Annotated in this window: 51 protein-coding genes (2 of these 51 only partly in view); 13 read left to right on the top strand and 38 right to left on the bottom strand. The window is 71.3% G+C overall.

Annotated features, from left to right (window positions below):
* Positions 1-131 carry the end of an aldo/keto reductase gene (locus AB9M23_RS10160; protein ID WP_372424419.1) on the top strand. Its footprint begins 961 nt before the window's first position, so the window shows 131 of its 1,092 coding nt (coding positions 962-1,092); its start codon lies off the left edge, out of view; it ends in the stop codon at positions 129-131.
* 63 nt (positions 132-194) lie between these two features.
* On the opposite strand, the gene AB9M23_RS10155 is transcribed toward AB9M23_RS10160, so the two are convergent.
* The 9 genes from AB9M23_RS10155 to AB9M23_RS10115 all read right to left on the bottom strand — a co-directional run bounded on the left by AB9M23_RS10155 (position 195) and on the right by AB9M23_RS10115 (position 9,958).
* A complete protein-coding gene (locus tag AB9M23_RS10155; RefSeq protein WP_372424418.1) occupies positions 195-1,775 on the bottom strand; it encodes an ABC transporter substrate-binding protein in 1,581 nt (526 codons plus the stop codon).
* 174 nt (positions 1,776-1,949) lie between these two features.
* The gene (locus tag AB9M23_RS10150; protein WP_372424417.1) at positions 1,950-3,056 is read right to left on the bottom strand and encodes a M24 family metallopeptidase; all 1,107 of its coding nucleotides are present in this window, start codon (positions 3,054-3,056) and stop codon (positions 1,950-1,952) included.
* Positions 3,057-3,159: 103 nt separating this feature from the next.
* Complete coding sequence (locus AB9M23_RS10145; protein ID WP_372424416.1) at positions 3,160-3,906, bottom strand: N-formylglutamate amidohydrolase; 747 nt, start codon at positions 3,904-3,906, stop codon at positions 3,160-3,162.
* A gap of 20 nt (positions 3,907-3,926) precedes the next feature.
* On the bottom strand, positions 3,927-5,249 hold the full coding sequence (locus AB9M23_RS10140) for a type I glutamate--ammonia ligase (protein ID WP_372424415.1): 1,323 nt from the start codon (positions 5,247-5,249) through the stop codon (positions 3,927-3,929).
* Positions 5,242-5,880: a cysteine hydrolase family protein gene (locus AB9M23_RS10135; protein ID WP_372424414.1), complete on the bottom strand. Its 639-nt coding sequence runs from the start codon at positions 5,878-5,880 to the stop codon at positions 5,242-5,244. Before AB9M23_RS10135 ends, AB9M23_RS10140 begins: the two co-directional genes overlap by 8 nt.
* Positions 5,877-6,704 (bottom strand): ABC transporter permease, encoded by an 828-nt coding sequence (locus AB9M23_RS10130; RefSeq protein WP_372424413.1) that lies wholly within the window; start codon positions 6,702-6,704, stop codon positions 5,877-5,879. Before AB9M23_RS10130 ends, AB9M23_RS10135 begins: the two co-directional genes overlap by 4 nt.
* Positions 6,701-7,579 (bottom strand): ABC transporter permease, encoded by an 879-nt coding sequence (locus AB9M23_RS10125; RefSeq protein ID WP_372424412.1) that lies wholly within the window; start codon positions 7,577-7,579, stop codon positions 6,701-6,703. Before AB9M23_RS10125 ends, AB9M23_RS10130 begins: the two co-directional genes overlap by 4 nt.
* 4 nt (positions 7,580-7,583) lie before the next feature.
* Positions 7,584-8,723, bottom strand: coding sequence for an ABC transporter ATP-binding protein (locus AB9M23_RS10120; RefSeq protein ID WP_372424411.1), 1,140 nt, complete (start codon positions 8,721-8,723; stop codon positions 7,584-7,586).
* A gap of 23 nt (positions 8,724-8,746) precedes the next feature.
* Positions 8,747-9,958, bottom strand: coding sequence for a spermidine/putrescine ABC transporter substrate-binding protein (locus AB9M23_RS10115; protein WP_372424410.1), 1,212 nt, complete (start codon positions 9,956-9,958; stop codon positions 8,747-8,749).
* 314 nt (positions 9,959-10,272) lie between these two features.
* Between AB9M23_RS10115 and AB9M23_RS10110 the strand changes: the two genes are divergently transcribed.
* A complete protein-coding gene (locus tag AB9M23_RS10110) occupies positions 10,273-11,745 on the top strand; it encodes an NAD-dependent succinate-semialdehyde dehydrogenase (RefSeq protein ID WP_372424409.1) in 1,473 nt (490 codons plus the stop codon).
* Positions 11,746-11,795: 50 nt separating this feature from the next.
* On the top strand, positions 11,796-12,623 hold the full coding sequence (locus AB9M23_RS10105) for an IclR family transcriptional regulator domain-containing protein (RefSeq protein ID WP_372424408.1): 828 nt from the start codon (positions 11,796-11,798) through the stop codon (positions 12,621-12,623).
* 6 nt (positions 12,624-12,629) lie between these two features.
* On the opposite strand, the gene AB9M23_RS10100 is transcribed toward AB9M23_RS10105, so the two are convergent.
* On the bottom strand, positions 12,630-14,363 hold the full coding sequence (locus tag AB9M23_RS10100; RefSeq protein WP_372424407.1) for an FAD-dependent oxidoreductase: 1,734 nt from the start codon (positions 14,361-14,363) through the stop codon (positions 12,630-12,632).
* A 110-nt stretch (positions 14,364-14,473) separates the two neighbouring features.
* Between AB9M23_RS10100 and AB9M23_RS10095 the strand changes: the two genes are divergently transcribed.
* Positions 14,474-15,220, top strand: a complete 747-nt coding sequence (locus AB9M23_RS10095; RefSeq protein WP_372424406.1) for an SDR family NAD(P)-dependent oxidoreductase — start codon at positions 14,474-14,476, stop codon at positions 15,218-15,220.
* 36 nt (positions 15,221-15,256) lie between these two features.
* Positions 15,257-16,024 (top strand): SDR family NAD(P)-dependent oxidoreductase, encoded by a 768-nt coding sequence (locus AB9M23_RS10090; protein ID WP_372424405.1) that lies wholly within the window; start codon positions 15,257-15,259, stop codon positions 16,022-16,024.
* Here AB9M23_RS10090 and AB9M23_RS10085 read toward each other — a convergent pair.
* Complete coding sequence (locus AB9M23_RS10085) at positions 16,012-17,142, bottom strand: NADH:flavin oxidoreductase/NADH oxidase (protein WP_372424404.1); 1,131 nt, start codon at positions 17,140-17,142, stop codon at positions 16,012-16,014. The two genes, AB9M23_RS10090 and AB9M23_RS10085, sit on opposite strands and share 13 nt — an antisense overlap.
* Entirely contained in the window at positions 17,142-18,089 is a 948-nt protein-coding gene (locus AB9M23_RS10080; RefSeq protein ID WP_372424403.1) for a dihydrodipicolinate synthase family protein, read from the bottom strand. The genes AB9M23_RS10085 and AB9M23_RS10080 overlap by 1 nt, the downstream gene beginning before the upstream one ends.
* 198 nt (positions 18,090-18,287) lie before the next feature.
* Here AB9M23_RS10080 and AB9M23_RS10075 point away from each other — a divergent pair, with 198 nt between their 5' ends.
* Entirely contained in the window at positions 18,288-19,424 is a 1,137-nt protein-coding gene (locus AB9M23_RS10075; RefSeq protein ID WP_372424402.1) for an NAD(P)/FAD-dependent oxidoreductase, read from the top strand.
* 27 nt (positions 19,425-19,451) lie between these two features.
* On the opposite strand, the gene AB9M23_RS10070 is transcribed toward AB9M23_RS10075, so the two are convergent.
* The 26 genes from AB9M23_RS10070 to AB9M23_RS09945 form a co-directional block, all read right to left on the bottom strand.
* A complete protein-coding gene (locus tag AB9M23_RS10070; RefSeq protein ID WP_372424401.1) occupies positions 19,452-20,432 on the bottom strand; it encodes a TRAP transporter substrate-binding protein in 981 nt (326 codons plus the stop codon).
* A gap of 28 nt (positions 20,433-20,460) precedes the next feature.
* Positions 20,461-21,732 carry a TRAP transporter large permease gene (locus tag AB9M23_RS10065; protein ID WP_372424400.1) on the bottom strand — a complete coding sequence of 424 codons (1,272 nt, stop codon included), beginning with the start codon at positions 21,730-21,732 and terminating at the stop codon, positions 20,461-20,463.
* Between the two features lie 6 nt (positions 21,733-21,738).
* A complete protein-coding gene (locus tag AB9M23_RS10060; RefSeq protein WP_372424399.1) occupies positions 21,739-22,266 on the bottom strand; it encodes a TRAP transporter small permease in 528 nt (175 codons plus the stop codon).
* 34 nt (positions 22,267-22,300) lie between these two features.
* Positions 22,301-23,146 carry a sugar phosphate isomerase/epimerase family protein gene (locus tag AB9M23_RS10055; RefSeq protein ID WP_372424398.1) on the bottom strand — a complete coding sequence of 282 codons (846 nt, stop codon included), beginning with the start codon at positions 23,144-23,146 and terminating at the stop codon, positions 22,301-22,303.
* Between the two features lie 15 nt (positions 23,147-23,161).
* The gene (locus AB9M23_RS10050; RefSeq protein ID WP_372424397.1) at positions 23,162-23,896 is read right to left on the bottom strand and encodes an SDR family oxidoreductase; all 735 of its coding nucleotides are present in this window, start codon (positions 23,894-23,896) and stop codon (positions 23,162-23,164) included.
* Complete coding sequence (locus AB9M23_RS10045) at positions 23,896-24,678, bottom strand: SDR family oxidoreductase (protein ID WP_372424396.1); 783 nt, start codon at positions 24,676-24,678, stop codon at positions 23,896-23,898. The genes AB9M23_RS10050 and AB9M23_RS10045 overlap by 1 nt, the downstream gene beginning before the upstream one ends.
* 25 nt (positions 24,679-24,703) lie before the next feature.
* Positions 24,704-25,606: a dihydrodipicolinate synthase family protein gene (locus AB9M23_RS10040; protein WP_372424395.1), complete on the bottom strand. Its 903-nt coding sequence runs from the start codon at positions 25,604-25,606 to the stop codon at positions 24,704-24,706.
* Between the two features lie 38 nt (positions 25,607-25,644).
* Positions 25,645-27,051 carry an aminotransferase gene (locus AB9M23_RS10035; protein ID WP_372424394.1) on the bottom strand — a complete coding sequence of 469 codons (1,407 nt, stop codon included), beginning with the start codon at positions 27,049-27,051 and terminating at the stop codon, positions 25,645-25,647.
* An 18-nt stretch (positions 27,052-27,069) separates the two neighbouring features.
* Positions 27,070-28,170 (bottom strand): ABC transporter ATP-binding protein, encoded by a 1,101-nt coding sequence (locus AB9M23_RS10030; protein ID WP_372424393.1) that lies wholly within the window; start codon positions 28,168-28,170, stop codon positions 27,070-27,072.
* A gap of 43 nt (positions 28,171-28,213) precedes the next feature.
* Positions 28,214-29,044, bottom strand: a complete 831-nt coding sequence (locus AB9M23_RS10025; protein ID WP_372424392.1) for a carbohydrate ABC transporter permease — start codon at positions 29,042-29,044, stop codon at positions 28,214-28,216.
* On the bottom strand, positions 29,041-29,982 hold the full coding sequence (locus AB9M23_RS10020) for a carbohydrate ABC transporter permease (protein ID WP_372424391.1): 942 nt from the start codon (positions 29,980-29,982) through the stop codon (positions 29,041-29,043). Before AB9M23_RS10020 ends, AB9M23_RS10025 begins: the two co-directional genes overlap by 4 nt.
* 100 nt (positions 29,983-30,082) lie before the next feature.
* Positions 30,083-31,438 (bottom strand): ABC transporter substrate-binding protein, encoded by a 1,356-nt coding sequence (locus AB9M23_RS10015; RefSeq protein WP_372424390.1) that lies wholly within the window; start codon positions 31,436-31,438, stop codon positions 30,083-30,085.
* A 264-nt stretch (positions 31,439-31,702) separates the two neighbouring features.
* Positions 31,703-32,872, bottom strand: a complete 1,170-nt coding sequence (locus AB9M23_RS10010) for an NAD(P)/FAD-dependent oxidoreductase (RefSeq protein ID WP_372424389.1) — start codon at positions 32,870-32,872, stop codon at positions 31,703-31,705.
* A complete protein-coding gene (locus AB9M23_RS10005) occupies positions 32,869-33,831 on the bottom strand; it encodes a 3-hydroxyacyl-CoA dehydrogenase (protein ID WP_372424388.1) in 963 nt (320 codons plus the stop codon). Before AB9M23_RS10005 ends, AB9M23_RS10010 begins: the two co-directional genes overlap by 4 nt.
* The gene (locus tag AB9M23_RS10000; RefSeq protein WP_372424387.1) at positions 33,828-34,748 is read right to left on the bottom strand and encodes a polysaccharide deacetylase family protein; all 921 of its coding nucleotides are present in this window, start codon (positions 34,746-34,748) and stop codon (positions 33,828-33,830) included. Before AB9M23_RS10000 ends, AB9M23_RS10005 begins: the two co-directional genes overlap by 4 nt.
* Positions 34,748-35,371, bottom strand: coding sequence for a glutathione S-transferase family protein (locus tag AB9M23_RS09995; RefSeq protein WP_372424386.1), 624 nt, complete (start codon positions 35,369-35,371; stop codon positions 34,748-34,750). Before AB9M23_RS09995 ends, AB9M23_RS10000 begins: the two co-directional genes overlap by 1 nt.
* 41 nt (positions 35,372-35,412) lie before the next feature.
* The gene (gcvPB, locus tag AB9M23_RS09990; RefSeq protein ID WP_372424385.1) at positions 35,413-36,981 is read right to left on the bottom strand and encodes an aminomethyl-transferring glycine dehydrogenase subunit GcvPB; all 1,569 of its coding nucleotides are present in this window, start codon (positions 36,979-36,981) and stop codon (positions 35,413-35,415) included.
* Positions 36,978-38,387: an aminomethyl-transferring glycine dehydrogenase subunit GcvPA gene (gcvPA, locus tag AB9M23_RS09985; RefSeq protein WP_372424384.1), complete on the bottom strand. Its 1,410-nt coding sequence runs from the start codon at positions 38,385-38,387 to the stop codon at positions 36,978-36,980. The genes gcvPB and gcvPA overlap by 4 nt, the downstream gene beginning before the upstream one ends.
* Positions 38,388-38,451: 64 nt before the next feature.
* Positions 38,452-39,576 carry an ATP-NAD kinase family protein gene (locus tag AB9M23_RS09980; RefSeq protein WP_372424383.1) on the bottom strand — a complete coding sequence of 375 codons (1,125 nt, stop codon included), beginning with the start codon at positions 39,574-39,576 and terminating at the stop codon, positions 38,452-38,454.
* Between the two features lie 95 nt (positions 39,577-39,671).
* Positions 39,672-40,142 (bottom strand): nuclear transport factor 2 family protein, encoded by a 471-nt coding sequence (locus AB9M23_RS09975; RefSeq protein ID WP_372424382.1) that lies wholly within the window; start codon positions 40,140-40,142, stop codon positions 39,672-39,674.
* A gap of 55 nt (positions 40,143-40,197) precedes the next feature.
* Complete coding sequence (locus AB9M23_RS09970; RefSeq protein WP_372424381.1) at positions 40,198-41,346, bottom strand: M24 family metallopeptidase; 1,149 nt, start codon at positions 41,344-41,346, stop codon at positions 40,198-40,200.
* A 17-nt stretch (positions 41,347-41,363) separates the two neighbouring features.
* Positions 41,364-42,362: an ABC transporter ATP-binding protein gene (locus tag AB9M23_RS09965; RefSeq protein ID WP_372424380.1), complete on the bottom strand. Its 999-nt coding sequence runs from the start codon at positions 42,360-42,362 to the stop codon at positions 41,364-41,366.
* Positions 42,359-43,354, bottom strand: a complete 996-nt coding sequence (locus AB9M23_RS09960) for an ABC transporter ATP-binding protein (RefSeq protein WP_372424379.1) — start codon at positions 43,352-43,354, stop codon at positions 42,359-42,361. Before AB9M23_RS09960 ends, AB9M23_RS09965 begins: the two co-directional genes overlap by 4 nt.
* The gene (locus AB9M23_RS09955; RefSeq protein ID WP_372424378.1) at positions 43,351-44,295 is read right to left on the bottom strand and encodes an ABC transporter permease; all 945 of its coding nucleotides are present in this window, start codon (positions 44,293-44,295) and stop codon (positions 43,351-43,353) included. The genes AB9M23_RS09960 and AB9M23_RS09955 overlap by 4 nt, the downstream gene beginning before the upstream one ends.
* On the bottom strand, positions 44,292-45,269 hold the full coding sequence (locus AB9M23_RS09950) for an ABC transporter permease (RefSeq protein WP_372424377.1): 978 nt from the start codon (positions 45,267-45,269) through the stop codon (positions 44,292-44,294). The genes AB9M23_RS09955 and AB9M23_RS09950 overlap by 4 nt, the downstream gene beginning before the upstream one ends.
* Positions 45,270-45,318: 49 nt before the next feature.
* Entirely contained in the window at positions 45,319-46,926 is a 1,608-nt protein-coding gene (locus AB9M23_RS09945; RefSeq protein ID WP_372424376.1) for an ABC transporter substrate-binding protein, read from the bottom strand.
* Positions 46,927-47,552: 626 nt separating this feature from the next.
* On the opposite strand from AB9M23_RS09945, the gene AB9M23_RS09940 reads away from it, so the two are divergent.
* From AB9M23_RS09940 to AB9M23_RS09910, 7 genes are all read left to right on the top strand, one after another.
* Positions 47,553-49,322, top strand: a complete 1,770-nt coding sequence (locus tag AB9M23_RS09940; RefSeq protein WP_372424375.1) for an NHL repeat-containing protein — start codon at positions 47,553-47,555, stop codon at positions 49,320-49,322.
* A gap of 85 nt (positions 49,323-49,407) precedes the next feature.
* Positions 49,408-50,904 (top strand): nucleotidyltransferase family protein, encoded by a 1,497-nt coding sequence (locus AB9M23_RS09935; protein WP_372424374.1) that lies wholly within the window; start codon positions 49,408-49,410, stop codon positions 50,902-50,904.
* Positions 50,894-51,811 (top strand): aldo/keto reductase, encoded by a 918-nt coding sequence (locus AB9M23_RS09930; RefSeq protein ID WP_372424373.1) that lies wholly within the window; start codon positions 50,894-50,896, stop codon positions 51,809-51,811. The genes AB9M23_RS09935 and AB9M23_RS09930 overlap by 11 nt, the downstream gene beginning before the upstream one ends.
* 3 nt (positions 51,812-51,814) lie before the next feature.
* Positions 51,815-52,567, top strand: coding sequence for a tRNA-dependent cyclodipeptide synthase (locus AB9M23_RS09925; RefSeq protein ID WP_372424372.1), 753 nt, complete (start codon positions 51,815-51,817; stop codon positions 52,565-52,567).
* Positions 52,568-52,571: 4 nt separating this feature from the next.
* Positions 52,572-53,534 (top strand): 2OG-Fe(II) oxygenase family protein, encoded by a 963-nt coding sequence (locus AB9M23_RS09920; protein WP_372424371.1) that lies wholly within the window; start codon positions 52,572-52,574, stop codon positions 53,532-53,534.
* On the top strand, positions 53,531-54,463 hold the full coding sequence (locus tag AB9M23_RS09915; protein ID WP_372424370.1) for a 2OG-Fe(II) oxygenase family protein: 933 nt from the start codon (positions 53,531-53,533) through the stop codon (positions 54,461-54,463). Before AB9M23_RS09920 ends, AB9M23_RS09915 begins: the two co-directional genes overlap by 4 nt.
* Positions 54,460-55,712 carry the 5' portion of a cytochrome P450 gene (locus tag AB9M23_RS09910; protein WP_372424369.1) on the top strand. It continues 226 nt past the right edge of the window, so only the first 1,253 of its 1,479 coding nucleotides appear in the window; the start codon lies at positions 54,460-54,462; the stop codon falls past the right edge of the window. The genes AB9M23_RS09915 and AB9M23_RS09910 overlap by 4 nt, the downstream gene beginning before the upstream one ends.

Raw genomic sequence — 55,712 nt, 5'->3', positions numbered from 1 at the left:
AGCAGGCGCGCGGGCCGTCCGGCCCGGTCTACGGGCTGGAGAGCGACCGTGCCGGCCGCCACGGGCGCATCATGAAGTACAACCTCAACACCAACGCGAGCGACGCGGTGCACGGGGCGCGCACCCCCTGAACGGAAGGCGCCGCGCTCTTGGAGCGCGGCGCCGTACCGGCCGAAATCGACCGTCGCGTCGTCTCAGTTCACGGCGAAGTACTTGATCCGCGCCTGGTTGTCCGGGTCGACGTCGATCTCGTAATTGTCCTTGATCGCCCAGTTGAGCACCTGATGATGGATCGGGATGTAGACCACGTCCTCCTTCACCATCTCCCACATGTCGGCGATCATCCCGTCGCGCTTCGCGATGTCGATCTCCTGGGCGATGCCCTGGATCATGGCGTCGAGCTCGGGATTGGAGTAGCGGGTGTTGTTCCAGCTGCCGTAGGCTTCGGTGCGGGTGTGATAGAGGAAGTTGAAGATGTACTCGGAATCGTAGCTCGGCACGCCCCAGCCCAGCATGTAGAAGTCGCTCTCGAGGCCATTCACCATCGGGAAGAACTGCGACTTCGGCATGGCCTGCAGCCGCGCCTCGACGCCGATCTGCGCCAGCATGCCGACGACGCCCTGGCAGATCGCCTCGTCGTTGATGTAGCGGTCGTTGGGGCAGTCGAGCTGGACCTCGAAGCCGTCCGGCCAGCCGGCCTCCGCGAGGAGCGCCTTCGCGGCCTCGCGGTCGGGAGCGGGATAGGCGTTGAGCGCCTCGCTCCAGCCGGAGACGAAGGCGGGCATGATCACGCCGGCGGGCAGCGACTGGCCGCGCATGACGACACGCTGGATCGCCTCGCGATCGATCGCCATGCTCATCGCCCGGCGCACGCGCACGTCCGCCATCGGGTTCTCGCCGCCGCCGCGCTCGAGCGTGTCGGCCACGTTGACCCCGAAGAAGACCGAGCGGTTCTCCGCGCCGGTGGCGACCGTGAGGCCCGGGACCTGGCGCACGCGCTCGATGTCCTGCACCGGCACGTCCTGCACGAAGTCGAGCTCGCCCGAGATCAGCGCCGCGACGCGCGTGGCGGGATTGGCGACCGGCGTGAAGACGATCTCCTCGACGTCCACGGGGAAGGTCTCGAGACCCCAGTAGTCGTCGTTGCGACGCATCACGGTGCGGGTGTCGAGCTCGCGCGAGACGAGCCGGTAGGGCCCGGTGCCGTTCACGTTGACGGCCGCGAAGGTGACCTCGCCGGCGGCGACGTCCTGCGGCGTCACGGCGTCGTTCGCGCGCACCCAATCCTCGTCCATCATCAGGATGCTGACGAGCGCCGTCGGCAGGATGGGGTTGGGTCCCTTGGTGACGATCTCGACCTGGTGCGGACCCGTGGCGCGGACCTCTTCGACGGAGGCGATCAGGCCGCGCATCTGGCTCTGCGGCGACATCGCACGCGCGAAGGAGAATACCACGTCCTCCGAATCGAAGGTCGCGCCGTCGTGGAAGGTGACGCCCTCGCGCAGGTCGAACACCCACACGTTCGGCTCGCCCTCCTTCACCCGCCAGGCGGTGGCGAGCGTCGGCTCCAGCTCACCCGTGGGGGCGCGCGAGACGAGGGGCTCCATCATCTGCGACTGCAGCATGATGGTGACGCCCTCGTTCTGGGCGTGAGGATCGAGGGTCATGGCGTCGCCGGCGAGGCCCCAGCGCAGGGTCTCGGCGCTCGCCGCGGTGGAGAGCAGCGCGAGCGCCGTCCCCACGAGGAGTGTGCGCCTCAGGAATGCTTGCTTCAAGATCGTTCCCCTTCTCGGCTCGCCGGCTCTCCCGGCCCCATGGGCCGCGCGGCCGGCTTCGTGCCGCGGATCCCATGCGATCTGCGAACACTTGTGCGCATCAGCTAAGCAGCCGGGCGCGCGCTTGCCAACCGGGATTTCGCGCACGCCGGGCCGCGAAGGCGCGCCCCGGCCTCAGCCGATCCGGCGCACCGCGCGCGGCAGGGCCGAGAGGACCCGCGGGCCGTCCTCCTCCAGCACGACGATGTCCTCGAGCCGAATCCCGAATCGCCCCGGAAGGTAGATCCCGGGCTCGATCGAGAACACCATGCCGGGTTCCAGGATCGTCTCGGACGTGGCCGTGAGATAGGGCGGCTCGTGCACCTCGAGCCCGAGCCCGTGCCCCGTGCGGTGGACGAAGAACTCTCCGTAGCCCGCCTTCTCGATGACGCCGCGGGCGGCGGCGTCGACCGCCTTGGCCGCCACGCCGGGACGTGCCGCGGCCATGGCCGCCAGGACCGCCTCCTCGACGATCGCGTGCACCTCCGCATAGCCCTGCGGGCCGTCGCCGAGGATCGCCATGCGGGTCATGTCGCTGGCGAAATGGGCGAGCGGGCCGCCGAGATCGATCACGACGGCGTCGCCCTCGCGCAGCGCGCGGTCGCCTGTGGAATGGTGCGGAAAGGCGCCGTTGGGACCGCCCGCCACGAGCGTGAAAGACCCGGAGACGCCGTTGCGGGCGAATTCATCGCGGATGGCCGCCGCGACCGCGCGCTCGCTCATGCCGGGGCGCATGGCGTCGAGCCCCGCCAGCAGGGCCGCGTCCGCGACGGCCGCGGAGCGGCGCAGGGCCGCGATCTCGTCGGCGTCCTTGATCGCGCGCAGGGCGCCGACGGTCTCGCTCGCGAAGCCGCAATCGAGTGAGCCCAGCGCCCGCAGGAGCGCGAGGGCGGCGTCGGCGCGCGCCGTCTCGTCGAGGGAGAGACGGTCGCCCGGCCCCGCACCGCAGGCGTCGAGCGCCTCGGCGAGGGCGCGGCCCGGTCCGTCCTCGTCCTTCCAGGTGAAGCACGGCAGGTCCGCGTGCGCGCGCATGTCCTCGGCGTTCACCGAGGGGACCACGACCGCCGCCGCCTCGCGGCCGACGAGGACGAAGGTCGCGCGCTCGTCGGGATGGGGGTGCCAGCCGAGCAGCCAGTGCATGTGCGCGCCCGGCGCGAGCGCGACGAGGTCCACGTCGCGCGCCGCCATCGTCTCGCGCAGGCGGGCGATGCGCGCGTCGGCCGAGTGGGTGCCGTGGGGCATGGGTCGGTCTCGCTCTTCGGTGGCATCAGGGTGATTCGTGCGCCATGCGTACACGGGTGCGCGGCAGGTGGGAATCCGTAGGGGCGCCGTGCCCGCCTTGCGATCAGCGCACGCTGTGCAGGAGCGCTCGCGCGACGCGGTCCGCCCAGGTCTCCACGCCCGCGGGCTCGCCGACGAGGTCGTTGCGGATCTCGAGCAGGACCGCGTCGAGCCCGCGGGCGTCCCCGTGGACGGGGATCGTGTAGTCGGCGCCGTCGATGCGGTAGGGCTCGTTGGCCGCGATGGTCTCGCTCGGGCCGCCGAGCGCCGCCAGCAGCCGCTCGCCGAAGGCGACGGCGCGCCCGTAGAGCACGCCCGCGTGCCAGGGCCGCACGAAGCCGTCGAAGACCGGCGTGAACGTGTGCACGCCCACGACCGTGCTGCGGATGCCGCGGGCGGCGCGGGCGTCGAAGAGGGCGGCGGCCGCCTCCTGGAAGGGCGTGAAGATCCCGGCGATGCGGCGGGCCCGCTCCGCCTCCGACACGTTCTCGTTGCCCGGGATGCGCGTCGTCTCCGAGACGGTCGGCATCAGCGTCGGCGAGGAGAGCGGGCGGTTGCAGTCGACGAGCAGGCGCGAGTAGCCGCCGAGCACGAGGGGCGCGTCGAGCCGGCGCGACAGGCCCCGTGCGAGGTCGGCGGCGCCGATGTCCCAGGCGATGTGGCGCGAGAGGTCGGGCTCCTCGAGGCCGAGACCGCCGTAGGCCGCGGGGATGAAGCGCGACACGTGCTCGCACAGGAGGACGACCGGCGAGGCGCCGTCGGCGTTCTCCACCGTGACCGGCGGCGGATCGCGGAAGAGGGTGTCGTCCATGCCGTCGCTCGTTCCCCGCTCTAGTAGATCGCGGCGTAGCGCGCGCAGAGCGCGTCGTCCAGAGCCTCGCCGGCGAGCGCGAGTTCGGCGCGCTTCATGCCGAGATAGGTCTCGAGCGCGGCGGGCGGCAGGAAGGCGGAGGCGACCGGATCGGCCTCGAGCGCGGCGAGGGCCTCGCGGAGAGACCCCGGCAGGCGCGCGAGCCCGAGGCGCGCGCGCTCCCCCTCGTCGAGCGTCAGCGGGTCGGCGTCGACGATCGGCGGCGTCGGCAGCCCGCCTCGCAGGCCCTCGACGCCGGCCCGGACGAGCATGGCGAGCGCGAGATGCGGGCAGGCGCAGGCGTCGGCGGCGCGGTACTCGACGTTGAACTGCCGCGCCGGGTCGCGCCCGCCCATGGTCGTGGTGGGGCAGATGCGCAGGGTCGCCTCGCGGTCTGCGTCTCCGAGCCAGGTCCAGGCCGCGCTCCAGTGGTGCGGCGACAGGCGCAGGTAGGAGATCGGCGCCGGGGCGGTGAGCGCGACGAGGGCCGGCGCCCGGCGGAGGATTCCGGCGAGGAAGGCGCCCATCGGCGCGGATAGGCGCCCCTCCCGGGCGGGATCGAAGCTCGCCGGCCGCCCGTCGGGATGGACGAGGCTCATGTGCACGTGCACGCCGTTGCCGACGCCGTCCACCTCCGTCTTCGGCGCGAAGCTCGCCCGGTACCCCGAGCGCAGCGCCACCTCCCGCACGATCTCGCGGGTCGCCACCGCGCGATCGGCGGCGACGAGGGCGTCGGCCGGTGCGCTCGTGATCTCGATCTGGTCGCGGCCGTACTCGGCGATGATCGTCTCCGGCGCGATGCCGGCCTCGTCCAGGCACGCGGCGAGGACGGGGCCGAGCGGGTCGGCGCGGCGCAGCGCGAAGAGGCCGAAGGCCGGCGCGGGCGCGAAGCCCGCGTCGAGGATCTGGAACTCGTGCTCGAAGGCGCACACGAGCCGAAGCCCGCTCACGGCCTCGAGATCGGCCAGCGCCGCCTTCAGCAGGCCGCGCGCGCAGGGCGGCCATGGGGCGCCGTCGAGCGCCACGATGTCCGCCATGACGCAGTCGAAGGGAGTCGTCGCGCCGGGGATCGCCGTGCGGTAGCGCGCCTGCGGATCGGCCTTCAGGCGCAAATCGCCGCGCGAGCCCCACGGGTTCGGGTCCGCGATCACGTCGAAGGGCGTGAGCGAGAGGTTCGCCGGCACCCAGCCGGTCGAGGCGCGATCCGGATCGGCCTCGTAGGTCGCGGTCGGGATCGCGCGGCCGCGGGTGATGCCGGCGTAGTCGGTCGTGAGGAGCGCGGTGAGGGGCATCGGTTCAGGCATCGCGCAGGGCCTCCAGCCGGGCGAGGGCGGTGCGCGTGTCGGCGATCCAGCAATAGCCGCCGAAGGCCGCCAGCGCAGCCGCGTGGCGGGCGTCCGTATAGGTGGCGCAGGCGTCGCTCACGCAGGTGACGAGGTAGCCGCGATCGGCTGCGTCGCGCACCGCCATGTCGACGCACTGGTCCGTGACGATGCCGGCGACGATCAGCGTGCGGATGCCGAGGTTGCGCAGGACGTAGTCGATGTTGGTGGAATTGAAGACGCCCGACGACGTCTTCGGCAGCACGATCTCGTTCGTCACCGGCGCGAGCGCGTCGATGATCGCGCCCTCTGGCGCCGAGCGCGGCACGACGATGCCCGAGAGCTTGTGGTCGAGCGAGCAGTCGCGCCCGTCCTCGGTCAGCGCCTGGATGATCGTGTGCAGCACCTGCACGCCCGCCGCCCGCGCGGCCGCCAGCATAGCGACCTGGTTGGGGACCACCCGCTCGGCCAGCGCGCGGTAGAACGGGTGGTCGGCGCCGCGCTCGGGATGCGCTGGGTCGAGGCCGGGCTCGGCGAAGATCCGCTGCATGTCGACGAGGAGGAGGGCGGTCGTGGCGCGCTCCCAGGGTGCGTCGCGGCCGAGTGCGGTCATGAGGTCGCTCGTGTGGCTGGCGAGGAGGCGGCGCGGCGCCACAGCCCGCGGGCGAGGAGGAACGCCGCGACGGCCAGCGCGCTCGCGCCGACGGAGAGGACGGCGATCGCCGGGACCTGCGGGGAGTAGTTCGTCGCCATGCGCGAATAGAGCCATTCCGGCAGCGTCGTGTCCGCCCCCGTCGTGTACATCGACAGCGGCAGGTTCGACCACGACAGCAGGAAGGCGAAGAGCGCGCCCGAGACGATGCCCGGCGCGATCGCCGGCAGGGTCACCTCGCGGAACGCCTGGAGCCGCGTCGCGCCGAGATCGTACGCCGCCTCCTCCTGCGCCGGGTCGAAGCCGTAGAGGCGGATCGAGATCACCAGCGTCGCGATCGGCACGACCCAGACGAGATGGGCGAAGACGGCGGTGCGCCAATCCGGCACGATGCCTGCGGCCGAGAGCGCGACGAGGAGCGCGAGCCCGAGCACCGGTTGCGGGAAGAAGATCGGCAGGAGCAGCGCGCGCTGGTAGAGGCGCCGCCCCCGCCAGCGGAAGCGGGCGAAGGCGAGCGCGCCCGGCACCGCGAGCGCGACGGCGAGGATGGCGACGAGGAGGGCGATCTTCAGCGAGGTGGCGTGCAGGTCCGCCGTCGTGTACTGCCCGATCGCCTCGCGATAGGCGTCGATCGTCCAGACGCGGTGGGGAAAGATCATGTAGCGGGTGTTCGCGAGCGAGGCGAGCACCACGCTCACGATCGGCAGGTACAGGAGCACCACGACCAGCGCGGTGAACGCCCGGCGCAGGGTCTCGCCCTCGCGTGTGGGATCGCCGGCGCTCATCGCCGCAGGAGCCTGTCGAGGTCGATGCGTGCGAGCACCGGGAACACCACGGCGGCCGTGATGGCGGCCACCAGGATCGTCAGCGCCGAGCCGAGCGGCCAGTCCTGGGCGTAGCTGAAGCGCTGGTCGATGGACTTCGTGATCACCGCCACCGATTGGCCCCCGAGGACGTTCGCCTCGGTGTTGGCGCCGAAGGCGAGGACGAAGACGAGCAGCCCGCCGATCAGGAGGCCGGGCATGGCGTTCGGCAGCTCGACCTCGCGCAGCACCTGCCATCCCGAGGCGCCGAGATCGCGCGCCGCGTCCACCTGATCGCGCGGGACCTGCGCGAGGCCGAGGATCATCGGGAAGAGCGCGAAGGGCAGGTAGACGTAGACGAGCCCGACGAGCGTCGCGGTCTTTGTGTAGAGGATCGAGCCGATCTGGATACCGAAGAGGGCGTTCACGCTGCCCGCGAGGATGCCGCCGCGCGGCATCAGGAACAGCGACGTGCCGAACAGGCGCACGCTCTCCGAGACGAAGATCGGCAGCGCCACGAGGATCGTCACCGTCAGCGCGAAGGCGCTGCCGCGGCGCGCGAGCACCTTCGCCATGGGCCAGGACACGAGGAGGCAGATCGCGGTCGTCGCCGCCGCGAAGGCGAGCGACCAGCCGAGCGGGACGACGTAGCCGTCGCGTACCGCCGTCACGTAGTTCGCGCCGGTGAGGCCGGCGTCCAGCCCGAACGTCCGCTCGGGCATCAGGCTCAGCCAGGCGACGAGGACGAGGGGGACGAGGAAGCCGACCACGAGCAGCGCGGCGACGGGCGCCATCGCGATTGGGCCCGCACGCGAGCGGTCCTGCGAGCGATCGTTGGAGTGATCCTGCGACGCCATCGCCTCACTCCGTCACGAAGCGGCAATCGGCGAAGGCGAGGCCGAGCCGCACCCGCGCGCCGGGCCCCGGCGCCGCCGCATCGGCCGGGATCTCGCCGAACACGGTCGGGCGCTCGCGAGCGGATTCACCTGCGCCGTCCGGCCGCAGATGGATCTGCTTGCGCGAGCCGAGCACGAACTCGTCGACGATCGTGCCGGCGATCGTCGCCGGCGCCGCGCCGCCCTCGCGCAGGAGCGCGAGCTTCTCGGGCCGCGCGACGAGGAAGCCCTCGGGTGCGGGGATCGTCTCGCTGGGAAAGGCGAGGCCGAGCTCGGGGAGCGTGACGGCGCCCGCCTCGCGCACCGCGCGCCAGACGTTCACCTCGCCCATGAACTCCGCGACGAACCGGCTCGTCGGCCGGTCGTAGATCTCGAGCGGCGGGGCGACCTGCACGATCCGCCCCGCGCGCATGAGCGCGACTCGGTCGCTCATCACCATCGCCTCCTCGAGCGCGTGGGTGATGTAGACGAAGGTCTTGCCCGTGCGCCGGTGCAGCTCCTTGATCTCGACCTGGAGCAGCTTGCGCAGGCGGTTGTCGATGGCCGAGAGCGGCTCGTCGAAGAACAGGATCTCGGGGTCGGAAGCGAGCGCGCGGGCGAGCGCCACGCGCTGGCGCTCGCCGCCGGAGCATTGCGTCACCGGCTTGTCGATGTAGGCGGCCGGCAGGTGCACGACGTCGAGGAGCGCGCGCGCGCGCTCCATGCGCTCGAGCCGCGCGACGCCGCGCATCTTCAGCGCGAAGGCGATGTTGTCGCCCACGCTCATGTGGTCGAACAGCGCGAGCGACTGGAAGACCATGGCAGTGGGCCGCGCGTTGGCCGGCACGTCGTTGACGCGCCGGCCGCGCAGGAGGATGTCGCCCGCGCTCGGCCGGTCGAGGCCCGCGAGCATGCGCAGGAGCGTCGACTTCCCCGATCCGGAGGGACCGACGATGGTGAAGAACTCGCCCTCGCGGATCTCGAGGTCGACCGCGTCGACCGCGCGGCTTCCCCCGAAGACGCGGGTGACGCCGACGAGCGAGAGCGCCGGCTCGCCGCCGTCGGCGGTCCGCGCCGCGGACGCCGACGTCGCCGGCGCGACGCCCGGACCGGATCGATCGGACATCCCAGGCCCTCTCCCGCGCGCCGTCACGAGCGGGCGCGCATCGCCCTGGTGTAGAGGTCGTAGAGCGCATCGTACTGGGGCACGATGTCGAACTCCACGGCGTTGGCGATGCGCTCGTCGAACTCGTCCCATTGCAGGGCGTCGAGCTCCTCGGACCCGTAGCGCGAGAACAGCTCCGGCTGGGACATCTGCGAGACCGGCTGGAGGTTGCCGTTGCCGTGCGAGACGATCCAGGCCGCGTCCGGCGTCGTGATCCACTCCAGATAGTCGAGGATCCGCGGGTGCGGATCGGGATTGTTCACGGCCGAGTTCAGCTCGATCCAGTTGATGCCGCCCTTGCCGTCCGCCGGGCCGCGGGCGGGCGTGATGGCGTAGAGGTTCGAGAGGCCCTCGAGTCGCGCCGAGGAGGTCGTGTAGGTGCCGCCGGTGAAGTAGAGGTCGATCTCGCCGTTGAGGATGGCGAGGTTGAGCTGCACGAAATCGGTGGTGACGAGCTTGGCGTTGCGGCACCACGCCATCGCCACCTCGCCGAACTTCTCGATGTCGGCCGCGGTCTTCTCCGCGAACGGATGGATGCCCGCGCCCATGCAGATGTCCATGACGTTCCAGTCCTCGTAGGCGAGGATGCCGTAGCGCCCGGCGAAATCCGGATTGTTGAAGAGGTCCCAGCCCTCGTCCTTGGCGAGCTGCGGCGAGATCACGTCCGAGTTCACCACGAAGTCGAAGGTCTCGTAGCGCTGCACGACGCCGAGCAGGTGCTCGCCGTCCTTGCTCATGGCCCACTTGTAGGGCGGCGCGAACTTCTCCTTCATCTGGCCGTAGAGCGGCTCGAACCGGTCCTTCGGCAGGTCGCGAATCAGCTGGTCGGGCCACATCTGCTCGCGCGCCCAGGGGTTGTTGAGGTTGACGAAGTCCCAGACCCGTGTCTCGCCCGCGCGCAGGCGGTTGACCGAGGTCGGGTCGGAGATGTGGATCTCGGAGCGGATGTCGCCGCCGGTCTCCCGCTTCCACAGGTCGACGAGGCGCGGATCGGTGTAGGGATCCCAGGTGAGAAGGCTCAGTGGCCGCTCCTGGGCGAAGGCGCGCGAGCCTCCGGTCGCGGCCAGAGCGCCCGCGGCGGCGATCGAGCCCATCAGCGCGCGGCGCGTCAAGCCGGCGCTGCGAAGCCCCATGTCGCGCAGGGGGTTGGAGGCGGCCTGGCGGCGCAGCCGGTTCTCGAAGCTCGTCGAACCCATCGTCGTCTCCTCTGCGATGCCGTCCGCGATCGGCTCCGGCCACGGTGCAAGGCGCCGATACGCGAGATCTCTCGCGAACCATGCTGCGCAAACACGAGCACATTTCAAGCGGTTTTTCGCACGAATGTGCGAATCATTGGGGGTAAGGCCCCGGCCGCACGCGCAGGGCCTCCACCGTCCGGGCCGATTTCTCCGCGCCATGTCCAGGAGCGACCGGTTCTCCGCTTCCGACCGATGGACTTCGGGTGGGAGCGCTGGATAAATCCGCACGCTTGTGCGATATACGAACATCATCAACGGGGAGACCAACACCCATGGACATGGCCGCCGATCTCGTCACGCACTCCGACCTCGTCAGGACGGGCCTCCACATAGACGGCGCCTGGCGGCCCGCGTCCGACGCCGCGACCTTCGCCGTGACGAACCCCTCGACCGGGGCCGTGGTCGCCGAGGTCGCGAGCGCAACGGTCGCGGACACCCGCGCCGCGATCGCCGCCGCGGAGGCGGCGCTCCCCGGCTGGCGGGCGACCACCGCCAAGGCGCGCGCCGCGATCCTGCGGCGTTGGTACGACCTCGTCGTCGCGCGTGCCGACGAGCTCGCCGCCATCCTCACCGCCGAGCAGGGCAAGCCGCTGGCGGAGGCCAAGGGCGAGATCCTCTACGGAGCGGCGTTCATCGAGTGGTTCGCCGAGGAGGGCAAGCGCGTCTACGGCGACACGATCCCCACCAACGATCCGGATCGGCGCCTCTTCGCGCTCAAGCAGCCGGTGGGCGTGTGCGCCGCCATCACGCCGTGGAACTTCCCGATGGCGATGATCCCGCGCAAGGCCGGCCCGGCGCTTGCCGCGGGCTGCACCATGGTGCTCAAGCCCGCCAGCGCCACCCCGCTGTCGGCGCTGGCGCTCGCCGCGCTCGCCGTCGAGGCCGGGCTGCCCAACGGCGTCTTCAACGTCGTGCCGGGCAAGGCGCGGGTCGTCGGCGACGAACTCGCCACGAACCCCGCCGTGCGCAAGCTGACCTTCACGGGCTCCACCGAGGTGGGCAAGGACCTGATGCGCACCTGCGCGGGCACGATGAAGAAGCTCTCGCTGGAGCTCGGCGGCAACGCGCCGCTGATCGTCTTCGACGACGCGGATCTCGAGCGCGCCGTCGCGGGCGCGATCGCCTCGAAGTTCCGCAACACCGGCCAGACCTGCGTGTGCGCCAACCGTATCCTCGTGCAGGACGGGGTCTACGACGCCTTCGTCGCGCGATTCGCCGAGGCGGTCGCCGCGATGAAGGTGGGCGACGGGTTCGAGGCGGGCGTCGAGCTCGGGCCGCTGATCGACGAGGCCGCGGTCGCGAAGGTGGAGGCACACGTCGCCGACGCGCTCGCCGGCGGGGCGCGGGTCGTCACCGGCGGCCGCAGGCACGCGCGCGGCGGAACGTTCTACGAGCCGACCGTGATGGCGGACGTCACCCCCGCGATGCGGGTCGCGCGCGAGGAGACGTTCGGGCCGCTCGCGCCGGTCTTCCGCTTCACGACGGAGGACGAGGCGATCACGCTCGCCAACGCGACCGAGTTCGGCCTCGCCGCCTACTACTTCACACGCGACCTCGGTCGCGCGTGGCGTGTGGGCGAGGCGCTCGACTTCGGCGTGATCGGGCTGAACACCGGTCTGTTCTCGTACGAGGGTGCGCCCTTCGGAGGGTTGAAGGAGTCCGGCACGGGACGGGAAGGCTCCAAATACGGCATTGAAGATTTCCTCGAGGTGAAATACCTGTGCGCCGCGGGCATCGGCGCCTGATGCATCTCGCCGTTGCCCGTCGAGGCAGCGGCCCGAACCGAGGACCACCCATGGCCAACGACGATCTGCGGGACGAGGACCGCACCGACGTGCTCCCGGACGCCGTCGCCGAGGCGGGCAACGAGGATCGCGACTACGTGACCTCGCTCGCCCGCGGGCTCGAGGTCATCCGCGCGTTCAACCGCGCGAAGTCGCGCATGACGCTGAGCGAGGTGGCGGAGCGCACCGCGATGACGCGCGCCGCCGTTCGCCGCTTCCTGCTCACGCTGGTGCGCGAGGGCTACGCCGAGACGGACGGCAAGTACTTCCGCCTGCGCCCGAAGGTGCTCGAGCTCGGCTTCTCGCTCCTGTCCTCGATGGACATCACCGAGATCATGCAGCCGGTCGTCGACGAGCTGGCGCAGCGCCTGCAGGAATCGGTGTTCGTCGCCGTGCTCGACGACGACGCGGTGCGCTACGTGGCCCGCGCCACGTCGCAGCGCGTCGTCAGCATCGGCATCAACCTCGGCAGCCGGGCGCCGGCGCACGCGGTCTCGACCGGCCGCGTGCTCCTCGCCGGGCTCCCCGAGGACAAGCTGAACGCCTATCTCGATGGTGCGGTGCTCGAGAAGATCACCCCCCACACCGTGACCTCGAAGGTCCAACTCGCGAGCCTGATCGACGAGACGCGCCGGCAGGGCTGGGCGATCGTCGACCAGGAGCTGGAGGTGGGCCTGCGCTCGATCTCCGCGCCGATCAAGAACCGCGCCGGCGAGGTGGTCGCGGCGCTCAACGTCTGCTGCCCGAGCGTGCGGCTGACGACGAAGGAGATGCAGGCGCAGGTCCTGCCGGAGCTGCTCGACGCGGCCTCGCGGATCTCGCTGATGATGCTGCGGTGAGGCCGGTCAGGCGCCCTCGCGGGCCTCCTCCGGCACGCCCTCGGGCTCGCCGGCGAGTTCCGCGATCGACACCGGCTTGAAGGGCACGCGCGGCGCGAAGAACGACAGCTCGCCGAGCGGCTCGTTCGTCGCGCGCGCGACGCGCTCCGCGACGAGCGGCGCGCAGTAGCGGCCCTGGCAGCGGCCCATGCCCGCGCGGGTACGCCGCTTGACGTCGCCGATGGACGCGCTTCCGGCGGCGATCGCCGCATCGACCTCCCCCGCGCTCACCTCCTCGCAGCGGCACAGATGCGTGTCGGCCTCCGGCAGCCCGCCGGACGGGAGCGGCGCGCGGTAGAGATCCCAAAGGGCGCCCTGGAAGGCGCGGTGGCGTGCGAGGCGCCCGCGGGCGGCGGCGCCGGCGTCGTCGGGCGCCGCGTAGCCGAGCTCCCGCGCCGCGGCGAGGCCGGCGAGGGTCCCCTCCTCGCGGGCGGCGGGCGCGCCGCCCAATCCGCAGCAATCGCCGACCGCGAAGAGATTCGGGACCGTCGTGCGGCAATCGCGGTCGCGCTCGGTGACGAGCATGTGCCGCGCGCCGTCCCAGGCATGGCTGGCGCCGAGCGTGCGCGCGATCTCGTTCGCGGGCAGGAAGCCGTGGTTGACGCACACGATGTCCACGGCGTCGTGCACGATCCGCGCGCCGGTCTCGAGCGCGTCGAGCGGCGCGGAGGTGGCGACGAGCCCGTTCGGGCCGCGCGCGATCGCGGTGAGGACCCGCCCGTTCAGGATCGGCACGCCGAGCCGGCGCGCGGCGAGGACGTAGGAGAGCCCGTCGCGCACGAGGCGCGGGTCGGCCATGGCCATCCGCGCGAGCGCCGGCAGCCGCGACAGGCCGGGCGCGGGCGCGGCCTCCACCACGCCGACGACCCGCGCGCCGGCGCGGGCGAGCTCGATCGCGACCTGCAGGTTCAAGGGTCCGTTGCCGGCGACGAGGATGCGCGCGCCGGCCACGACCTCGTAGCTGCGCAGCAGCGTCTGCGCCGCGCCGGTCGTCATCACCCCCGGAAGCGTCCAGCCCGGTACGGGAAAGGCGCGCTCGTAGGCGCCGGCGGCGACGATCAGCTTGCGCGGGCGCACCAGGAGCGGGCCGTCGGGCGTGGTGCAGGCGAGCTCCAGCGGCTCGAAGGCGCCCCAGACCAGCACCTCGGAGAGGATCGTCACGCCGGCGTCGAGCGCCCGGCGGATCAGCGCCCGCCCGGCCTCGGCCTGCGCATCGGGCGCCGGCTCGTCGAGTCCGGCGAGGGCGTCGGCGCGCTGCTTGTAGTACTGCCCGCCGGCCTTCGGGCGCTCGTCGAGGACGAGGACCTCGGCACCCGCTTCCGCGGCGGCGATCGCGGCGCAGAGCCCGCCGGCGCCGGCGCCGACGACGCAGACCGCCGGCGTGCGCTCGGCGAGGTGAGCGGGCGCCGAGGCGGCGGGGGCCCGGGTCGTGTCCGCTAGGGCCGATTGTCGGCGCACGTCGTGCGCGCCCGTCACCTTCGTCATGCAGGCGCGCTGGTTGGCGCGGCCGTCGACGGTGACGAGGCAGTCCTGGCACACGCCCATGCCGCAATGGATGCCGCGCTCGGCGCCCGTCCTGGTCTCGCGGAACGCGACGATTCCGGCCCGGGCGAGGGCGGCGGCGATCGTCTCGCCCCGTCGCGCGGGGACGGGCGCGCCCTCGAAGGTGATGGCGCCGTCTTCGAGGGGGGCTCGGGTCATCGCTCGCTCGCGCGGATGCGGGGTTGGGGAGAAATCGCGGCGCGGTTCCTTCCGGAGACGCGATTTGTACGCTATGCGTACGAACGTACGGATAAATGAGGAGCCTCGCGATGGTCAAGATGCTCGAGGGCCGCACCGCCCTCGTCACCGGGGCCGGGCTCGGCCTCGCCATCGCACGGCGCTTCGCGGCCGAGGGCGCCCGCGGCGTCGGCGTCGACCGTGCGGCGCCGAGCGACCCGATGCCGGAAGGCTGGCGCGCCACGGCGGCCGACGTCACCGACGAGGACGCGCTCGCCGCCGCCTTCGCGGAGGCCCGCCGGCGCCTCGGCCGCCTCGACGTCGTCGTCGCCAATGCCGGGCTCGTGCCGCCCTGGCGGGAGACGGAGCACCTCGACCTCGACGAGTGGGACCGGGTCTTCGCGGTCAACGTGCGGGGCGTGGCCGCGACGCTCAAGCACGCAGTGCCTCTGATGAAGGCGCGGGGCGGCGCCATCGTGGTGATGGCCTCCCTCAACGCGCGGCGCGCGCATCCCCGCCAGGCGCTCTACACGGCGACGAAGCACGCCGTGCTCGGCGTCGTGCGCGCGGCCGCCGCCGATCTCGGGCGCTATGGCATCAGGGTCAACGCCATCGGCCCGGGGCCGGTCGCGACCGACGCCCTGCTGGCCCGCATCGACGCCCGCGCGGCGGCGTCCGGCGCCGATCCCGGCGACGAGCTCGCCGCGCTGGCCGGCGCGACGCATCTGCGCCGCATCGCCACCGAGGACGACGTCGCCGACACCGCGCTCGTGCTCGCGAGCGACCTCTCCCGCGCCGTCACCGGCCAGCTCGTCCCCGTCGACGGCGGCCTTTCCTGAACCCGCACGCAGAACCCGATCCCAGAGACGAACCCCATGCTCGACCTGACGAACAAGACCATCCTGCTCACCGGCGCGGCCAAGGGGATCGGCGCCGCCACCGCGAAGGCGCTCGGTGCCGCCGGCGCGCACGTGATCGCCCATTACGGCGGCGATCGCGCCGGCGCGGAGGCGGCCACCGCGGAGATTCCCGCGGAGCGCCGGCTGCTCCTGCAGGCGGACTTCTCGGATCCCGCGAGCGCCGACGGGCTCTTCCGCGAGGCGCTGGCCTGGCGCGGGCGGATCGACGTGCTGGTCAACAACGCCGCCGTGATGCTGTCGGGCGGCGGTATCGATGCCGACATGGACGCCTGGGACGAGACGTGGGCGCGCACGCTCGCGATCAACGTGCTCGCGCCCGCGCGCCTCCTCAAGCACGCGGTCGCGCATTATCGCGACGCTGGCGGGGGCACGATCGTGACGATCTCGAGCTGGGCGGCGCAGCGCGGCTCCACCAATGCCGACCACATCGCCTACGCCGCCTCGAAGGCGGCGATCAAGGCGGCCTCGCACACGCTGGCGCGGGCCTGCGCCAAGGAGAACATCCTCGTCTACGTCGTCGCGCCCGGCGTCGTGCGCACCAAGATGTCGGAGGACTTCGCCGCCGCGATGGGCGGCGAGGCGCCGGTGACGGCGGGGCTCGCCATGGGCGAGTGGGTGCCGCCGGAGGATATCGCGAACCTCGTCGCCTTCCTCGCGACGGGCGCGTCGCGCCATCTCTCGGGCGCGACGCTCGACGTCAACGGCGCATCCTACGTGCGCTGACGGGAGACCTCCCCGCGCCGGCGCAGGTAGAAGGCGTAGGGCGCGGGGAGGACGGCGTAGGGGTCCTCCACGCCGAGCGCCTTCGCGGCGCGCAGAGGCCAGTTCGGATCCGCCATCAGCTCGCGGGCGATGGCGATCAGGTCGGCGTCCCCCGCCTGGAGGATCGCCTCCGCCTGGTGCGGATCGACGATGAGGCCCACCGCCATCGTCGCCATGTCCGCGCCCCGGCGCACCCCGGCGGCGAGGTGGACCTGATGGCCCGGCGCGGGCGCCGCCGCCGGCTGCGCGTTGGCGACGCCGGTGACGATGCCTCCCGACGAGCAGTCCATCACGTCGACGCCGCGCGCCTTCAGCGCGCGGGCGAGCGCGATCGTGTCGTCGAGGGTGATGCCGCCCTCGGCGTCGTCGGTGGCGGTGGCGCGGTAGAAGACGGGCTTCTCCTCGGGCCAGACCGAGCGGACGATCTCCGCCACCTCCAGGAGGAGGCGCATGCGCCCGGCGAGGTCGCCGCCATAGGCGTCCGTGCGCGTGTTGGCGAGCGCGGAGAAGAAGGTGTGCAGCAGATAGCCGTGCGCGCCGTGGATCTCGACGAAGTCGAAGCCGGCGGCGAGCGCGCGGTGCGTCGCCGCGCGGAAGCCCTCGCGCACGTGATCGAAATCCGCGGCCTCCATGGCCCGGGGCGTGTGCCAGCCCGGGCGCGCGGGAATCGCGCTCGGCGCGATCGTCTCCCAGGCGGGCTCGGGCCCGCCCGGCTCGAGCGGGCCTGCGCCCTCCCAGGGCCGCGCGGTGGACGCCTTGCGGCCGGCGTGCCCGATCTGCACGCCGGCGAGCGCGCCCTGCGCGTGGTAGATCTCGACGATCTCGCGCATGCCCGGCACGTGGGCGTCGTCGTAGAGACCCGTGCAGCCCCAGGTGATGCGCCCCTCGCGGGTGACGCCCGTCGCTTCGACGATCGCGGCGCCGACGCCGCCGAGCGCGAAGCGCGCATGATGGCCGCGATGCCAGTCCTGGATGCGCCCCTCCACCGCCAGGTACTGGCACATCGGCGAGACGACGATGCGATTCTCGAAGCGCACGCCCCGGATTTCGAAGGGCGTGAAGAGGAGAGGTGTCGTCATCACTCGGCCGCCATCCGTCCGTCCAGCTCCAGCATCAGCGCGTCGAGGCGCGCGATCACCGCGAGGATGCGCTCGAGCCGCTCGCGTCCCTCCGCGCCGAGCCGGGCGAAGGTGGTGAGCGGCGCGCGCACGTCGCCCACGGGGTAGCCCCGCGCGGCGGCGAGCGCCTTCGAATAGCACTGATGGCCGTAGGTGGGATGGCCTTCCGCGATGATGTGATCGAACTCGGTGATCAGCCGCTGGATGCGCTTGGCGTCCTCGAGCCGGCCTTCGACCAGGAAGTCCCAGATGCGGTGCGACGCGCGGGGGATGTAGTTGCCGTAGGGGTTGACGTAGCCCACGGCGCCCAGGCTGTAGCTCTCGAAGATGCGCTCGCCGGCGAAGACGTTCATGACGCCGTCCGTCTCCTCGACGATGTCGTAGACGCGCGCCACGTCCATGCTCGCCTCCTTGATGTAGCGAATCTGCTCGAAGGCGCGGGTGAGGCGCCCGACCAGCTTCGCCGACATGTCGACGTTGGAGGTGACGGGGTTGTTGTAGAGCATGATCGGCAGGGACACCGCCTCGCAGATCGCCTTGTAGTAGCCGAAGATCTCGTCCTCGGTGGGGGTGTAGTAGTAGGGCGGGATGATCATCAGCCCGTCGGCGCCGAGCTCCTCGGCCTCGCGCGAATAGCGCACGGCGTTGGGCGTGTGCGCGTCGGCCGTGCCGACCAGCACGTCCATGCGCCCCGCGACGTGCTCCACGGTGGTGGCGACGAGGGCGCGGCGCTCCTCGTCGGTGACGGTGAGGAACTCGCCCGTGGTGCCGAGCACGATCACGCCGGGCACGCCCTCGGCGATCTGCCAATCCAGGAAGCGCTTCTGCGCCTCGAGGTCGACGGCGCTCCCGTCCGGGGTGAAGGGCGTGATCGAGACGGTGTAGCTGCCGCGGAAGGCCTTGGGCATGTCCTCATCCTCGTTTCGCCGGCGTGCCGTGGGGGGATCGGGGTGGGGTCTCGCGCTCGTCCGGGCGCTTGCCGGCAGGGGCGAAGTGCGCGATGAGCGAGACGCCCGAGGGGTTCGGAGCCGGTTCGTTCTGCGAACACTTGTTACCATGGCGCACAGAATGGTGTAAAGCATCCGCGCCAATTCGGAGGGTCTCGCGTGATCGATGTCGTCATCGTGGGAGGCGGGCTCGCCGGCGCCGCGAGCGCCTACTTCCTGGCGAAGGAGGGTGTCGAGGTTCTCCTGCTCGAGCGCGAGGACCTCAACACCAAGGCGTCGGGCTCGAACGCCGGCTCGATCCACGCCCAGATTCCGCACGCCCCGTTCGTCGAGAACGGCGAGGCCTGGGCGCGGGGCTTCGCGCCGACGATCCCGATCATGATGGAGGGCATCGCGCTCTGGCGCGCGATGGAGGCCGAGCTCGGAGTCGCGCTCGACGTGTCGACGCCCGGCGGTCTCCTCGTGGCGCGGACGGACGACGAGATGCGTGCGGTCGTGCGCAAGGCGGAGATCGAGCGCGCGCACGGCCTTCCCGTGGAGATCCTGGGGCGCGACGACCTGCGCCGGCTCGCCCCCTACGTCTCGGACGCGATGATCGGCGGCGCCTTCTGCCCGATCGAGGGCAAGGCGAACCCGCTGCTCGCGACCCCCGCCTTCGCGCAGGCCGCGGAGCGGCTCGGCGCGCGAATCCAGCGCTTCGTCGCCGTCGCGGGCATCAAGCGCGAGCGCGTCGGGTTCACGCTGGCCACGACCGCCGGCCTCGTGCGGGCACGGCGGATCGTCAACGCGGCGGGTGCCGAGGCGACGGTCGTGGCCTCGATGGCCGGCGTCGCGCTCGCCCTCGAGGCGCATCCGATCCAGGTCACGGTGACCGAGCCCGTCGCGCCGCTGGTGCGCCACCTCCTCTACAGCGCCGGCGACAGGCTCAGCCTCAAGCAGGCACCGGTCGGCTCTCTCCTGATCGGCGGCGGCTGGCCGGCGCGGTGCGACGCCCGAGGCCGCCTCTCCGTCTCGCCGCGCTCGCTGGCGGCGAACCTCGCGGTCGCCGAGAAGGTCGTGCCCGGCGTCGCGCAGGCGCGGGTCGTGCGGACCTGGCCGGCGCTGGTCAACGGCACGGCGGACTGGCGCCCGATCCTGGGCGAGCCCCCCGGCGTGCCGGGCTTCTACATGGCGATCTTCCCGTGGATGGGGTTCACCGCGGGGCCGATCGCCGCGCGGCTCGTCACCGACATGATCCTCGGCCGCGAGAGCGGCATCGACGTCTCCGCCTTCGCGCCGGGTGCCGAGGCGGCGTGAGCCCGCCGCCTCGAGTCGTGCCGCGGCTTACTGCCGGGCCGCCTGGATCGTCTCGAGCAGCGCGCGCGCCTCGGGCGCGTCGGCCAGGATCACGTCCCAGGACGGACGCGCCGCCTCGGCGAAGGGCGCGAGATCGGGCTCGGTGACGGTGATGCCCATCTCGCGCACCGTCTCCAGGCCGGCGCGGTTGAGCTCGCGATGGGCCTCGACGCCGTGGGCGATGGCCTCGAGTGCCGCCTCCTGCACGGTCGCCTTCAGGTCGTCGGGCAGGTCGCTCCAGAACGCGTCCGAGAGGACGAAGACCGTCGTCGACTGGTGCGCCTTGGTGAGGGTGTAGTGCTGCACCACCTCGACGAACTTGTCGGCGACGATCGAGTCGGGGGAGATCTCCAGCGCGTCGACGACGCCGTTCTGCAGCGCCATGAACAGCTCGCCGTAGGCCATCGGCGTCGGCTGGGTGCCCATCGCCTTGTAGGCCTCGACGAAGCCCGGCGTCGGCAGCACGCGGATCTTGAGGCCCTGCAGGTCCTCGACGCTCGTCACCGGCGTGCGCGAGCCCACCGAGCGCTCGAAGATCGCGCCCCAGCCGAGCCCGTACATGCCGTAGTCGCCGAGCAGGTCGAGCATCTCGCGCCCGGTCTCGCCGTTGAGGATCTCGTAGGCCTCGTCGGAGCCGGAGAAGACGTAGGGCAGGGACAGCACGCGGTAGGCGGGCACCACGTTCTCGAGCGAGGAGCCGCCGACGAAGCCGCCGGTGAGAACGCCCGTGCGGATCGCCTGGATGGCGCGGGTCTCGTTGCCCGCCTGCGCGCAGCAGAGCACCTCGACCGCGATGCGGCCGTCGGTCCGCTCCTCGACCAGCTCGCCGAAGCGGGTGAGGATGACCTGGTAGGCGCTCTGGTCCGAGAGGACGTGCGCGAGCGTCATCTGGTAGTCCTGGGCGGCGGCGGGTGCCGCGGCGAGCGTCGCCGCGAGGAGACCGGCCGCGAACGTCGTCGAAGTCTTCATCTGGTCCTCCGGAGGGTCGTTGTCGGTATTATCGCAACAGCCCGAGCGACAGGCCCGGGACGTAGGTGATGACCATCAGGTTCAGGACCAGGATGGCCAGGAACACCGCCAGAGGCCGCATCAGCTCTTCCATGCTGATGCGTGCGATGCCGCAGGCGATGAACAGGTTCACGCCGACCGGTGGGGTCACCATGCCGATGGCGAGGTTGACGATCATGATCAGCCCGAAATGCACCGGGTCGATGCCGTAGGAGAGGGCGATCGGCGCGAGGATCGGGGCGAGGATGATGATCGCCGCGAAGGTCTCCATGAACATGCCCACGACGAGGAGGAACAGGTTCACGAGGAGCAGGAAGACGAGGGGGTTCTCCGACACGCTCGACAGTGCCGCGCCGATGGTCTGCGGTGCGCGGATGACGTTGAGCGAGAAGGCGAACATCGCCGCGAAGGCGACGATGATCATCACGACCGCCGACGTCACCGCCGAATCGGCGAAGATCCGCGGCAGGTCGCGCGGCGCGATCTTGCGGTAGACCACGACGCCGAGGAACAGCGCGTAGGCGACGGCCACGACGGCGGCCTCGGTGGCGGTGAACACGCCGCCGAAGATGCCGCCCAGGATGATCACGGGCATCATCAGCGAGAGCGCGGCGCGCCGCAGCGCCCGCCAGACGTCGGGTGCCCACACGCCGGGCGAGAAGGGCACGCGCGTGCCGTAGCCCTTCGCCCAGGCGGTGACGGAGACGACGACGATGAGCGAGAGGCCGATCATCAGCCCGGGCAGGAAGCCCGCGATGAAGAGATCGCCGATCGAGACCCCGGCGATGACGCCGTAGAGCACCATGGGCACGGAGGGCGGAAGGATCACGCCGAGCTCGCCCGAGGACGCGGTCGTCGCCGCCGAGAACGGGCGCGGGTAGCGCTGGCGCTCCATCTCGGGGATCAGCATCGAGCCGATCGCCGCGGCCGTGGCGGCGGACGAGCCGGAGATCGTCGCGAACATCATCGAGGTGAGCACGACGGCGGCGCCGAGGCCGCCGGGCATCCAGCTCACCAGCGACACCGCGAGATGAACGAGGCGCTCGGCGATGCCGCCGAACTGCATCAGCCGTCCCGCGAGCACGTAGAGCGGCAGCGCCATCAGCGCGAAGGAATCGAGGCTCTCGAAGATGACCTGCGGGATGGCGATCAGGGGGATGTTGCGGTCCATCAGCGTCGGCAGCGGCGCGATGCCGAGCGCGAGCGCGATCGGCACGCCGGCCGTGAACAGGAGGAGGAGGAGAAGGAGGAGCGCGCTCATGTCGGTTCAGTCCGCCGCCGGCCCGTCCGCCGCGAAGCGGATGTCGCGGCCCTCGAGGGCGCAATCGACGACGAGGGCGAGCGAGTTGAGGATCATCAGCGCCGCGCCCACGGGCAGCGCCCAGTAGACGACGCTCTTCTCGAGGTTCATCACCGGGCTCGTCTCGGTGCGGCCCAGCTCGACGAAGGGCAGGCCGATCCAGAAGAGGAGCCCGAAGAAGGCGACCGAGAGCGCGATCGTGGCGTAGCGGATCGGCACGCCGATCCGCGCGGGCATGCGGCGCACGAGGAACTCGAGCGCGATCATCTGCGCCCGCCGGCAGCCGACGCCGGCGCCGAGGAAGACCATCCAGATCAGCGTGTAGCGCGCGAGCTCCTCCGTCCACGGGGCGGAGACGTTGATCCCCGCCGCCGTGAGCACGAAGCGCACGATCACCTGGTAGAGGACGGCCCCCGCCGTGACGGCGAGGAGCCCGCCGACGACGAGCGTCAGCACGATGTTGAGCCGATCGATGGCTGCGAGGACCGTCCTCATCGCGCCGTCTCCCTTTCGAGCCGCCGCTGCGCGATCAGCGCCGCGGCGGGGGCTCCCAGCCGCTCTGCGCCAGGATCGCGTGGCTCGCGGCGAGATCGCCGTCCGGATCCACGCCCGGCTGCGTCGCGTCCGTGATGATCTCGAGCACGGTCATGCCCTCGTAGCCGATCTCCTTCAGGGCGGCGGCGGCGGGCGCGGGCTCGACGATGCCGGTGCCCAGCCGATCGTGCTTGAAGTCGGCGAAGGTCGTGTCCGAGATATGCACGTTCTTGATGCGGCTCCCCAGCATCCGGATCGCGCCCACGACGTCCTCCTTGATGTAGGCGGAGTTGCAGACGTCGAAATTGATGCCGATCGACGGGTCGATCTCGTTCGCGACGTCGAGCATGTCCTGCGCGGTGGGGAGGAAGGTGAAGGGCACGTTCTCGAGGATGAGTTCGACGCCCGAGCCCTTCGCGAAGGCGACGAGCTCCTTCATGCCCTCGACGAACCACTCCCGCATCCAGGGCGTCGGCGGGTTGATGAGCGAGTTCACCGGGCCGGGGATCGCGACGACCCAGGGGCAGCCGAGCTCCGCGGAGAAGGCGATCGCCTCCTTGTAGCGGTCGAGCGTGTAGCGCCGCATGATCGGGCAGACGGAGTTCGGGTTGTTGTCGAGGAGCGGGTAGCAGAAGCTCGTCACCCGATGCCCGTTGTCGGAGAGCCAGTCGCGCATGGCGCGGCGCTCGGCGAGCGTCATCGTCGCCGGCCAGCAATGGGGCGGGAAGATCATCAGCTCGAAGGACGAGTAGCCCTGCGAGGCGAGGTGCTTCAGGGCATCGAGCCCGGAATGCGAGTAGAGGAAGGGGAAGGTCGAGGCGGCGACGCGCAGGTCGGACATGACGATGCTCCCGGTCTAGAGGGTCGATTCGAGACGCGTGTTGAGGACGAGCTCGGAGACGGTGGCGGCGGCGGGCAGGCGCACGAGGAGCGCGACCGTCTCGGCCACGGTCTGCGGGTCGAGGCGGTTGCCGGCGGGCGTCGCGCCGGGCACGGAGGCGATCAGCTCGGTCTCGATGGCGCCGGGGCAGAGCGCCGTGACGCGCACGCCCTCCAGCCAGCCGGCGTGCTTCGTCGCGTGCGAGAGCGCGACCAGCGCGTGCTTCGACATCACGTAGCCGAGCGAGGCGGTGTGGTCGCGCACCCGCTTGCCGTCGGTCGAGGCGATGTTGACGACGCGCCCGTCGCCGCTCGCCCGCAGCGCCGGGAGCGCCGCGCGGGTGACGCGCCAGGGGCCCTTGACGTTGACCTCCCACATCGCGTCGAGGTCGTCCTCGTCGCTGGTCTCGACCGAGCCGGCGCGGAAGATGCCGGCGTTGTTGACCAGGGCGTCGAGGCGGCCGTGGCGGGCGAGCGTCGCCTCGATCCAGGCGCCCGCGCTCGCGCGATCGGTGGCGTCGTAGCGGTGCGCGCTCACCCGCGCCTCGTCGAAGCCGAGCCGCGCGACGAGCCCGTCCGGCTCGCGCACGCCCAGCGAAAGCGCCCAGCCGTCGGCGTGCAGGCGCTCCGCGACGGCGCGGCCGAGCCCACGGGAGGCGCCGGAGATCGCGACGACGCGACCCGCGGCCGGGAGGAGCGGCGGACCCGCCATTAGAACAGCCCCTGGTAGACGCCGCCGTCGTTGACGATGTTCTGCCCGGTGATGAACCCGGCCTTCTCCCCGCACAGGAAGGCGACGAGGTCGCCGCATTCCGACGGGTCGGCGAAGCGCCCGGCCGGGCAGGTCTTCTTGCGGTCCGCGACGATCGCCTCGTAGGTCGTGTTGCCGCGCTCGGCGTGGCCGTGCAGGTTCGTGTGCAGCGCCTCGGTGTCGAAGAGGCCCGGCGCCACCGAGTTGATGACGACGTTGTGCGGGATCAGCTCGCGCACCATCGAGGCGATCGCGCCCGAGAGCGCGAGCCGCGCGGCGTGGCTGTGGGCGAATCCCACCTGCGGGAACTTGATGAAGCTCACCGTGATCGAGACGACGCGGCCGAACCTGCGCTCGGCCATTCCGGGCGTCGTGCGGGTGATCAGGTCGATCATCGCGTGGAAGTGCCCGTCCCACCACCACAGCCAGTCCTCGCGCGACCAGGTACGGAAGTCGCCGGGGACTTGGCGGATGCCGGGGTTGCACACGAGGATGTCCGGCGCCGGGCAGGCGGCCAGCAGCCGGTCGCGGTCGCGCGCCTCGTTGAGGTCGCCGGGGACGATCTCGACCTCGACGCCGTGCGCCGCACGGATCTCTTCGGCGGCCTGTGCCAACGGGCCCTCCCGCCGCGCGTTCAGAACGAGGTTCACCCCCTCGCGCGCCAGCGACTCCGCGCACGCGCGCCCCAGCCCCTGGCTCGCCGCGCACACGATGGCGCGCCTCCCCGCGATCCCCAGATCCATCGTTTTCTTCCTTCTCTCGTAAACGTCACAGCAGTCCGAGGTCGGCCAGGCCGCGGCGCAGGCCCTCGAGCGGCGCGCCCTCGAGCGCGCGCAGCGGCTGGCGCGGACGCCCGCCGCCGGGGCGGCCGAGCATGTCCATCGCCGCCTTGGTCGCGGGGTAGAGCGTGCGGCCCTCCGACACGAACAGGTCGGTGAGGCGCCGGCCCGTGGCCTGGAGCGCCTCGGCGGTCTCCGAGCGGCGCTCCAGCGCGGCGTGGAAGAGGTCGAGGCAGCCGTCCCAGACGTTGGGGAAGCAGTCGATCGTCCCGTCCGCGCCGAGCATCACCGCGGGCGCGCCGTAGACCGAGGACGGCCCGCAGAAGACGCGGATGTCGTCCTTCACGGCGAGCATCGTGGCGTAGAAATTGTTCCAGTCCCCCGAGCTCTCCTTGATGGCGACCACCGTGTCGAGCTTCGCGAGGCGCGCGGCGAGCGCGGGCGAGACCGCGTTCACGGCGTTGCCGGGGATGTTGTAGACCATGATCGGCAGGTCGACCGCCGCCGAGACCTCGGCGAAATGCGCGTAGATCTCGTCGTCCGAGAGCTTGACGAAGTAGGGCGGCAGCACGAGCACGCCGTCCGCACCCGCCGCCTTCGCGGCGCGGGCGAGGTCGATCGTCTCGTGGGCGGTCACCGCGCCCGTGCCGACGATGCAGGTGCCGCGCCCGGCGACCGCCTTCACCGCGTCCGCGTAGAGCGCCTTGCGCTCGGCATGCGAGAGCGCCCAGAACTCGCCGGTGCAGCCGCAGGCGACGACGCCCGTGGCGCCGGCGGCGAGGAGATGGTCGATGTTGGCGCGCAGCGCCGCCGTGTCGATGGCGCCGGTGTCGTCGAAGGGTGTGGTCAGAGCCGGCATCGGGCCGGACCACGTCACGCTGTCCCTGTTCATCGGGGTTGGTTCCTGGGAAGGAGGGTCCGTTTCGGGTGTCAGGAGGCGCGCGCGAGCGCGCCCTCGGCGGCGAGCGCGTCCGTCACCTCGTCGAGCGCCTCGCGGGCGCGGCCCACGATCTCGGCGATCTCGGCGGAGGTGACGACGAAGGGCGGCGAGAAGGCGAGCGTGTCGGAGGACGGCAGCGCGCGCGAGATGAGCCCGCGCGCGAGCGCCGCCTTGATCACGCGCGGCGCGACCTTGAGCGCCGGGTCGAACCGCGTCGCCGGCTCGCGCCGCGCCACCAGCTCGACGGCGGCGACGAGGCCCTCGCCACGCACCTCGCCCACGAGCGGATGGTCGCCGAAGGCGTCGGCCAGCGCCGCGCGCATCTCTGCGCCGCGCTCGGCGGCGGCGGCGATGAGGTTCTCGTTCTCGATGATGTCGAGGTTGGCGAGCGCCGCCGCGGCGGCGAGCGGGTGGGCGGTGTAGGTGTAGCCGTGGCCGAAGGGCCCGTGCGTGCGCCCGGCCCCCGCGATCACCTCGTAGACCTTCTGCGAGACGACGCAGCCCGAGAGCGGCACGTAGGCGGAGGTGACGCCCTTGGCGATCGTCATCAGGTCGGGCTCGATGCCGTAGACCTCCGACCCGAACATGGTGCCGAGCCGCCCGAAGCCGCAGATCACCTCGTCGACGATGAGGAGCACGTCGTGGCGGCGCAGCACCTCCTGGATCGCCGGGAAGTAGCCCGGCGGTGGCACGATGACGCCGCCGGCGCCCTGGATCGGCTCGGCGATGAAGGCGCCGACCGTGTCGGGCCCTTCCGCGAGGATCATGTCCTCGAGCTCGCGCGCGAGGCGCGCGACGAAGTCCGCGTCGCTCATGCCGGGCTCGGCCTCCCACAGGCGGTGGGGGGCGCGCACGTGGCGGGCGAAGTCCAGCGGGATGCCGAAGCCCTTGTGCAGGCCCTCGAGCCCGGTGAGGCTCGCGGAGGCCAGCGTCACGCCGTGATAGCCGCGGTTCCTGGCGATGATCTTGCGCTTGCCCGGCTTCCCGCGCGCGGCGTTGTAGTACCAGACGAGCTTGACCTGCGTGTCGTTGGCGTCCGATCCCGACGAGCCGAAGAACACCCGCGCCATGCCCTCGGGCGCCGCCTCGACGATGCGCGCGGCGAGGATCGCCGGCGTGTCCGTGCTCATCGACGAGAAGCCGTGGTAGTAGGGCAGCGTCACCGCCTGCTCGCGGATGGCGTCGGCGATCTCGGCGCGGCCGTAGCCGACGTTGACGCACCACAGCCCCGCCATCGCGTCGAGATAGGTGCGGCCGGTCGCGTCGGTGAGCGTGATGCCCTTGCCCTTCACCATCATCGGCCCGCCCGTGCGGGCGTGGTCCTCGAGATTGGTGAAGGGGTGGAGGACGTAGGCGCGGTCGAGGGCTGCGGCGTCGATGTTGAGGGGGCGTGCCATCGTGGGCTCCGTTGGTGATCAGGCGGCCGCGGGGGCGCCCGCGCGCCCGAAGGTCGCGGGAAGGCGTGCCTCGCTCGCGGCGCAGAACAGGTGCAGGCGCTCGGCCCTGAGGTCGAAGGGGACGCGCTCGCCGATCGCCAGCGCGACGTCGGCGCCGGCGCGGGTGACGAGGGAGCCGGCGGGGCTCTCGACGACGACGATGGTCTCGTGCCCCGTCGGCTCGACGATGCGCACCGTGCCGACGAAGGGCCCCTCGCCGAGGGTCACGTCCTCGGGGCGCACGCCGAGCGCGACCTTGCGCTCGGGCAGGGCGCCGTCCTCCAGCGAGACCGGCAGGTCCGTGCCCGCGCAGCGGAAGGCGGCGCGGCCGGGCTCGCCCGTCATCTCGCCGGAGAGGAAGTTCATCGGCGGTGTGCCGATGAAGCCCGCGACGAACATGTTCGCCGGGCGGTCGTAGACCTCCTTGGGCGGGGCGTATTGCTGCAGCACGCCGTCGCGCATGACCGCGATCTCGTCGGACATGGTCATCGCCTCGAGCTGGTCGTGCGTGACGTAGACGAAGGTTCGTCCCACCCGCCTGTGCAGCTCGATCAGCTCGGCGCGCATGTGCGCGCGCAACTTCGCATCGAGGTTGGAGAGCGGCTCGTCGAGCAGGAAGACCTGGGGATCGCGCACCAGCGCCCGCCCGAGCGCGACGCGCTGCTGCTGACCGCCCGACAGCTGGCGGGGCTTGCGCGCGAGGAGGTGCTCGAGCTGGAGCGTGCGCGCGACCTGGGCGACCTTCTCCTCGCGCTCGTGCTTCGCCACGCCGTGCTTCTTCAGCGGATAGGCGATGTTCTCGCCCACCGTCATGTGCGGGTAGAGCGCGTAGGACTGGAACACCATGGCGATGTCGCGCTTGCCCGGCGCCACGTCGTTGACGACGCGGTCGCCGATCGTGATCGTCCCGCTCGTGGGGAACTCGAGGCCCGCGAGCATGCGCAGCGTCGTCGTCTTGCCGCAGCCCGAGGGCCCGAGCAGGCTGACGAAGGCGCCGTCCTCGATCACGAGATCGAGCCCCTCCACCGCGACCGCGGCACCGAACGCCTTGCGGACCTTGTCGAAGCGCACCTGCGCCATGAAGCCGACCCTTCCAATTCTTCTTCTGGTGCGTACGCCGTCGTCAGCCCTTCACCCCGCCCGCGCCGAAGCCGCGGGTGAGGTAGCGCTGGAGGAAGGCGAAGATGACGATCAGGGGGATGCTCATCATGACCGAGGCGGCCATGAGCAGCGACCATTCGATGTTGAAGGAGGACACGAGCATGTTCATCACGCCCGTCGTCAGCGGGCGCGCCGCGTCCGTGTTCACGAGGACGAGCGCGAAGAGATACTCGTTCCACGCGAGGATGAAGGTGAACAGCGAGGTCGAGATGATCCCCGGCAGCGCCTGCGGCAGGATCACGTCGACGAAGGCGCCCATGCGCGTCGCACCGTCCACCAGCGCGGCGGATTCGAGGTCGTCCGGGATGCCCTGCATGAAGGAGCGCAGGAGCCAGATCGCGTAGGGCAGCGAGAAGGTCGTGTAGGCGATGACGAGGCTGAAGAGCGTGTTCGCCACGCCGATCCAGACCAGCATCAGGTAGAGCGGCAGGATCAGGACGACCGAGGGCAGGAGATAGGTGAACAGCACCAGCTGCGCCAGCCGCTCGCGTCCGGGATAGCGGAAGCGCACCAGCGAATGCGCGGCGAGCGTCGCGGCGGTCACGACGAGCACCGTCGTCACCGTGGCGATGACGAGCGAGTTGCGCATGTAGGTGAGGAACGGCGTGCGCTCGAGCAGCGTCCAATAGTGCTCGAACGTCACCGAGCCCGGCCAGAAGGTCGGCGGGATGCGGAAGAGCTCGAACTGGGGCTTCACCGAGGTGATCACCATCCACACGAGGGGGAAGGCGACGACGAGGACGATGCCCCACGCGAAGGCGTTCCAGGCGAGGCGGCGGAGAATCCGGGTCATCGTCCCGCCTCCCTCTCCCCGCGCCCGGTGACGCGCAGGTACCCGATCATGAAGACGAGCATCACGATCATCATCGTCACGGCGACCGCGGAGGCCCGGCCCATGTCGTTGAGCCCGAACGCGTCCTTGTAGACCATGAGCGGCAGCGTCTGGGTCGAGATCAGCGGGCCGCCGCCGGTGAGGAGGAAGATCAGGTCGAACTCCTTGAAGTCCCAGATCGCGCGGAGCAGCACGATCACGACGAGCACGTCGCGCAATTGCGGGAGCGTCACGTCGAAGAAGCGCGCGACGGGTCCGGCCCCGTCGATCTTCGCCGCCTCGTAGAGCGGCTCGGGAATGGTCTGGAGGCGCGCCAGCACCGCGATGACCACGAAGGGGAAGTACTTCCACGCGCCCACGACGACGACGCTGATCATCGCGTTGGGCATCGAGCCGAGATAGTCGAGCGGCATGTCGATGATACCGGCCCACATCATCATTTGGTTGAGGATGCCGTAGAGGTCGTTGAACAACCACCGCCAGACCAGCACCGCGACCACGGTGGAAACGAAATAGGGAAACAGGATCAGGCTGCGGGCCAGCGCGCGGAAGACCATGTTCTGGTGCAGCACGAGCGCGACCGCGATGCCGAAGAAGACCTGCAGCGTCAGCGTGCACACGGTCCAGATCACCGTGTTGAGCAGGGACCGCCAGAATTCGCCCGACGCCATCAGCGTGGCGTAGTTGTCCAGCGCCACGAAGTCGCCCTGCAGCGTCGGCGTGTAGATCGAGAACAGGCTCAGGTAGATCGCCGAGACGAGCGGATAGACGATCACCATGCAGAAGATCACCACCGACGGCGCGATCAGCAGGAGGCCGAGGAGCGCGTAGCGGCGATCGAGAGCCGAGCCGAGGGACGAGCCGGTTCCGGCCGTGCCGGTGAGGGCGGTTGCGGTCATGACGGGTCCGGAAAATGGGGGCGACGCCGGGCGGATGGAGGGTGCGGCCGGCCCGGCGTCGCGCATGACGAAGGGAGACGGAGGAGCGAGCGCCGCCCGATCAGCCCTTCATCAGTTCCTCGAGGCGCATGGCCGTGTCGGAAACGACGGCGTCCATGGCGTCCCCGTTCAGGACGTAGCGCTGCACCGCGTCCGCCAGCACGTGCGAGGCCACGATCTGGCCGGCCTTGGTGTTGGGCCGGTGCGCGGTCGACTCCCAGCCGAGGTTGTGGCCCGCGGCGGCGGCGGCGGCCATGCGGTCGACGTCGTCCGCGTACTTCTGGATGATCTCGTTCTCCTGGTACGCAGGCATCGACGAGATCGTCTTCAGGACCGGCAGCACGTGGCCCGGCGCGGCGTGGAGCTGGCGGATGTAGCCGTCCGGCTCGAAGAGGTGCGCGGCGAGTTTCTTCGTCAGCTCCATGTTCGGCGCGTCCTTGGGGATCATCACCGAGGGGAAGTCGTTGAAGGTCCAGTGCGGCACGTCCTCGGACACGGTCGGGTACTCGTGCGCCGAGACGAAGTCCGCGATGCCGGGGTTCTGCGCGTTGACGTTGGCGAGCACGCGGCCGGTGTAGAGCCCCGTCGCGGTCGCGCCCGAGACGAAGGCCGTGAGGCTCTCGCCCCAGGAATAGGCGGTCGCGCCCGGCGGGCAGAGCTCGCGCATGGACTTGTAGAACTCGAGCGCGTTGCGGAACTCGGCGGAGTCGACCGCGACCTCGAGCTCGGGGGAGAAGATCATCCCACCCGCGCCGTGCACGAAGCAGATGAACACGAGGCTCGTCATCGAGTTGCGGGCGTAGGGCAGCGGCGCGCCGTAGATCCCGCCGCCCTGCATCCTGGAGGCCGCGTCGCGCAGCTGGTCCCAGGTGCGCGGAACGCCGTCGATGCCCGCCTTCTCCATCAGGTCGGTGCGCACCCACAACATGTTCGCCGCGGAATTGCCGATGCCCGTGCCCGCGTGCTGGCCCGGAGTGATCTCGTAGACCTTGTTCGCGCCGTCGTAGTACTTCTCCGGGCCGATCAGGGCGATGACGTCGTCGAAGGGCTCGAGCAGCCCGTTCTGCCAATAGTTCGACACCGCGAACGAGGGCAGGTGGGTGACGACGTTGGGCGCCTGGCCCGAGGCGAAGGCTGCGGCCATCTGGGCCGGGTAGCCCTCGTCCGACGTGCTCTCGAACAGCACCCTCACGCCGGGGTTCGCCTCCTCGAACGTCCGGATCTGGTAGTCGTAGGCCTCGCGCTGGGCCGGCGCGGTCTGCGGCGACCACCAGCGCAGCGTCGTCTCCTGGGCGTGCGCCCGGCGGATGCCCGGCATCGCGGCGGTGAAGCCTGCCGCCCCGATGCCCGCGAGCACCGTGCGCCGCGAAACCCCCGCGAGCCTGGACGAGATGATGTTCGAAGACTTGTTCGTCATGGTGCGCTCCGTTCCAGAGGGCGACGGGTTGCGACGACGGCCGCTCCCGTTTCTCGTACATTCGTGCGCATAGTGAACAAAAGTCCGGGAGCTGCGCAAGGGCGAAGTTGGGCGAAATCGCCAAGAGGGCCTACGAAACAGCGATTTCCAGGATCTCCACCTGCGATCTGCGATGCAGGACGGGTTCCTGCCGCTCTGCTCAACGCACGCGCGCGCGGTGATATCCGCCCGGTTGTTCGAGAACGCGGTGGCTCTGCGGTACGCTCAGGCCGGGAGCGGGTCCGCAGCCGCGCCGGCGGCGAAGCGGCCCGGGTCGAAGGGTGCGAGATCGAAATCCGGCCTCTCGCCGCGGATCGCCTGCGCCGCGAGCCGGGCGACGAGTGGCCCGAGCGTGTAGCCGGCGTCGCCGGGCACCGCGACGAACAGCCCGCGGGGACCGACGGCGCCGATGATCGAGGCGCCGTCGCAGGTGGTGTTGACGCCGGCCCAGGTGCGGATCACCCGGGCCTGGGCGATGCCCGGGGCGAGGCGGGCGGCGAGCGCGAGATTGCCGAGGATGCTCGCGCGCTCCACGCGCGGCGTCCCCTCGCCGGCGAGCCGCGCCGGCCAGCCGCCGCCCACGACGACGTGGCCGCTGGCGAGCTGCTTCAGGGTGATCATCCGCTCGGCGTGCTGGACGAGGTGGCGCACCACGGGTGCCATCGGCTCCGTCACGTTCATGTGGAGCGGCTCGGCCTTCGTGGGGATCGTCACGCCGAGCTGGGCCGCGAGCGCGCCGGTCCCGGCGCCGGCGGCGAGGACGACGCGCGCGGCCCGCGCCGTCCCGCGGGACGTCTCGACGAGAAAGCCGCTTCCCCCCTCGGCGAGGCGCACGACGCGCGTCTCCCCGACGAGCCGCGCGCCGGCGGCGGTCGCGCCGCGGGTCAGGGCCGCGTTGGCGAGGAGCGGGTTGAGCTTGCCCTCGTCCGCGCATAATTCCGCGCCGTACACCGCATCGGGGTCGAGATAGGGCGCGAGCCTCAGGAGATCGGCGCGGCCCACCATCTCGACGTCGAGGCCGAGCGCACGCTCGCGGTCGCACTTGCGGGCGAGAAACTCGTACTGCGCCCGGTTCTCGGCGATCATCAGCCCGCCGGAGCGTTTCAGCTCGAAATCGGCGCCGAGCTCCTGCTCGAGGCTCGCCCACACCCGCGCGGCGGCGACGTAGAGGGGCAGGGCGCGCTCGAGCGCCGGCACCTGCTCGGGGTAGAGCCGGATGAAGCGGCTCTGCATCTGGACATGGAGGCTCCCGGCATTGGCATTGGTGCCCCCGTGCCGCCCCTCGTCGAGGACGAGCACCTCCTCGCCCGCGCGCGCCAGGAGGCGCGCCAGCGCGAGGCCGACGACGCCGCCGCCGACGATGGCGAGGTCGACCGTGCTGGGAAAGTCCGTCATCGCGGCTCCCCGCCGCCATCCGGAGCGACGCGGCGCGCGGCGAGCGCGCGCATCAGGCCGACGTCGCGGGCGCGCACGCCCTCGTCCCACCGCTCGAGCGGGAGCACCGCACGGCGCTCGGCGTCGACTCGCGCGACGAGATCCTCCGTCCACGGGTCGTCCTGCCCGCGCTCGGCGCCCATCCGCGCATAGGCCGCGCCCATGCGCTGCGCATGCGCCGCGATCCCGCCGCGCACGTTGAGGTCCGCGGTGGCGAAGGGGCCGACGACCGACCAGCGCAGGCCGAGCCCGTCGCGCACGATCGTGTCGAGATCGGTCGCGGAGACGACGCCGTCGCGCACGAGGCAATAGGCCTCGCGCAGCAGCGCGCCCTGCAGGCGGTTGTAGACGAAGCCCTCGACCTCCCGGCCGAGCCGCACGGGGAGCATCCCGCAGCCCGCGAGCAGCCGCTCGGCCGCGTCCATCGTCTCGCGCGCGGTGAAGGGTGCCGGCACCAGCTCGATCACCGGGATGAGCGTCGGCGGATTGCCGGGATGGGCGACGAGGCAGCGCGCGCGCGCGGCCTCCGGCAGGTCGGCGGCGAAGCGCGAGGCGCCGATCGCCGAGGAGGCGCTCGCCAGGATCGCGTCCGCGGGCGCGGCGGCGGCGATCTCGGCGAAGAGCGCGCGCTTCACGCTCTCGTTCTCGGGGGCGCACTCCATGACGAGGACGGCGTCCGCGACGCCGTGGGCGAGGTCCGCCGTCGCCTCGATGCGCGTGCGCACGGCGGCGGCGTCGCCCTCGAACAGCCCGTGGGCCGCGAGATCGTCGAGGCGAAGCGCGATCTCGCCGTCGACCGCCGCGCGGCGTCGCGGATCGGGGTCGACGACGCGCACGCGATGCCCGGCGCGCGCGAAGACGAGGGCGAAGGCGACGCCGATGGAGCCGGCGCCGATCACGGCGAAGCAACGGGCGGTCATCGGCTGTCCTGGGCGGAAGCGGGCGCGTGATCCCGGGCGTGGCGGGCGAGGTCGGCATGCGTGCAGAACCACACGTCCCCCTTCGCCTTCGCGTGGCGGATCAGCTCGTCGAGGATGAAGATGCGCGAGCGGTAGCCGATGACGAAGGGATGCATCACGAGCTGGAAGACGCCGCCCTCCTCCCAGGCGGCGTCGAATTCACGCAGGAAGATGTCGAGCACGGCGGCGGGCGGCGTGTAGGGCCGCGTCGGTGGGTTGCGGTTGAAGAGGAGATAGACCGCGTCGTCGCGCAGCCACTCGACGGGGATCTCGACCACTCCCGTCACCGCGCCGTCGAGCAGGAGCTCGTAGGGCTCCTCGTCGGCCATCATGGACGAGTCGTAGAGGAGGCCCATCTCGCGCACGATGCGGATCGTGTCGGGGCTCAGGTCCCAGTTGGCGGAGCGCAGACCGACCGGTTCCGTGCCGCTCGCATCGCGCAGCACGTCGCGGGCGCGCTCCATCAGCGCACGCTCGTCCTCGTAGGCGATGAGCGAGTTGTTCTCGTGTATCCAGCCGTGGATGCCGATCTCGTGGCCCCGGGCGGCGATGCGGCGGGGCTCGTCGGGGTCGATCAGCGCGCAGACGGCCGGCACGAAGAAGCTCGCGGGGACGTCGTGGCGCGCCAGGAGATCGAGGATGCGCGGCACGCCGACGCGCCGCCCGAACTCGCCCCAGGCGATGCGCCCCATGGCGCGCCCGCCGGCGCCCATCTCGAACGTCTCGTGGTCGCAGTCGAAGGAGAGGGCGACGGCGCAGCGCTTGCCGTTCCAAGAGGGCGGGCGCAGGCGCCGGCCGGCCCGCACGCGCCCGACGAGGGCGCGCCAGTCGGCCTCCGGCCAGCGCCAGGACGGGAGCGACGGGGGTTGCTCGCCCATCAGCCTTCCTCGCGCAGCCGCATCATCGCGCCGTAGGCCGGGCGCGCCTGCGCGGCGTCCCAGAGGGCCGCGACGGCGGGCGTGGCGTCGAGCGCGCCCGGCGCCTCGCGCAGGTAGAACAGGATCGAGGCGACGTTGAGGTCCGCGACCGTGAAGCGCCCGCCCACGAGATGCCCCCCGCCTGCGACGAGCGCCGTCTCGAGCGCGGCCAGCGGGCGGGCGAGCGCGGCGAGCGCAGCCTCGCGCGCGGCCGGATCGCGCTCGGGCTCGGGGCGGTTGAGGGTGTGGACGAGGACCTCGTGGGCGTTCGGCTCGAGCTCGGTCGCCGCGAAGAGCGTCCACATCGTCATCAGCCCGTCCTCCGCCTTGGTCCGAGGGCCGAGCGGCGTCTCGACGGCCTTGGCGAGGTGGAGGTTGATCGCGAGCGATTCGGAGAGGACGAGCCCGTCCATCTCGAGGACGGGCACGCGCCCCATCGGGCTCAGCGCCCGGAAGGCGGGGGCGCGCGTGCCCCCCTCGCCCGGCGCCGTCTTCACGTGCGCGTAGGGAACGCCCAGCTCCTCGGCCATCCACAGGACGCGGGAGGTGCGGGTGCGGGCGATGCCGTGGATGGTGAAGGTCATGGGCGTTCCCGCTCTCTCTCGATGTCGCGTCTCGCGGGCCTTCAGCCCGCCGCCCGGCGGGCCTGTGCGCCGTGCTTCTTCAGCCAGGCCCGCCAGGTCGTCGCCCAGCGCTTCGGGTCGTCGAGGGCGGAGCCGTCGATGGCGTGGATCGCCGCGTTGTGCGGCGCCGCCTTGACGTGATCGGGGTTCTCCCGCGCCTCCTTGGCGACCTGGGCGATCACATCGCACCAGGTGTCGATGTCCTCCTTCGACCACATCTCGCCGGCCTCCGGGGTGAAGGGCTCGGGCACGAGCCAGGGCTCGTGGGCGAGCCAGGGCGCGTCGACGCCGAAGTCGACCATGCGCGCGGACAGCTCGGCGACGCCGATGCCGGTCTCCTCCTTCAGCTTCTCGAGCGAGTAGCGCGTCATCTCGAGGCGCCACGCGTCGAGATGCGGGTGGGACTTCGTCACCCCGTCGATCGCGAGGAGACGCGTCTCCATGTAGTTGTTGGCCAGCACCGAGATGTCGGAGGCCTCCTGGATGCCCTCGGCACCCATGGCGCGGGCCCAGGCGTAGGCGCGCATGACGATGTGCAGGTTGCCGAAGAACTCGCGCACCTTGCCGACGCTCATCTCGCGGTCGTAGTCGAGGCCGTAGAGGCCGCTCGCCTCGTCCTTGACGACGACGGGCTTGGGCAGGAACGGCGCCAGCTCCGCCGAGCAGCCGTAGGCGCCGGTGGCCGGCCCGCCGCCGCCCTTCGGGCCGCCGAAGGTCTTGTGGAGCATGAACATGCAGGCGTCGAAGCCGAGATCCCGGGCGCGGATCTTCGACATCACGCCGTTGAAGTTGGCGTGGTCGTAGAAGGCGAGCGCGCCGGCCTCCTTGGCGAGGCGCACCCACTCCTTTATCTCGGGATTGTAGATGCCCATGTCGTCGGGATTGTTGAGCATCAGCGCCGCCGTGCGGTTCGACAGCGCGGCCTTCAGCGCCTCGATCGACGGGTAGCCGTTCTCCTCGAGCATCAGGGTGATCACCTCGAACCCGGAGGTCGCGGCGGTCGCCGGGTTGCAGGGGTGCGCCTGGATCGTCGTGATGATCTGGTTGCGCTGCTCGAGCTCGCCCTTGGCGGCGAACCAGCCGCGCGTCACGGCGGTTTGCGTGTAGGCCGCGTGGGCGCCACCGGCGGCCTGGAACACGAACTGGTCCATGCCCGAGAGCTGGCGCAGGATCAGGTCGAACTCGTGAACGATCTCGAGGATGCCCTGCAGCGTGCGCGGGTCCTGGTAGGGATGCATGTCCGCCATCTGCGGCCGCAGCGAGATCTGCTCGGAGAGGCGGGAGTTGTACTTCATCGTGCAGGTGCCGAAGAGGCTGATGTTCATCATCCCCAGCACCTCCTGCGAGAGATGCAGGTAGTGGCGCAGCACGTCCGGCTCGCTCATCTCGGGGAGCGCAGGCTTCGCGCGCCGGCGCATGCCGGCGGGCACGAGCGCGGACGCCTCGCCGACGGCCGCGGCGACGGCGGCCTCGGCGGCGGGGAAGACCGCGCCGCGGCGGCCCGGAACGCCCATCTCCATGACGACGGGCTCGTTCCAGCGGGCTTGCGTGACCTCGCGGGGATTGCTCATCGCACAGCCTCCTTCAGGGCGTCGACCAGCCGATCGATCTCGGCCTGTCCGTGGATCTCGGTGATGCAGTAGAGGGCGGCCCGGCCCAGCCCGGGGAAGTCGGCGGAGATGTCCTTGCCGCCGAAGATGCCCTTGTCCATCAGGGCCTCGTTCACCTGCGCGACGGTCTTGCCCGTGCCGTCGAAGCGCACGACGAACTCCTTGAAGAAGCCCGTCGGGAAGACGACCTCGACGCCCGGCACCTCGGCGACGCGCCTCGCCGCGTAGTGCGCCCGCTGGATGATCAGCTCGCCGATCTCGCGGAAGCCCTCGGGCCCCATCAGCGACATGTAGACCGCGCTCGCGATGGCGGTGAGATAGACGGAATTGCCCGTCCAGTCCTTGCCCTCCTCGCGCATGCCGTAGGACGATTGATGCGCGAGGCACAGGCCGAAGCCGACCTCTCCCGGCACCGACGTGCCGGTGATCGAGACGTTGAGCGTCGGGTATTCGCGGGCGTAGGCTTCCTCGTCGCGCGAGGCGATGAAGCCGCCGGCGCCGCCGCCGCAATTCATGTGGGCGCCCAGCGTCTGGATCGTGCCCACCACGATGTCCGCGCCGTAGTCCGAGGGCGGGGCGAGGATGCCGAGCGAGATCGGGTCGACGCCGACGATGGTGATGGCGCCGTGCCGCTTCGCCGCCGCGGCGATCTCCGCGCCCCGGCTCTCGATCGTGCCGAGGAAGCCCGGGCTCTCGAAATAGACGCCCGCCACGTCGTCCCCGAGCTTCGCCGCGAGATCGTCGAGGTCGAGGAGGCCGGTCTTCGGGTCGAAGGCGATCGTCTCCACCGCGATGTGGCTCGCCATCTGCACGGGCTCGCAGTACTGGCGCACGACCGCGAGGCGCTCGGGATCCATCGAGGCGGGGACGAGGAGCCTGCGGCGCCCCGTGATGCGCGCGGCCATGCGCGCGGCGTTGCCGGCGGCGCAGCCCCAGGAATAGACGGGCAGGCCGACGAAATCCATGCCGACGAGCTCGCCGAGCTGGGCGCAGAACTCGAACCAGGCCTGGTTGCGGCCGTGGTCGGACATCGGCGTGCCCCACACGGAGGTGAGGAATTCGCTGCGCCCGGCGACCTCGTCGACGATGGCGGGAACGTGGTGCTGGTAGATGCCGGCACCCAGGAAGCTCAGGTTCTCCTCGCAGCTGCGGTTCTTGCCGAGCACCTTCAGGAGGTGCTTCTTCAGCTCGACCTCGGAGGGCAGCGCCGGCGGCAGGTCGAAGGTGCCGCGGAAGCGATGGTCCTCCGGGATCTGCACGAAGAGCTGCTCGATCGAGTTCGCGCCGATCGCCGCGAGCATCGCGTCCTTGGCCGCGGGAACCGAGTTCGGCATCCAGGGATGGGCGCGGGTCTGGTCCTGTCTCACCGTCTCCTCCTTCGCGCGGCCGTCCCGCGCGGCTTGTCTCTCGCGATGCGCCGGGTCGTGCGGCTCATGCCGCGATCCGCATCATGGTCGATTGGCCCGGCGCGGTCTCGACACGAATATAGCCGGCTAAATCATGGTCGAGCACCGGGTCGCCGGTGTCGACGCGAAGCACCGGCGGATCGAGGCCGACGAGCTTCGCCACGCCGGTGACGACGACGATGTTCTCGCGCCCCACCGCCCGGATGACCGGCGGCCCGATCTGCTGGTTGCCGCGCCCGAAGAGGAAGCCCTGGCCGCCGGTGACGCCGACGACGATGGTCGCCCGCGCCCCCGTGACGAGGCGCGCGAGCCGCTCCTCGGTCACGTCCAGCGCGAGCGCGCGCCCGTCGATGGCGACGTCGACGCCGAGCAGCGTGCCCTCGAAGCCGATGGCGCGCTTGATGCGCCGCAGCGTCGTGCCGCAGCCCAGCACGTAGAGGCGCCCTCGCTCCATGCGCGCGGCGAAGCCGCGGGCGAAGGCGTCGAGCGCGTCCTCGTCGGAGGCCTGCGCGGAGGCCTTGCCGGCCTGCATCAGGGCCCGCTCGACGGGCGCGCGCGCGACGCCGTGGAGCCGCGCCGAGACGCGGTTCTCCGCGAGCCCCGCCTCGTCGAGATCCATCACCTCCGCCTCGCGGAAGCGCACCCGCGCGTCCCCCTCCGCGACGAGGCGGGCGATGTTGCCGGCGGCCTCGGGGCTCGCGGCGAAGACGGCGGAATGCATCTTCACGCCGGTGGGGATGCCGAGCAGGGGCACGCGCTCGCCGATGCCGTCGAGGACGTCGCGCGCCGTGCCGTCGCCGCCGGCGAAGAGGAGGAGGTCGACCCGCCGTGCCGCGAGGGCGGCGGCGGCGGCGCGCGTGTCCTCGCCCGTGGTGTCGTCGGCGATGCTCACGGGCAGGATCTCGGGATCGAGCCCCGCCTCGCGGCAGGCGTCCGCACCCATGGCGCCGGCGCAGGCGAGGAGGCGGAACCGGCCGGCCAGCGGCGCGAGCTTCGCGAGCGCCCGCACGGCGCGGGCGTGCGAGGCGGGCGTCGCCCCGAGCGAGCGGGCGCGCGCGAGCGCATCGGCGCCGTCGGTCCCCTTGAGGCCGACGCGGCCGCCCATGCCGGCGATCGGATTGACGATGACGCCGATGCTGCGGCGGTCCACATCCCGCTCCTCGAATTTGTTCGCAATGCGAACAGAAGTTTTCATGAAGCGCAGAATACCGAAGCGGCCAGTGGGCGCAAGACGCGATCTGCGCGTCAAAGCCGCCCGATCGGGTGCATCCGTGCCCGATGGAAATGCGTCATCCCCGCGGCCTTGAGCACGAGCTCGGCGATCCGCCAGCCGTCGGGCCCGCGCACGAAGCGGTGATGGTACTGCGCCCACAGTTCCCCGTCTGGTGCGCCGGAGCGGTAACGGTGCCAGGCGTAGAGGAGGCAGGTCGAGGTCGCCTCGTCCCCGTCGAGCCGGACGCGGATGTTCGAGACGTGGTGGCTGGTCGCGGCGAAGGTCTCGGCGAGCCCCTTCCTCACCGCGGCACGGACGGCCTCGCGCCCGTGGAGATCCGGCGCGTCCGGCCCGTAGTCGACGCGCGCGTCGTCGGTGAAGAGGTCGGCGACGGCGTCGGGCTCGTTGCGGTCGAAGTGCCAGCAATAGGCGTGGATCGCGTCGCCGATGGCGGCGCGATCCTCGAGAGCGGCGAGGCGGGCGGCGAGGTCGTCGGGCATCATGTCACCGGGATGAGGAGAGGGACGGCCGCGCACGGACGTGCGCGGTCGTCGATGGTCACTCGACGACGATCAGGTCCTGGAAGCCGGTCGTCAGCGCCTCGCCGCCGTTCGGGCGGGCGACGATGCAGTCCTCGACGCGGGCGGAGAAGTTCCGGTCCTGGAAGATGCTGGGCTCGATCGTGAAGATCATGCCCTCCTCGACCACGGTCGTGTCGCCCTTGGTGAGGAAGGGCGGCTCGTGCACGTCCCAGCCGATGCCGTGGCCCAGCCGATGCCGGAAGAACGCGCCGTAGCCGGCGTCCTCGATCACCGCGCGGGCGACGCGGTCGACCTCCTCGCAGGTGACGGCACCCGCCTTCAGCGCGGCGATGCCGGCGGCCTGCGAGTCCATGATCAGCCGATGGACCTTCACCTGCTCGTCGCTCGGCGCGCCGAAGGAGACGGTGCGGCCGAAATCGTAGCACATGCCGTCGTGCACGGCGCCGAAGTCGAAGAGCACGGAGACCGGCGCCGTCAGCACGCGCGGCCAGCTCTGCAGGCGCCGCCCGAACAGCATCGGGTGGTTGGGCCCGGTATTGTAGAGCGAGGTCGTGAAGGAGGGGCCGAGCGAGCCGCGCTTCTTCATCTGGTAGTCGACCTCGGCCACGACGTCGAGTTCGGTCATGCCGATCCTCAACTGGCCGAGAACGGCTTGGAAGGCGTCCTCGGTGATCGCGCCCGCCGCGCGCAGGGTCTCGATCTCCTGCGGGCTCTTGATGGTGCGCAGCCGCCGCAGGATTCGCGTGGCCGAGACGAAGCGCGCGTCCGGCAGGAGCCCCTGGAGCTCGATCAGGCTCTCGGCCTCGGTGTCGTCGCTGACCGCGATGCGCGGGCGCTGCGGCAGGCGCGCCTGGGCGAGGATGTCCTTCACGAGCGCCGCCGGGTCGTCCCAGTCGCCGAGCACGCGCACGTCGTAGCCCTCGATGCCGCCGGCGGCGCCGAACTCCACCGTCATCCGCGGCAGCGTCAGGATCGGCGCGCGTCCCGGCACGATCCAGGCGCCCTCCAGCCACATGCCGGGATGGAGGTTGCGGCCGTAGTTGGGGATGTCGCGGTGGATGCCGGTGAGGTAGTCGAGATCCGTGCCGATCGGCACGAACGCGATGTCCGCGCCCTGCGCGATCAGCGCGGCGAACTTCTCCATGCGCTCCAGATAGGCGCCCATTCCAGGTCTCCTCGGGTTCAAGCGGGTGTGTCGTCGAGATGGCAGGCGGAGAGCCGGCCCGGCGCGATCTCGCGCAGGGCGGGCGCCTCCGCGCGGCAGCGGGCCGTCGCGAGCGGGCAGCGCGGATGGAAGCGGCAGCCCGGCGGCGGCGCGAGGGGGGAGGGCATGTCGCCCTCGATGGGCGCGTAGACGGTGCGCCGGCGCTCGATGCGCGGCACGCCGGCGAGCAGCGCCCTGGTGTAGGGGTGGCTCGGCGCGCGGAACAGCTCGGCGGCGGGACCGCTCTCGACGATGCGGCCGAGATACATCACCAGCACCCGGTCGCAGACGTGCTCGACCACGCCGAGATCGTGGCTGATGAAGAGGTAGGTGAGCCCCAGCTCCTCGCGCAGGTCCATGAACAGGTTGACGATCTGCGCCTGGATCGAGACGTCGAGCGCCGAGACCGCCTCGTCGCAGACGAGGAGCTCGGGCTTCACCGCGAGCGCGCGGGCGATGCCGATGCGCTGGCGCTGGCCGCCGGAGAACTGGTGCGCGAAGCGGCCCTTGTAGGCGAGGTCGATGCCGCAGCGCTCCATCAGGCTCTCGACGTAGTCGTCGAGCTCGTCCGCCGCCACGATCCCGTGGACCCTGGGCGCCTCTCCGATCAGATCCCCGACGCGCTTCCTCGGATTGAGCGAGGAGAACGGGTCCTGGAAGATCATCTGGACCGCGAGGCCCGCGCCCTTCTCGCGCCGGCGCGCGCCGAGCGGGCGGCCGCGGTGGAGGATCTCGCCGGTCGTAGGCCGCAGGATGTCCGCGATCATGCGCCCGAGCGTCGACTTCCCGCAGCCGGATTCGCCGACGACACCCACCACCTCGCCCTCGCGGATCGCGAGGCTCACGTCCTCCACCGCGTGGACCTGCCGGGGCGGGCGCTCCAGCCCGAAGCGGGAGAGGACGCGACCGACGAGATCCTGGCCCTCGCCGAAGACCTTGGAGAGGCCGTGCGCCTCGATCAGCGCAGGCGGCTTCATCGCACGGCCTCCGTCTCGACGAGGGGGTAATGGCAGCGCACCGCGCGACCCGGGCCGACGGGCACGAGGTCGGGACGGGCGAGGCAGGCCTCGGCGGCGTACGCGCAGCGCGGCGCGAAGGCGCAGCCCGGCGGCAGCTCGAGGAGCGAGGGCATGCGGCCCGGCACCTGCGGCAGCCGCTCGCGCCGGCCCGGCACCGGGACCGACGCGATGAGGCCGCGCGTATAGGGATGCGCCGGCCGGTCGAGGACGTCGTCGACGGGACCCTCCTCGACGATGCGCCCGGCATACATGACCGCGATCCGGTCGGCGATGCCGGCGACGACCGCGAGGTCGTGGGTGATCCACACGAGCCCCGTCCCCCGCTCGCGGCACAGGCGCTGGACGAGCGCGAGGATCTGGCCCTGGATCGTCACGTCGAGCGCCGTCGTCGGCTCGTCGGCGATGACGACGTCGGGCTGGTGGAGCAGCGCGATGGCGATGGCGACGCGCTGGCGCATGCCGCCGGAGAGTTCGTGCGGATAGGCCCGCAGCCGCTCGTCGGGTGCGGCGATGCCGACCTCGACGAGCGCGTCGCGGGCGCGCGCCCGGGCGGCCGCGCGACCGATCCGCTCGTGGGCGCGCAAGGCGTCCGTCATCTGCGTCTCGATGCGCAGGACGGGATTGAGCGTCATCATCGGGTCCTGGAAGACCATGGCGATGCGCCGTCCGCGCAGGGCCCGCAGCCGCGCGCGGTCCGCGCCCACGAGCTCCTCGCCCGCGAGCCTGACGGAACCGCCGACGATGCGGCCGGGCGGCTCGATCAGGCCCGTGATCGAGAACCCGGTCATGGTCTTGCCCGACCCGCTCTCGCCGACGAGACCGAGGATCTCGCCGCGGCGCAGCGACAGGCTCACGCCGTCGACGACGTCGAGGCGACCGGCATCGGTGAAGAAGGCGGTGCGCAGGTCGCTCACCTGGAGCGCCGGCGCGGTGTCGACGGCGCCCGTCATCGCGCCAGCCTCGGATTGAGCACGTCGCGCAGGCGATCGCCGACGACATTGATGGAGACGATGGTGACGAGGAGGACGACGCCCGGCAGCAGGCTGATCCAGTAGCGCCCGCTCTGCATGTAGTCGAAGCCGTTGGCGATGAGCAGCCCGAGCGAGGGCTGCGTCGGCGGCAGCCCCAGCCCGAGGAAGGAGAGCGTCGCCTCGAGCGAGATGGCGGAGGCCACCTGCACGGTCGCGACGACGAGGAGGGTGGGCAGGCAGTTCGGTAGGAGATGGCCGAGGACGATGCGCACGTGCCCGAGCTTCAGCCCGCGCGCGGCCTCGATGTACTCCCGCGAGTTCTCGACCAGGGCGACGCCACGCACCGTGCGGGCGAAGTAGGCCCATTGCACGACCACGAGCGCGAAGATGATCTTGTCGACGCCGCGCCCGAGGATGACGAGCAGGATCAGCGCGACGAGGATCGTCGGGAAGGACAGCTGCAGATCGACGATGCGCATGATGGTCGCGTCGAGCCACGAGCCGCGATAGGCCGAGACGAGGCCCACCGCCGCGCCGATCAGCAGCGCGATCACCCCCGAGGCGAGGCCGACGAGGAGCGAGATGCGCAATCCGTAGAGGATGGCCGAGAGGATGTCGCGGCCCTGCCCGTCGGTGCCGAGCCAGTAGACCTGGCCCGAGAAGCTCTCCGAGCCCGGGGGCAGCAGGTTGTCGAGCAGGTCGACCTGGGTGAGGTCGTAGGGGTTCTGCGGCGCGATCCAGGGCGCCAGCAGCGCCGCGGCGACGATGAGCGCGAACACGACGAGGGCGATCGTCGCGATGCCGGAGCGCACGTAGGCCCTCGCGACCGCGGCGACGGCGCTCGCCTTCGCGGGCCGCGGCGCGGCCCCGGGCTCGCGCGGCGCCGCGTCGCCCGGACTCGTGACGGCGCCGGCGCTCATCGACGGCCTCCGCCGAGGCGCACGCGCGGATCGAGGATCGAGTAGAGGATGTCGACGAGCAGGTTGATGATCACGAACATGAACACCACGAAGACGAGGTAGCCGACGATCAGCGGCCGATCGAGCACCGCGATGGCGTCGATCAGCATCTTGCCGACGCCGGGCCAGGAGAAGATCGATTCCGTCACGACGGCGAAGGCGATCACGCCGCCGAATTCCATGCCGAGCACGGTGACGATCGGGATGAGGATGTTCTTCATCACGTGGACGGAGAGGATGCGCGCCTCCGAGACCCCGTTGGCGCGGGCGAACTTCACGTAGTCCGCATGCAGTACCTCGCGCATGCCGGCCCGCGTCAGGCGGATCACCATCGCCAGCATGAACAGCGACAGCGTGAAGGCCGGCATCAGGAGATGCGACAGGCCGTCGAGCGTCAGGAAGCTCAGCTCGAGACCGAGGATCGAGACCGTGTCCCCGCGCCCGATCGCCGGCAGCCAGCCGAGCTGGACGGAGAACACCATGATCAGGATGAGCCCGATCCAGAAGACCGGAACGGAGAAGCCGAGCGTGGAGAGGCCCATGATCAGCCGGCTCGTGAACGCCTCCGGACGCAGGCCGGCGAGGATGCCGAGCGGCAGCCCGAGCCCGAGCGCGATGACGAGCGCCGCGAAGGCGAGCTCGAGGGTCGCCGGCAGGCGCTCCCAGATCAGGCTCATCGCCGGCACGCCGAAGGTGAAGGAGTTGCCGAGGTCGCCCGAGAGCGCGTTGCCGACGAAGACGAAGTACTGCTCCCAGACCGGACGATCGAGGCCGAGGTCGGCGATGATGCCGTTCACGCAGGCCTGGTTGCACTCGGAGGACGCGAAAATGTAGACCGGGTTGCCGATGACGTTGACGCCGAAGAAGACGATCAGCGTCATCACGAACAGGACGAAGAGGCTCTGCACGAGGCGCCGTGCGATGAAGCCGACCATGGAGCCACTCCGTCCCGTTCCGTCTTCCGAGAGTCAGGCCGGCGACGGGTCAGTCGACCCGCCGCACCTCGATTGCGAGCGTGCGCTCGTTGGTGCGCGCCGCGTGCTCCAGCCCGCGGCGCATGGCCCAATGGTTCACCTGGAAGTGCAGCGGGATGAACGCGTAGTCCTCCATCCCGATGTTGATCGCCTCCTGGAGCAGCCTCAGCCGCTGGTCGCGGTCGATCGTGCGCTTGGCGAGGATCGAGCGCGCGTCGATGCGCGGGTTGGAGTAGCGGCCGAAATTGCCGTTACCGCCACCGGTCGCCGCGTTGTAGGTCTCGAGGATGCCCGAGACCGTGTAGGTGGCCTCGCCCGCCACCGTGCCCCAGCCGGTGAGCGACATGGAGAACTTCGGCACGTCGTGTCCGGGGAAGCTGTCGGCGTGGCCGCGGATCAGGTCGGAGAAGAAGATGTTGCGCGGCATCGTGTCGACCGCGGTCTTCACGCCGACGCGCGTCCACATCTGGGCGACCGCCTCGACGATGCGCGCGTCGTTGACGTAGCGGTCGTTCGGCCCATGCAGCGTGATCTGGAAGCCGTCGCCGTAGCCGGCCTCGGCCAGCAGCGCCCGCGCCTGCTCGGCGTCGAACGGATCCGCCTCCAGGCTCTCGTCGTAGCCGAAGAAGCCCGGGGGCACGACGTTGCGCGTCGGCAGCGCGGCGCCGCCCATGATCCGGTCGCGGATCGCCTCGCGGTTGATGGCGAGCGACAGCGCCTTGCGCACACGCCAGTCCCGCAGAGGGCTCGGCCGCATGACGTTGCCGTCGTTGTCGAGCACGTAGTCCTCGACGTCGCGATAGGCCGGCATGATGTAGATCAACCGGTCCGAGGGGATCGAGGAGACGGTGAAGGCGGGGTTCTCGCGCAGCGACGGCAGGTCGGCGGTGGGCGGGTAGTCGATCATGTCGACGTCGCCGTTGAGCAGCGCCGCGAGGCGCGAGGCGTCCTGGCCGACGGGCCGGAACACGACCTCGTCCCACTGCACCGCGCCGCCCCACCAGTCCGGATTCTTGACGACGGAGATCCGGTCGCCGGAGCGGAACTCGTTGTAGAGGAACGGTCCGGTACCGATGGCGGCCGCGCCGGAGTTGAAGTCGACCGAGGCGGTGACGCCGCGCGCCACGTGCTCGGCGACGATCGGGACCATGGCGAGGTCTTCCGCCACGGTCGGGTAGGGGCCGTCGGTGCGCACGCGCACCGTCAGGTCGTCGACCCGCTCCCAGGTCTTGCCCCCCTTGTCGAGGGTGAAGGCCGGGCTCGCCGGCGCCCCCTCGATGCCGCCGCGCAGGCGGTCGAAGGAGAAGATCACGTCGTCTGCGGTGAACGGCTCGCCGTCGTGCCAGGTCACGCCCTCGCGCAGCTTGAACTCCCAGGTCGTGTCGTCGATCGCCTCCCACGAGACCGCGAGGCCGGGGGTCGGCTGCGAGGTCGAATCGAGGTTCACGAGCTTCTCGAAGATGTGCTCCTGGACCTGCAGGTCGGCCGACAGCTGGGTCCAGTGCGGATCGAGCGAGCTCGCCTCCGAGCGCACCCCGATCGTGAGCACCTCCTGCGCCGCCACCGACGCGGATGCGAGCATGGCGGCCAGCACCACGGCACTTGTGAGTCTCTTCATCGTCCCCTCTCCCATGACGCGCACGCGGGGCGAGGCGGGCGAGCCGAAGCGGACCGCACCGGCATCACCGCACCTATTTGTTCGCTATGCGAATTTGCGTCCGCATGTCGCACAAGAGTACAAGCGATGGCGACGCTGTAAAGACCCCAGTCGTTGAAAAATGCGCAGCCGGGTGGCGTTATCGCGCAAAGCGCACGCGCTTCCGCCGCGTAGTGAACTAACGCGGGAGTGGTTCGAGCGAACATATGTTCGCATCAAGGGCTCGGTTCGCGATCGTCATGGGCGGGCCATCCCCCGGCCGGCTCGACCCGAAGAGATGCGCGAGCGGCGTCGGGGGGCCGCAGATCGTACGGCCCGAGACGTCGCCGCGGCGAAGGATGCACGCGTCGAAGCGACCCTGAGTTGACAGCCCATTCGGGTTGTGAAATCATCTCGCGATGTTCCCGTGACGGCGCTACGTTGGCCGTGGCGGACGCACACTTCTTCAGGACGAGCAGGCCCACAGCGGTCGGGGCGTCGCGATGCGGCGCCGGCCTGGCTTAATCGTTGAGACGAATCCGATGAGAGCCCAGCGGTTTTCGCCGTCCCCGGCCGGGGACGCGCGAGCCACGTCCGCGGTCGGTCGCGTGTCCGAGGAGCCGGGCGTTCCGGGGTGGATCGCCTACGGCCCTCGTGGCGAGATCGAACTCGGCCTCCGATACCGCGAGGCTCCGCGCATCCCGGAACACCCGATCGAGCATATCGAAGGTTGCTGCGCCCCCGCACCCGGGCTGCTCGCGATCTCGCAGCCCGAGCGCGGGCTCGTGCGGCTCCTCGATGCCGCCACCGGCCGAGAGCTGCGGGCCTGGCACCTCCCGGGCGTGGCCAAGCTCTGGTCGGACGGCACCGGCGAGATCCTGGCGGCGCGGCCCGTCCCCGCGGACATCGTTCGCCTCTCTGCAGCGGACGGGGCGAGCCTGCTCATCCGCTGCCCCGGCCTCGCGCCGGTCCACGCGGCGCGGTGGGGGGACGAGGTGCTCGTCGTCGACCGCGGCGGAGCGGGTCTTCACCTCGTGGCACCGACCGGGGAGCATCGGCCGATACCGGTCGCGCAGCGGCTGCTCGCACCGTCGGCGGCCGTGCCGATGTGCGACGACACGTTCCTCCTGTGCGATCGCGACGCCCATCTCGCGGCGCGCATCGCCCGCGACGGCCGGGTCGTCTGGCGCTTCGGCGTGTTCGAGGATCCGTCCTCGGACACCGATCGCCTCGCCAACCCCGAGCACGTCTGCCGCATCGGAGGTCGGCACTTCGCGATCGCCGACATGCGCAACAGCCGGATCGTCTGCCTCGACGTCGACGGGGCCTGCGTCGCGATCCTCGGCAGCACCGAGAACATCGGCAGCACCGATGGAGCCTTGTGGGCGCCCGTCGCCACGGCCCCGGGACCGCAGGGCCTCGTCGTCGCCGATTCGGGCAACGGGCGGCTCGTCGAGCGACGCCTCGGCCGTGCGGATCGCGAGATCTGGGGCGAGGCGCGGGTCGCCTCCTCCCTGCTGCACCATCCGCGGTCGGCGACGCCGATAGGCCGGGATCTGCTCGTCGCCGATTGCTACCACGACCGCGTCGTTCGCTTGGCGCGCGCCGGCCGGCTCGTTTCGACGCTCGGCACGGCCTGCGGGCGCCGGATGTTCTGGCCGCGAAGCACGGCGTACGTGAACGGCGCGTCGTTCGTCTCCGACGGCCGCAACCGCCGGCTCCTCCGGTTCGACGCGGACGGGAGAGCCGGCGAGCTCCGGCTCGACGCCGGCGGCGTCCCCTGGCCGTTGAGCGACCCGCACGCGGTGCGGGCCGCCGCGGGCAACCTGCTCGTCACCGATACCGACCATGCGAGCGTGTATCTCGTGACGCCGTCCGGCCGCATCCTGTTCGCGTGGGGGCCGAACCCGCCGCCGGGCGTGCCCGGGCTGGCGGTCGACCTCTCGGACGTGCACGACGCGTTCGCGGACCCGCACGGCGGGGTCTGGATCGCCGACACCGGACACGATCGGCTCGTCCTGGTCGACGCCCGCACCGTCCTGGAGCCCGTGGCACCGCGCAGCGCCGTACTGCGGGTGCTGGCGGATTGTGGCCTGCGTGCTCCGCGCTCCGTCGAGGTGACGCAGGACGGCCTGCTCCTCGTCTGCGACAGCGACAACCATCGCATCGTGCTTCTGGACGCTCACGGAGAGATGCGGTTCTCGCACGGCGGTCGCTACGGCCATGCGCTCGGGCATCTCGCGCATCCGCGCATGGCGAGCATTCGCGACGGCCGTCTCCTCGTCGCCGATTGCATCAACAACCGCATCCTGGACCTGCCGCTCGACGCCCTGCGGGCGCCGGGCGGCGGCGCGACCTACACGAGCCTCTCCCGCTGACCCGACAGGATCCGCACCGATGACGCCGCTCGCACATGCCGATATACAACTAAAGATAAAAGACAACTCACATAAGCTCCTCTCGATGGTTTCGACATGCACGGACGACACCGGCGTCGCCGCGCAGTTGATCGCGCATCGCGTCGGCGGGCGTGTCCTGGCGTCGGCGGCGATCGGTGCCGGGCCGGACCTGAGCGCGGAGACGCTGGAGGCCCTGAAGGTCGAGCAGCTCGAGATCGAGAGCGCCTTCGCCGCCGATGCCGCCGCCTTGCGCCGCTTGAGCGCGGCCCATCTGGATCCGCGTGCGCCCGCCGTTCTGCTCAAGGGCCATGCGGCGCACCTCACGCTCGGGACGCGCCGATCGCTTCGGCGCACGCTCGATATCGATCTCGTCTGCGCCCGGCCGGAGCCGTTGCTGCAGGCCGTTCGCCGCGGCGAGGCGGAATCCTATCGCAACCCCTCTCCGCACGAACTCGCGAATGCGCGGTTCTTCGGACGCGACGTCGATCTCCACGCCCACTATCCGATCTGGGACTTCGCTCCATCGCGGCCGACGTGGACGGTCGCCGTCGAGGACGGCCTCGTCGCCTGCCACGCCGGCCGGCTCGCGGTCTCGCCGCTGGAGCCCGCGCGCCTTCTCGCCGACGCGCTCCCCGTGCCGGCGTTGGGAGCGCCGTACGTCCGGGTCCCCGATCCCGCCGCCTCCATCCTCGTTCTCGCTGCACACGGGTACCGCAACGCCGTCTCGCGCTCGTCGGTCAGCGTGCGCGAGAAGCCTCCCGTGCGCCTCGTCGAGCTGGTCGAGATCCGCGATCTCCTCGACCACCCCGGCTTCGATCGGGACCGCCTCGCCGCGTTGGCGAGCGCTCTCGACGCCGGGCGCACCCTGGCGCTCGCGGGCGGGCTCGTGGACGCCGTCCTCGACGACGATCGCCTGGCGGCGCTCGCCGCGTCGCTCGGCTCCGGGTCCGATCGGCTCCCGGTCTCGGTCTGGGGCGGCATCTGGATCGATCCGGCCTACGATGCGCGGGCGCTGCTCGACCGGCACGCCTCGACCGAGGCCGTGGCGAACGCCCTCGGTGCCGCGCGCCTGCGGCGCGATCACGGTGCGGCCGTTCGGCTCGCGCCGCGCTCGGAGGGCGGCGACCTCCTGGCGGACGGCGCCACCCTCCACGTCCTCGGTGACCCCGCCGCGATCGACCTCGCCCGCGGGACGATCGTCCGCACCGCCACGACGCTGACGGTCGAGCTCGAGACGCGGGCCCGCACCGAGGCGCCGAACCGGCGCGTCGCACTCGACGTCGGCGGCTTCGCGCTAGAGATCAACTGGAACGTGCCGACCGGGGCGCTCACCACGAAGCACTCGGACCGCCCGATAACGCCCGTCGTCGCCTCGCGACGCGACGGGGCGCGGCACGTCCTGCGTGTCGATCTCGACGTGCGGCAGGATCCGGCGCTTCGCGCCGATCCGCTGCCGATCCTCGTCGGCGTCGGCGAGTTCGAGCGGATTCACGCCATGCGCGCGGGGCTCCTGATCCCGCTCGTCCTCGGGACGACGGAGGGCGACCGCCATGCCGGCTGATCGCGCCCCGCGCGAGCCCCGCGCCCGCTTCGCGCATGCCCACGGAGTCCGCCTGCCGCTCCTCGGCTACGGCACCTCCCGGCGCAGGGGCGACGCCTGCCGTCTCCTCGTGGAGGAGGCCCTTCGGATCGGCTATCGCCTGATCGATACGGCGGAGGTCTACGACAACGAGGCGGCGGTGGGCCGGGCGATCGCGGCTTCTCGCGTGCCGCGCGGGGAAATCGTCCTGTGCACGAAGGCGCATCCGCAGCGCCTGCTGGCGGGCGCACCCACGGAGGCGTTGGAGCGTAGCCTCGAGCGGCTGCGTGCGCCCTTCGTCGATCTCTTCCTGATGCACTGGCCGTGCGCGCTCGCCGACCTTCCGCGCGCGATGGAGCGGCTCGCGGCGGCGCGGGAGTCGGGGCTCGCGAGAGCCGTCGGGCTCGCCAACGCGCCGGCCTCCTTCCTGTCCGCGGCACGCTCGCGGCTTCCCGAGATCGCGGTCGATCAGGTCGAGCGGCATCTGCTGCTCCAGCAGCCTCGCCTCGTCGCCACGCTGCGACGCTCGGGCGTAATACTCATGGCCTACAGGCCCACGGCGCGGGGCGCCGCGGCCGCTCCGGAACCGGTCCGAACGCTCGCTCGGACGTTGGGGCAAAGCGCGCATCAGATCGCTCTGCGCTGGCACCTCGAGCAGAGGGGCGTCGTGGCCATCGCCGGTGCCTCGAGCGTCGAGCAGCTGCGCGAGAACCTCGCCAGCCTCGATTTCGCTCTCGGCGCCGCGGCGATGGCGTCGCTCGCGACGCTCGACGAAGGCCGTCGCACGCTCTCGCGCGACTACGCCCCCGACTGGCCGGAGGACCGCGTGCCGCCGCAGGCGCGCGGCGTGCGCGGCCGCCACGAACCCTCAGCGAGCCCCAAGGAGTAAGCCATGGATCTGGACCACGCGCTCGGCGCGCAGCTCGTCGCGGAGGCCCCGTCGCTTCAGCGAGCCAGATCTCGCTACAAGGCGAAGATCGCGTCCGTCTCGCCGCCGGCGATGCGCACGCAGTTCGAGACCGAGGACGCGTGCTTCCTCGGCGTCAGCTTGGAGAACGCGCATTTCACGAGGCCGAAGCTCGAGGCGATGCTCGAGTGGGTCGCGAAGCGCTTCCGCCGCTGCACGCTCCTCGTGGGCGACAGCATCCACCGCATCACGCTCGAGTCGACCCGTGGATACGGACCGCAGACGGCGCTGCGCGAGGCGCTCGCGCTCGGCGACCGCTTCATCACGCACAACGACGATCTGGTGGGTGCCTTCCGGAACCGCATCCTGTTCCGATACGAGACGTGTAGCGCCGTCCAGCGATCGGCCGACTATGCGCGGTATCACGCCGAGCTGCGGACGCAGTTCGCGAGCGACGAGGCGTTCCGTCTCTCGGTCCAGAGCTTCGCGCAGAGATATCACCGCCGGACCTGGGACGTCGTCGACGAGGAGACGCGTGCGCGCCGGCTGGAACGCTCGTGCGACTACTTCCTCGAGGAGTTCGCCGTGTTCGCCTGCCTGCGCCGGCGGGGTCTCGGCGTGATGGTGTACCCCGGCGCCTTCAGCACCCTCGAGGAGATCGCGCGCGGTCGGCATCCGGACACCTGCCCCGAGCTGCGCGGTCTCACGATCGTGTCCCTTCAGATCAAGCGGAGATGAAGACATGTCGACGACACCGGCATCCGGCGTCCCGCGCATCGAGCGCGGCGCCATCTATCGGGACATCTACGAGCGTCGCGCCGACGATCGCCCGGCCACCGGGCGCGCCGACCTCGTGCGGGCTCGGATCGAAGGGGACGCGCTCGTCTTCGACGACGGGGACTCGGCGGACCGGGCCCTGCACGACGGCGTGTTCGCGCTCGCCATCCCGGCCGCGCTCGACCTCGATCCCGGCGACCGCTTCGCCGCGCAGTTCCACGAGGGATTCGGCGCACGCCCCTACGGCTGCTTTCGATCGGTGCGCTCGGACGTGTTCGGAGATCCCCTGCTCGGCTTTCACGAGCGCACCAATCAGATCGAGCAGTTCCTGCTCGAGCGGCGGTTCTGGGCGAGCCACTACCCGGCGGAGATCGCGGCCCTCGGAGAGGCGCTGACCCGCCTCTCCGGCATCGTCTTGCGCAGCGTTCTCGCGCGCGTCGGGCTGCCGCGCTCCCTCTGGACGCGCGCGACGGGAGGCTGCGCCGCGCTCGCGGGCTCCTATCACCTGACGTTCAATCACTACCGGCCCGCCGTCGAGGGGATCGGGCTCGCGTCCCACAAGGACGACGGCTTTCTCACGATCCTGCGCACGACCTCGGAGGGCCTGGAGGTGAACCGCGCCGGCGCCTGGGAGCGGGTCGCTCCCGACCCGCGCTGCTTCATCGTCAACTTCGGCCTCTCCATGGAGATGCTGACGAAGGGCTGCGCGGTTCCCGTCGCCGCGATCATGCACCGCGTCGCGCATCAGGCGGTCGACCGCTCGAGCTTCGGCCACTTCACGTCGAGCGCTTGCGGCCCCGGCCGTGCGGTCGACGTCTTCACCTACCTCGACGACGGGCTCCACCGCGTCTGCGACGCGCGCGAGCTGATCGACGCCAACGACCACGAGATCTACGCGGGGACGCGGCCCCCGGAGGAGGCACCATGACGAGCGCCACGTCCTTCGCCGGCCCCGCGCCGATCGTCCCGCGCCGCGCCCGGCTGGAAGCCGGACGGATCACGCTGGAGACCGGCGAGGATCTCTCCGAGGCGCTCGCGGACGGCTGCCTGCGCCTGCGCATTCCGCCGGAGGTCGATCTCGGCCCCGGGCTCGCCCTCGCGCGCAACTTCTGGCGCGAGCCGGACGGCGGCCCGGCCGATGCCTACCGCGGGTTCAGACGGGCGAGCGACATCTACTTCGACCGAGAACACTTCCAGACCGAGCATCTGCTTCTCGATCGCCCCCAGCGCCTGCGCCATCTGCCCGCCGATGTCGTCGGGCTCTGCGACGCGCTGGCCGCGATCGGCCGCGACGTTCTCGCCGCCGTCCTCTCACGCCTCGACGTGCCCCGCGAGGTCCGAGACCGAGCCGTGGTCGGCTGCCTGCACGGGCGGGCGGTCGAGTGGATGGCGGTCAGCCACTACAGGCCCGAGCGCCGGCAGCTCGGGTGCCCGCCGCACAAGGACACGGGCTACGTGACCGTGCTCTACTTCGACCAGGAGGGCCTGGAGGCCCGGCGCGACGGTGCCTGGCGGCGGATCGATCCGGAGCCGGGCTACTTCCTCGTGAACTTCGGCGGCGCGCTGGAACTCCTGACCCGGCGCCTCGAGCGCCCCGTCGAGGCCCTGCTGCACAGGGTGGCGGAGCGACGGCCCGACCCTGGAGCCGAGGATCGCTTCTCCTTCGCGGCCTTCGTCAACCCGGCGGCGTCGGGCATGCTCTGCGAGCTGGACGGGCGGCGGATCCCGCAACCGGTGCAATCGGTGGAGGATTTCCTCCGATCCTTCAACGAGGAGACCTGGCGCGACTCCTACGCGGATTTCGGCATCGTCGACCCCCACGACGCTCGGCCCGACGACGGGGGGGTGCGCAGATGAGCCTCGCACGCCTCCCACCCTTCCCCGGCGTGATCGCCCACCACCGCCCCGTCGACGCGACCGGGGACCACGGCGCAGCGTTTCGCCGCGCCACGCACGAGCGTGGCGAGGACGCCTCCTCCTATTTCGAGGCCGCCGGCGTCACGGCCTTCGCGCGGGCCAACGGCGGGCTCTGCACGTTCGATTTCGACGGCCGTCTCGCGCTCTACCAGGCGACCAACGTGCCCCTCGTCTCGGACGAGGACCTCGGCCCGTCCATCGAAGCGAACGCCGGTCTCTTCGGCGCGTTCATGGGCGCGTTGCCCGCGGGCGATCCGCGCAGGCCGTCCAAGCGCGCCGCGGTGGAGCGCTCGCTCGGCAGCGCGCGGTTCGTGCACGCGCTCGAGGCGTCGCTCGCCGCCGCTATCCGCGCGCGCCTGCGCCGCTCGGTGGGACGGGAAGTCCCCGTCGACGCCTTCGCCCTCGATCTCGTCGCGCATGTCGAGAGCGTCGTTCCGGGCGTGCTCGACATGCGCCGGCGGCCCCTGTCCGAATTCCTCGTCTGTCCCGAATTCGGCGCCGTCGCGCGCGATTTCTTCGAGATCGCCTCGGCGGCACTGAGCAACGTCGATCCCCGCGCCATCGCGGACGCCGATCACATCGTCGCGTTCACCCGCCGCTGCCTGCGCGACAATTTCGAAACGATCGCGGCCGCGCCGGACACGAACCTCGTGCGTGCGCAGCTCGCCGCGATCGGGATCCCGTTCACCCGCGAGAGCATCGAGCGCCTGGAGCCGGACGTGTGCAAGGAGATCGGGACGGTGATCGTCGCCGCCTACGACACGACCGCGCTCGGCCTCACCTGGACGCTCGCCTATCTGGCGGGGGCTCCGGCCGTCGCGCAAGAGCTGCATCGCCGCGAGATCGCGGGCGATCCCCGGCCCCTCGCCGAGCGCGTGGTACTGGAGGCGCTCCGGCTCGGGGGCAGCAACCCGACGGCCCTCTGGCGGCGGGTGGCGCGTCCCACCCGGATCGTCGTCTCGGGGGGCGAGGCGACGGTGCCGGAGGGTGCGATGCTCTGGCTCGATCGGCGGGCGGCGAACCGCGACCCGACGCTGCTCGCGGCCCCGGACACGTTCGACACGGCCCACATCGACGCGTTCGCCCGGACGGCGACGGAGCCCTTCACGGCGCTGATCTCGCGCGGGCGCTACGAGATCAACTCGTTCAGCATGGTGAACACGGTCCGCAACCCCCGAAAATGCCCGGG

This window comes from Salinarimonas chemoclinalis, from assembly GCF_041514305.1.
GTDB classification, from domain to species: Bacteria; Pseudomonadota; Alphaproteobacteria; order Rhizobiales; family Beijerinckiaceae; genus Salinarimonas; species Salinarimonas chemoclinalis.
Note: the sequence above shows the minus strand (reverse complement) of the source record. Positions and strands in the feature narration are given on the sequence as shown.

What these genes read in the sequence shown, in the direction of transcription:
- gcvPB (WP_372424385.1), bottom strand. Translation starts at nt 36,981, where the DNA reads ATGAGCAATCCCCGCGAGGTCACGCAAGCCCGCTGGAACGAGCCCGTC.
- AB9M23_RS10120 (WP_372424411.1), bottom strand. Translation starts at nt 8,723, where the DNA reads ATGTCCGATCGATCCGGTCCGGGCGTCGCGCCGGCGACGTCGGCGTCC.
- AB9M23_RS10145 (WP_372424416.1), bottom strand. Translation starts at nt 3,906, where the DNA reads ATGGACGACACCCTCTTCCGCGATCCGCCGCCGGTCACGGTGGAGAAC.
- AB9M23_RS09945 (WP_372424376.1), bottom strand. Translation starts at nt 46,926, where the DNA reads ATGAAGAGACTCACAAGTGCCGTGGTGCTGGCCGCCATGCTCGCATCC.
- AB9M23_RS10115 (WP_372424410.1), bottom strand. Translation starts at nt 9,958, where the DNA reads ATGGGTTCGACGAGCTTCGAGAACCGGCTGCGCCGCCAGGCCGCCTCC.
- AB9M23_RS10035 (WP_372424394.1), bottom strand. Translation starts at nt 27,051, where the DNA reads ATGGCACGCCCCCTCAACATCGACGCCGCAGCCCTCGACCGCGCCTAC.
- AB9M23_RS10015 (WP_372424390.1), bottom strand. Translation starts at nt 31,438, where the DNA reads ATGACGAACAAGTCTTCGAACATCATCTCGTCCAGGCTCGCGGGGGTT.
- AB9M23_RS10045 (WP_372424396.1), bottom strand. Translation starts at nt 24,678, where the DNA reads ATGGATCTGGGGATCGCGGGGAGGCGCGCCATCGTGTGCGCGGCGAGC.
- AB9M23_RS10000 (WP_372424387.1), bottom strand. Translation starts at nt 34,748, where the DNA reads ATGGGCGAGCAACCCCCGTCGCTCCCGTCCTGGCGCTGGCCGGAGGCC.
- AB9M23_RS09935 (WP_372424374.1), top strand. Translation starts at nt 49,408, where the DNA reads ATGGTTTCGACATGCACGGACGACACCGGCGTCGCCGCGCAGTTGATC.
- AB9M23_RS09975 (WP_372424382.1), bottom strand. Translation starts at nt 40,142, where the DNA reads ATGATGCCCGACGACCTCGCCGCCCGCCTCGCCGCTCTCGAGGATCGC.
- AB9M23_RS10055 (WP_372424398.1), bottom strand. Translation starts at nt 23,146, where the DNA reads ATGTCCGACCTGCGCGTCGCCGCCTCGACCTTCCCCTTCCTCTACTCG.
- AB9M23_RS10030 (WP_372424393.1), bottom strand. Translation starts at nt 28,170, where the DNA reads ATGGCGCAGGTGCGCTTCGACAAGGTCCGCAAGGCGTTCGGTGCCGCG.
- AB9M23_RS10130 (WP_372424413.1), bottom strand. Translation starts at nt 6,704, where the DNA reads ATGAGCGCCGGCGATCCCACACGCGAGGGCGAGACCCTGCGCCGGGCG.
- AB9M23_RS09915 (WP_372424370.1), top strand. Translation starts at nt 53,531, where the DNA reads ATGACGAGCGCCACGTCCTTCGCCGGCCCCGCGCCGATCGTCCCGCGC.
- AB9M23_RS10085 (WP_372424404.1), bottom strand. Translation starts at nt 17,142, where the DNA reads ATGACGACACCTCTCCTCTTCACGCCCTTCGAAATCCGGGGCGTGCGC.
- AB9M23_RS10040 (WP_372424395.1), bottom strand. Translation starts at nt 25,606, where the DNA reads ATGAACAGGGACAGCGTGACGTGGTCCGGCCCGATGCCGGCTCTGACC.
- AB9M23_RS10125 (WP_372424412.1), bottom strand. Translation starts at nt 7,579, where the DNA reads ATGGCGTCGCAGGATCACTCCAACGATCGCTCGCAGGACCGCTCGCGT.
- AB9M23_RS10010 (WP_372424389.1), bottom strand. Translation starts at nt 32,872, where the DNA reads ATGACGGACTTTCCCAGCACGGTCGACCTCGCCATCGTCGGCGGCGGC.
- AB9M23_RS09995 (WP_372424386.1), bottom strand. Translation starts at nt 35,371, where the DNA reads ATGACCTTCACCATCCACGGCATCGCCCGCACCCGCACCTCCCGCGTC.
- AB9M23_RS10090 (WP_372424405.1), top strand. Translation starts at nt 15,257, where the DNA reads ATGCTCGACCTGACGAACAAGACCATCCTGCTCACCGGCGCGGCCAAG.
- AB9M23_RS09930 (WP_372424373.1), top strand. Translation starts at nt 50,894, where the DNA reads ATGCCGGCTGATCGCGCCCCGCGCGAGCCCCGCGCCCGCTTCGCGCAT.
- AB9M23_RS09920 (WP_372424371.1), top strand. Translation starts at nt 52,572, where the DNA reads ATGTCGACGACACCGGCATCCGGCGTCCCGCGCATCGAGCGCGGCGCC.
- AB9M23_RS09965 (WP_372424380.1), bottom strand. Translation starts at nt 42,362, where the DNA reads ATGAAGCCGCCTGCGCTGATCGAGGCGCACGGCCTCTCCAAGGTCTTC.
- AB9M23_RS10080 (WP_372424403.1), bottom strand. Translation starts at nt 18,089, where the DNA reads ATGCCCAAGGCCTTCCGCGGCAGCTACACCGTCTCGATCACGCCCTTC.
- AB9M23_RS10025 (WP_372424392.1), bottom strand. Translation starts at nt 29,044, where the DNA reads ATGACCCGGATTCTCCGCCGCCTCGCCTGGAACGCCTTCGCGTGGGGC.
- AB9M23_RS09960 (WP_372424379.1), bottom strand. Translation starts at nt 43,354, where the DNA reads ATGACGGGCGCCGTCGACACCGCGCCGGCGCTCCAGGTGAGCGACCTG.
- AB9M23_RS10140 (WP_372424415.1), bottom strand. Translation starts at nt 5,249, where the DNA reads ATGCCTGAACCGATGCCCCTCACCGCGCTCCTCACGACCGACTACGCC.
- AB9M23_RS10095 (WP_372424406.1), top strand. Translation starts at nt 14,474, where the DNA reads ATGGTCAAGATGCTCGAGGGCCGCACCGCCCTCGTCACCGGGGCCGGG.
- AB9M23_RS09950 (WP_372424377.1), bottom strand. Translation starts at nt 45,269, where the DNA reads ATGGTCGGCTTCATCGCACGGCGCCTCGTGCAGAGCCTCTTCGTCCTG.
- AB9M23_RS09970 (WP_372424381.1), bottom strand. Translation starts at nt 41,346, where the DNA reads ATGGGCGCCTATCTGGAGCGCATGGAGAAGTTCGCCGCGCTGATCGCG.
- AB9M23_RS10060 (WP_372424399.1), bottom strand. Translation starts at nt 22,266, where the DNA reads ATGAGGACGGTCCTCGCAGCCATCGATCGGCTCAACATCGTGCTGACG.
- AB9M23_RS09955 (WP_372424378.1), bottom strand. Translation starts at nt 44,295, where the DNA reads ATGAGCGCCGGCGCCGTCACGAGTCCGGGCGACGCGGCGCCGCGCGAG.
- AB9M23_RS10110 (WP_372424409.1), top strand. Translation starts at nt 10,273, where the DNA reads ATGGACATGGCCGCCGATCTCGTCACGCACTCCGACCTCGTCAGGACG.
- AB9M23_RS10065 (WP_372424400.1), bottom strand. Translation starts at nt 21,732, where the DNA reads ATGAGCGCGCTCCTCCTTCTCCTCCTCCTCCTGTTCACGGCCGGCGTG.
- AB9M23_RS10020 (WP_372424391.1), bottom strand. Translation starts at nt 29,982, where the DNA reads ATGACCGCAACCGCCCTCACCGGCACGGCCGGAACCGGCTCGTCCCTC.
- AB9M23_RS10005 (WP_372424388.1), bottom strand. Translation starts at nt 33,831, where the DNA reads ATGACCGCCCGTTGCTTCGCCGTGATCGGCGCCGGCTCCATCGGCGTC.
- AB9M23_RS10070 (WP_372424401.1), bottom strand. Translation starts at nt 20,432, where the DNA reads ATGAAGACTTCGACGACGTTCGCGGCCGGTCTCCTCGCGGCGACGCTC.
- AB9M23_RS09925 (WP_372424372.1), top strand. Translation starts at nt 51,815, where the DNA reads ATGGATCTGGACCACGCGCTCGGCGCGCAGCTCGTCGCGGAGGCCCCG.
- AB9M23_RS10100 (WP_372424407.1), bottom strand. Translation starts at nt 14,363, where the DNA reads ATGACCCGAGCCCCCCTCGAAGACGGCGCCATCACCTTCGAGGGCGCG.
- AB9M23_RS10135 (WP_372424414.1), bottom strand. Translation starts at nt 5,880, where the DNA reads ATGACCGCACTCGGCCGCGACGCACCCTGGGAGCGCGCCACGACCGCC.
- AB9M23_RS10105 (WP_372424408.1), top strand. Translation starts at nt 11,796, where the DNA reads ATGGCCAACGACGATCTGCGGGACGAGGACCGCACCGACGTGCTCCCG.
- AB9M23_RS10050 (WP_372424397.1), bottom strand. Translation starts at nt 23,896, where the DNA reads ATGGCGGGTCCGCCGCTCCTCCCGGCCGCGGGTCGCGTCGTCGCGATC.
- AB9M23_RS10150 (WP_372424417.1), bottom strand. Translation starts at nt 3,056, where the DNA reads ATGCCCCACGGCACCCACTCGGCCGACGCGCGCATCGCCCGCCTGCGC.